54 protein-coding genes, 1 pseudogene and 1 riboswitch (2 of these 56 running past the window's edge) are annotated in these 57,671 nt (G+C 53.6%); of the genes and pseudogenes, 17 read left to right on the top strand and 38 right to left on the bottom strand.

Annotation, left to right across the window (positions count from 1 at the left end; translation table 11 throughout):
• Positions 1 to 440, top strand: partial view of a HAMP domain-containing sensor histidine kinase gene (locus NST37_RS02595; RefSeq protein WP_243014795.1) — the end only. Its footprint begins 976 nt before the window's first position; the window shows 440 of its 1,416 coding nt (coding positions 977–1,416); the start codon falls outside the window, past its left edge; the stop codon is at positions 438 to 440.
• A gap of 81 nt (positions 441 to 521) precedes the next feature.
• On the opposite strand, the gene NST37_RS02590 is transcribed toward NST37_RS02595, so the two are convergent.
• On the bottom strand, positions 522 to 1,154 hold the full coding sequence (locus tag NST37_RS02590) for a nitroreductase family protein (RefSeq protein WP_003389894.1): 633 nt from the start codon (positions 1,152 to 1,154) through the stop codon (positions 522 to 524).
• Between the two features lie 190 nt (positions 1,155 to 1,344).
• On the opposite strand from NST37_RS02590, the gene NST37_RS02585 reads away from it, so the two are divergent.
• Entirely contained in the window at positions 1,345 to 2,091 is a 747-nt protein-coding gene (locus NST37_RS02585; protein WP_339186191.1) for a glucose 1-dehydrogenase, read from the top strand.
• A 220-nt stretch (positions 2,092 to 2,311) separates the two neighbouring features.
• Here NST37_RS02585 and NST37_RS02580 read toward each other — a convergent pair whose 3' ends face one another.
• The 5 genes from NST37_RS02580 to NST37_RS02560 all read right to left on the bottom strand — a co-directional run bounded on the left by NST37_RS02580 (position 2,312) and on the right by NST37_RS02560 (position 6,612).
• Positions 2,312 to 3,970: a b(o/a)3-type cytochrome-c oxidase subunit 1 gene (locus tag NST37_RS02580; protein WP_003389896.1), complete on the bottom strand. Its 1,659-nt coding sequence runs from the start codon at positions 3,968 to 3,970 to the stop codon at positions 2,312 to 2,314.
• A gap of 15 nt (positions 3,971 to 3,985) precedes the next feature.
• Positions 3,986 to 4,453 carry a cytochrome c oxidase subunit II gene (locus NST37_RS02575; RefSeq protein WP_003389897.1) on the bottom strand — a complete coding sequence of 156 codons (468 nt, stop codon included), beginning with the start codon at positions 4,451 to 4,453 and terminating at the stop codon, positions 3,986 to 3,988.
• A 33-nt stretch (positions 4,454 to 4,486) separates the two neighbouring features.
• Positions 4,487 to 4,648 carry a hypothetical protein gene (locus NST37_RS02570; RefSeq protein WP_003389898.1) on the bottom strand — a complete coding sequence of 54 codons (162 nt, stop codon included), beginning with the start codon at positions 4,646 to 4,648 and terminating at the stop codon, positions 4,487 to 4,489.
• Between the two features lie 241 nt (positions 4,649 to 4,889).
• Positions 4,890 to 5,546, bottom strand: a complete 657-nt coding sequence (locus tag NST37_RS02565; RefSeq protein WP_003389899.1) for a response regulator transcription factor — start codon at positions 5,544 to 5,546, stop codon at positions 4,890 to 4,892.
• Positions 5,521 to 6,612 (bottom strand): PAS domain-containing sensor histidine kinase, encoded by a 1,092-nt coding sequence (locus NST37_RS02560; RefSeq protein WP_003389900.1) that lies wholly within the window; start codon positions 6,610 to 6,612, stop codon positions 5,521 to 5,523. The genes NST37_RS02565 and NST37_RS02560 overlap by 26 nt, the downstream gene beginning before the upstream one ends.
• Before the next feature lie 274 nt (positions 6,613 to 6,886).
• On the opposite strand from NST37_RS02560, the gene NST37_RS02555 reads away from it, so the two are divergent.
• Positions 6,887 to 8,056: an MFS transporter gene (locus tag NST37_RS02555; RefSeq protein ID WP_024983321.1), complete on the top strand. Its 1,170-nt coding sequence runs from the start codon at positions 6,887 to 6,889 to the stop codon at positions 8,054 to 8,056.
• A 70-nt stretch (positions 8,057 to 8,126) separates the two neighbouring features.
• A complete protein-coding gene (locus NST37_RS02550; RefSeq protein WP_003389902.1) occupies positions 8,127 to 8,651 on the top strand; it encodes a GNAT family N-acetyltransferase in 525 nt (174 codons plus the stop codon).
• A 309-nt stretch (positions 8,652 to 8,960) separates the two neighbouring features.
• On the opposite strand, the gene NST37_RS02545 is transcribed toward NST37_RS02550, so the two are convergent.
• The 5 genes from NST37_RS02545 to NST37_RS02525 all read right to left on the bottom strand — a co-directional run bounded on the left by NST37_RS02545 (position 8,961) and on the right by NST37_RS02525 (position 15,599).
• Complete coding sequence (locus NST37_RS02545; RefSeq protein WP_171505962.1) at positions 8,961 to 10,001, bottom strand: copper amine oxidase N-terminal domain-containing protein; 1,041 nt, start codon at positions 9,999 to 10,001, stop codon at positions 8,961 to 8,963.
• 121 nt (positions 10,002 to 10,122) lie between these two features.
• Positions 10,123 to 10,785, bottom strand: a complete 663-nt coding sequence (yunB, locus tag NST37_RS02540; RefSeq protein WP_232425953.1) for a sporulation protein YunB — start codon at positions 10,783 to 10,785, stop codon at positions 10,123 to 10,125.
• A 96-nt stretch (positions 10,786 to 10,881) separates the two neighbouring features.
• Positions 10,882 to 13,677 carry a calcium-translocating P-type ATPase, SERCA-type gene (locus NST37_RS02535; protein ID WP_024983317.1) on the bottom strand — a complete coding sequence of 932 codons (2,796 nt, stop codon included), beginning with the start codon at positions 13,675 to 13,677 and terminating at the stop codon, positions 10,882 to 10,884.
• Positions 13,678 to 13,807: 130 nt separating this feature from the next.
• On the bottom strand, positions 13,808 to 14,470 hold the full coding sequence (gene ytaF, locus NST37_RS02530; protein WP_003389907.1) for a sporulation membrane protein YtaF: 663 nt from the start codon (positions 14,468 to 14,470) through the stop codon (positions 13,808 to 13,810).
• 172 nt (positions 14,471 to 14,642) lie between these two features.
• Positions 14,643 to 15,599 carry a sporulation protein gene (locus tag NST37_RS02525; RefSeq protein WP_327955925.1) on the bottom strand — a complete coding sequence of 319 codons (957 nt, stop codon included), beginning with the start codon at positions 15,597 to 15,599 and terminating at the stop codon, positions 14,643 to 14,645.
• Positions 15,600 to 15,670: 71 nt separating this feature from the next.
• On the opposite strand from NST37_RS02525, the gene NST37_RS02520 reads away from it, so the two are divergent.
• Positions 15,671 to 15,793: a hypothetical protein gene (locus NST37_RS02520; RefSeq protein ID WP_255320310.1), complete on the top strand. Its 123-nt coding sequence runs from the start codon at positions 15,671 to 15,673 to the stop codon at positions 15,791 to 15,793.
• 161 nt (positions 15,794 to 15,954) lie between these two features.
• Here the strand turns inward: NST37_RS02520 and kdpC are convergent, their stop codons facing one another.
• The 3 genes and pseudogenes from kdpC to kdpA all read right to left on the bottom strand — a co-directional run bounded on the left by kdpC (position 15,955) and on the right by kdpA (position 20,355).
• Entirely contained in the window at positions 15,955 to 16,512 is a 558-nt protein-coding gene (gene kdpC, locus NST37_RS02515) for a potassium-transporting ATPase subunit KdpC (RefSeq protein ID WP_339186755.1), read from the bottom strand.
• A 42-nt stretch (positions 16,513 to 16,554) separates the two neighbouring features.
• Positions 16,555 to 18,594 carry a potassium-transporting ATPase subunit KdpB gene (kdpB, locus tag NST37_RS02510; protein ID WP_339186188.1) on the bottom strand — a complete coding sequence of 680 codons (2,040 nt, stop codon included), beginning with the start codon at positions 18,592 to 18,594 and terminating at the stop codon, positions 16,555 to 16,557.
• A gap of 87 nt (positions 18,595 to 18,681) precedes the next feature.
• A pseudogene (kdpA, locus tag NST37_RS02505) lies at positions 18,682 to 20,355 on the bottom strand (potassium-transporting ATPase subunit KdpA).
• Between the two features lie 750 nt (positions 20,356 to 21,105).
• A riboswitch (cyclic di-AMP (ydaO/yuaA leader) is annotated at positions 21,106 to 21,250 on the bottom strand.
• 238 nt (positions 21,251 to 21,488) lie between these two features.
• Here kdpA and NST37_RS02500 point away from each other — a divergent pair.
• Together NST37_RS02500 and NST37_RS02495 are read left to right on the top strand one after the other, a co-directional pair.
• Positions 21,489 to 21,869: a DUF2294 domain-containing protein gene (locus NST37_RS02500; protein ID WP_003389914.1), complete on the top strand. Its 381-nt coding sequence runs from the start codon at positions 21,489 to 21,491 to the stop codon at positions 21,867 to 21,869.
• A 37-nt stretch (positions 21,870 to 21,906) separates the two neighbouring features.
• The gene (locus NST37_RS02495) at positions 21,907 to 22,464 is read left to right on the top strand and encodes a DUF3267 domain-containing protein (RefSeq protein ID WP_024983313.1); all 558 of its coding nucleotides are present in this window, start codon (positions 21,907 to 21,909) and stop codon (positions 22,462 to 22,464) included.
• A 108-nt stretch (positions 22,465 to 22,572) separates the two neighbouring features.
• Here the strand turns inward: NST37_RS02495 and NST37_RS02490 are convergent, their stop codons facing one another.
• From NST37_RS02490 to NST37_RS02460, 7 genes are all read right to left on the bottom strand, one after another.
• Positions 22,573 to 22,776, bottom strand: coding sequence for a copper ion binding protein (locus NST37_RS02490; RefSeq protein ID WP_003389916.1), 204 nt, complete (start codon positions 22,774 to 22,776; stop codon positions 22,573 to 22,575).
• A gap of 64 nt (positions 22,777 to 22,840) precedes the next feature.
• A complete protein-coding gene (locus tag NST37_RS02485; protein WP_155807946.1) occupies positions 22,841 to 23,011 on the bottom strand; it encodes a hypothetical protein in 171 nt (56 codons plus the stop codon).
• Between the two features lie 19 nt (positions 23,012 to 23,030).
• Positions 23,031 to 25,448 (bottom strand): heavy metal translocating P-type ATPase, encoded by a 2,418-nt coding sequence (locus NST37_RS02480; RefSeq protein WP_003389917.1) that lies wholly within the window; start codon positions 25,446 to 25,448, stop codon positions 23,031 to 23,033.
• Positions 25,449 to 25,594: 146 nt separating this feature from the next.
• Positions 25,595 to 27,103, bottom strand: coding sequence for a diguanylate cyclase (locus tag NST37_RS02475; RefSeq protein ID WP_339186185.1), 1,509 nt, complete (start codon positions 27,101 to 27,103; stop codon positions 25,595 to 25,597).
• A 261-nt stretch (positions 27,104 to 27,364) separates the two neighbouring features.
• Positions 27,365 to 28,282 carry a pseudouridine-5'-phosphate glycosidase gene (locus tag NST37_RS02470; RefSeq protein ID WP_003389919.1) on the bottom strand — a complete coding sequence of 306 codons (918 nt, stop codon included), beginning with the start codon at positions 28,280 to 28,282 and terminating at the stop codon, positions 27,365 to 27,367.
• 3 nt (positions 28,283 to 28,285) lie between these two features.
• Positions 28,286 to 29,386, bottom strand: coding sequence for a carbohydrate kinase (locus tag NST37_RS02465; protein ID WP_003389921.1), 1,101 nt, complete (start codon positions 29,384 to 29,386; stop codon positions 28,286 to 28,288).
• A gap of 261 nt (positions 29,387 to 29,647) precedes the next feature.
• A complete protein-coding gene (locus NST37_RS02460; protein WP_003389922.1) occupies positions 29,648 to 30,586 on the bottom strand; it encodes an EamA family transporter in 939 nt (312 codons plus the stop codon).
• A 109-nt stretch (positions 30,587 to 30,695) separates the two neighbouring features.
• On the opposite strand from NST37_RS02460, the gene NST37_RS02455 reads away from it, so the two are divergent.
• The 9 genes from NST37_RS02455 (at position 30,696) to NST37_RS02415 (ending at position 37,425) form a co-directional block, all read left to right on the top strand.
• Entirely contained in the window at positions 30,696 to 31,382 is a 687-nt protein-coding gene (locus NST37_RS02455; protein WP_003389923.1) for a GntR family transcriptional regulator, read from the top strand.
• Positions 31,382 to 31,867: a GNAT family N-acetyltransferase gene (locus tag NST37_RS02450; protein WP_024983308.1), complete on the top strand. Its 486-nt coding sequence runs from the start codon at positions 31,382 to 31,384 to the stop codon at positions 31,865 to 31,867. The genes NST37_RS02455 and NST37_RS02450 overlap by 1 nt, the downstream gene beginning before the upstream one ends.
• A 99-nt stretch (positions 31,868 to 31,966) precedes the next feature.
• Positions 31,967 to 32,152, top strand: coding sequence for a hypothetical protein (locus NST37_RS02445; protein ID WP_024983307.1), 186 nt, complete (start codon positions 31,967 to 31,969; stop codon positions 32,150 to 32,152).
• 191 nt (positions 32,153 to 32,343) lie between these two features.
• Positions 32,344 to 32,799, top strand: a complete 456-nt coding sequence (locus tag NST37_RS02440; protein ID WP_003389926.1) for a MarR family transcriptional regulator — start codon at positions 32,344 to 32,346, stop codon at positions 32,797 to 32,799.
• 116 nt (positions 32,800 to 32,915) lie between these two features.
• Positions 32,916 to 33,542, top strand: coding sequence for an FMN-dependent NADH-azoreductase (locus tag NST37_RS02435; RefSeq protein ID WP_122958081.1), 627 nt, complete (start codon positions 32,916 to 32,918; stop codon positions 33,540 to 33,542).
• Between the two features lie 82 nt (positions 33,543 to 33,624).
• Complete coding sequence (locus NST37_RS02430) at positions 33,625 to 34,011, top strand: DoxX family protein (RefSeq protein ID WP_003389929.1); 387 nt, start codon at positions 33,625 to 33,627, stop codon at positions 34,009 to 34,011.
• A gap of 101 nt (positions 34,012 to 34,112) precedes the next feature.
• Positions 34,113 to 34,874, top strand: a complete 762-nt coding sequence (locus NST37_RS02425; protein ID WP_031932611.1) for a pirin family protein — start codon at positions 34,113 to 34,115, stop codon at positions 34,872 to 34,874.
• 151 nt (positions 34,875 to 35,025) lie between these two features.
• On the top strand, positions 35,026 to 36,372 hold the full coding sequence (locus NST37_RS02420) for a cytochrome ubiquinol oxidase subunit I (RefSeq protein ID WP_339186182.1): 1,347 nt from the start codon (positions 35,026 to 35,028) through the stop codon (positions 36,370 to 36,372).
• Positions 36,373 to 36,396: 24 nt separating this feature from the next.
• Entirely contained in the window at positions 36,397 to 37,425 is a 1,029-nt protein-coding gene (locus tag NST37_RS02415) for a cytochrome d ubiquinol oxidase subunit II (RefSeq protein ID WP_003389932.1), read from the top strand.
• A 52-nt stretch (positions 37,426 to 37,477) separates the two neighbouring features.
• On the opposite strand, the gene NST37_RS02410 is transcribed toward NST37_RS02415, so the two are convergent.
• The 7 genes from NST37_RS02410 to NST37_RS02380 all read right to left on the bottom strand — a co-directional run bounded on the left by NST37_RS02410 (position 37,478) and on the right by NST37_RS02380 (position 46,327).
• Positions 37,478 to 38,995 carry an acetyl-CoA hydrolase/transferase family protein gene (locus NST37_RS02410; RefSeq protein ID WP_003389933.1) on the bottom strand — a complete coding sequence of 506 codons (1,518 nt, stop codon included), beginning with the start codon at positions 38,993 to 38,995 and terminating at the stop codon, positions 37,478 to 37,480.
• A gap of 468 nt (positions 38,996 to 39,463) precedes the next feature.
• On the bottom strand, positions 39,464 to 39,781 hold the full coding sequence (locus NST37_RS02405; RefSeq protein WP_255320311.1) for a multidrug efflux SMR transporter: 318 nt from the start codon (positions 39,779 to 39,781) through the stop codon (positions 39,464 to 39,466).
• A gap of 20 nt (positions 39,782 to 39,801) precedes the next feature.
• A complete protein-coding gene (locus NST37_RS02400) occupies positions 39,802 to 40,455 on the bottom strand; it encodes a LytTR family DNA-binding domain-containing protein (RefSeq protein WP_024983303.1) in 654 nt (217 codons plus the stop codon).
• 199 nt (positions 40,456 to 40,654) lie between these two features.
• The gene (locus NST37_RS02395) at positions 40,655 to 42,124 is read right to left on the bottom strand and encodes an alanine/glycine:cation symporter family protein (protein WP_003389938.1); all 1,470 of its coding nucleotides are present in this window, start codon (positions 42,122 to 42,124) and stop codon (positions 40,655 to 40,657) included.
• Positions 42,125 to 42,436: 312 nt separating this feature from the next.
• Complete coding sequence (locus tag NST37_RS02390; protein WP_152562227.1) at positions 42,437 to 43,888, bottom strand: SulP family inorganic anion transporter; 1,452 nt, start codon at positions 43,886 to 43,888, stop codon at positions 42,437 to 42,439.
• 322 nt (positions 43,889 to 44,210) lie between these two features.
• Positions 44,211 to 45,503 carry an MFS transporter gene (locus tag NST37_RS02385; RefSeq protein ID WP_003389941.1) on the bottom strand — a complete coding sequence of 431 codons (1,293 nt, stop codon included), beginning with the start codon at positions 45,501 to 45,503 and terminating at the stop codon, positions 44,211 to 44,213.
• 329 nt (positions 45,504 to 45,832) lie between these two features.
• Positions 45,833 to 46,327 (bottom strand): hemerythrin domain-containing protein, encoded by a 495-nt coding sequence (locus NST37_RS02380; RefSeq protein ID WP_003389942.1) that lies wholly within the window; start codon positions 46,325 to 46,327, stop codon positions 45,833 to 45,835.
• 173 nt (positions 46,328 to 46,500) lie between these two features.
• Here NST37_RS02380 and NST37_RS02375 point away from each other — a divergent pair, with 173 nt between their 5' ends.
• Complete coding sequence (locus tag NST37_RS02375; protein WP_003389943.1) at positions 46,501 to 47,205, top strand: Crp/Fnr family transcriptional regulator; 705 nt, start codon at positions 46,501 to 46,503, stop codon at positions 47,203 to 47,205.
• Between the two features lie 166 nt (positions 47,206 to 47,371).
• On the opposite strand, the gene NST37_RS02370 is transcribed toward NST37_RS02375, so the two are convergent.
• From NST37_RS02370 to NST37_RS02325, 10 genes are all read right to left on the bottom strand, one after another.
• On the bottom strand, positions 47,372 to 47,560 hold the full coding sequence (locus NST37_RS02370; protein WP_003389944.1) for a hypothetical protein: 189 nt from the start codon (positions 47,558 to 47,560) through the stop codon (positions 47,372 to 47,374).
• Positions 47,550 to 48,077: a Rieske 2Fe-2S domain-containing protein gene (locus NST37_RS02365; protein WP_327955936.1), complete on the bottom strand. Its 528-nt coding sequence runs from the start codon at positions 48,075 to 48,077 to the stop codon at positions 47,550 to 47,552. The genes NST37_RS02370 and NST37_RS02365 overlap by 11 nt, the downstream gene beginning before the upstream one ends.
• A gap of 124 nt (positions 48,078 to 48,201) precedes the next feature.
• Positions 48,202 to 48,771, bottom strand: a complete 570-nt coding sequence (locus NST37_RS02360) for a 4Fe-4S dicluster domain-containing protein (protein WP_039070376.1) — start codon at positions 48,769 to 48,771, stop codon at positions 48,202 to 48,204.
• Positions 48,764 to 50,938 (bottom strand): molybdopterin oxidoreductase family protein, encoded by a 2,175-nt coding sequence (locus NST37_RS02355; RefSeq protein ID WP_327955937.1) that lies wholly within the window; start codon positions 50,936 to 50,938, stop codon positions 48,764 to 48,766. Before NST37_RS02355 ends, NST37_RS02360 begins: the two co-directional genes overlap by 8 nt.
• Positions 50,925 to 51,965, bottom strand: a complete 1,041-nt coding sequence (locus tag NST37_RS02350) for a hypothetical protein (RefSeq protein WP_339186177.1) — start codon at positions 51,963 to 51,965, stop codon at positions 50,925 to 50,927. Before NST37_RS02350 ends, NST37_RS02355 begins: the two co-directional genes overlap by 14 nt.
• 368 nt (positions 51,966 to 52,333) lie before the next feature.
• On the bottom strand, positions 52,334 to 53,845 hold the full coding sequence (locus NST37_RS02345; protein WP_339186175.1) for an MFS transporter: 1,512 nt from the start codon (positions 53,843 to 53,845) through the stop codon (positions 52,334 to 52,336).
• A gap of 195 nt (positions 53,846 to 54,040) precedes the next feature.
• On the bottom strand, positions 54,041 to 54,217 hold the full coding sequence (locus NST37_RS02340; RefSeq protein ID WP_155808001.1) for a hypothetical protein: 177 nt from the start codon (positions 54,215 to 54,217) through the stop codon (positions 54,041 to 54,043).
• 388 nt (positions 54,218 to 54,605) lie between these two features.
• Positions 54,606 to 56,051 carry an ATP-binding protein gene (locus tag NST37_RS02335; RefSeq protein WP_039070369.1) on the bottom strand — a complete coding sequence of 482 codons (1,446 nt, stop codon included), beginning with the start codon at positions 56,049 to 56,051 and terminating at the stop codon, positions 54,606 to 54,608.
• Positions 56,048 to 56,746: a response regulator transcription factor gene (locus NST37_RS02330; protein WP_003389952.1), complete on the bottom strand. Its 699-nt coding sequence runs from the start codon at positions 56,744 to 56,746 to the stop codon at positions 56,048 to 56,050. Before NST37_RS02330 ends, NST37_RS02335 begins: the two co-directional genes overlap by 4 nt.
• Before the next feature lie 344 nt (positions 56,747 to 57,090).
• A protein-coding gene (locus tag NST37_RS02325) for a hypothetical protein (RefSeq protein ID WP_171506549.1) crosses the window boundary here: on the bottom strand, positions 57,091 to 57,671 show its 3' portion. 325 nt of this gene lie beyond the right edge of the window; the window shows 581 of its 906 coding nt (coding positions 326–906); its start codon lies off the right edge, out of view — the gene reads right to left on this strand; the stop codon is at positions 57,091 to 57,093.

Raw genomic sequence — 57,671 nt, 5'->3', positions numbered from 1 at the left:
TGCGGATTCAATTCGGCCTTCGGGCACAGGACGAGGGCATTGACTTTTTCGTCCATATCCCGCCCTCTCCTGTTCCCGTGCAGGTGGACCCCAATCGGATGAAGCAGATCTTCGTAAACCTGCTGGACAATGCTTTCAAATTCACTTTACGCGGAGGCTCTATCCAGATTTCATGTCAGACGGATGAGACGCATGTAAAAGTGCTGGTCAGCGACACAGGGGAAGGCATCGCCCCGAAAGATTTGCCCCATATAACGGAAAGGTTTTTCAAGGGACAATCCAAGCGATCAGGCAGCGGTCTCGGTCTTGCCATTTGCAAAGAGATCGTTCACCTGCACGGCGGCCAATTTTCCGTGTCGAGCACCTTGGGCAAAGGAACGACGGTAACGGTCGAGCTGCCGCTGGCACAAAGCCTCACCCCTGAGGAGAAAAGCGTATAGCCGATATTTGGCCAACCAACAAACAAATTCAGCCAACAAAAAACGCCCGACCACGCGAGCGTTTTCCTTCTTTCATCCGTATTAAAAGCTGTTTTCAATCACCAATTCATCCAGTCCGAATCGCTGCGTAGGATGGGCAGGAGCGCTCGCCTTGCCCAAAGTAATGATCATCGAAGGCAAGTAGCGGCTAGGAATATTGAAAGCCTGGATCAGCTTCTCTCTGTCGAATCCACACATCGGGCAAGTGTCGTAGCCTTTTGCCTTGGCGGCCAACATCAGCTGCATGGCTGCCAGGGAAGAGTTGCGGATCGCTTCATCGCGGGCGAGCTGCGGGTTGTCTCGGTATGCGTTCTCGATTTGGCTGATCATCGAGTCGCGCACCTGCTCGCTTACGTAGCCTTGAGCCAAAGCTCCATCGTAAACGGGGCGAGCCGACTTGTCGGCCTCCAGATCAGCCAAAATCACAATCGCTGCATGAGCTTTCACCACTTGTTCCTGACCGTGGGCGATCGGCAGCAGGCGTTCCTTGTGAGCCTGATCCGTTACTACCAGAAAGCGCCAGTGCTGCAGATTCCAGGAGGATGGAGCTGTAGCTGCTAACCGCAGGATTTCATTCAGTACTCCTCTCGGAATCGCTTCATTGGGATCGTACTTTCGGACGCTGTGACGCGCTTCCATAGCTTGCTCAGCAGTGAGTTTCATGTCTGTTTGCATGATATACATCCTCCTTTATTTCATCAAGTAGCAAAGTCAATACTTACTTTACTATAGTTACATACTGCATTTCCAGCCTATTTTTGTATATCTTGCAGTTGTATGTATGAAGGTACGCTTCGCTTTCAGTTTTCAGCTATCCTTGCTATTTCATGCACCGCTATATCTACTTCATTAGGAGGGTTCCGTTATGCCGTTTTCCGAAAAAGTTGTCGTCGTTACCGGTGCAGGACAAGGTATCGGCTATGCTGTCGCCGCCATGTATGCCGCCCGGGGTGCAAGAGTCTGCATTGCCGAAAAAAACCGGGAATTGGGGGAACGGGCTGCGACAAAAATCAGCCATGCCGGAGGAAACGTCTTTTTTCAGCAAGTGGATGTTAGCTCTCCTGCCGATATTATTCGGCTGATGGAGGAAGTCGCGGAGCGCTGGGGCCATTTGGACATCCTGATTAACAACGCCGGGGTATCCACATGGAAGTCTCCGTATGAGCTGTCCGTAGAGGAATGGGACCAAGTGATCAATACCAATCTCCGCAGTGTCTTTCTCTGCTCGCGGGAAGCCGCACTGTTGATGCGGAGAACCGGCGGAGGCGCGATCGTCAACCTCTCCTCCACGCGCGCCCACATGTCCGAGCCCCACTCCGAGGCATACGCCGCTTCCAAAGGCGGCATTCTTGCTCTGACTCACGCTCTGGCGCTTTCCCTCGGTCCGGACCGTATTCGCGTCAACGCCATCTCCCCTGGCTGGATCGAAACGGGCGACGAAGAAGCACTCCGTCCGGAGGATCATGAGCAGCATCCCGCCGGCCGCGTAGGACGTCCGGAAGACGTCGCCCGGGCCTGCCTATTTTTGACCGACGACGAGAACGACTTTGTCACCGGTACCGAGCTCGTCCTCGACGGGGGCATGACTCGGAAAATGATTTATCTGCCTTGACTTCGCTCTCTAACGAACTTCGCTTTCGATTATTTCGTTGAGCCGCCTTTCTCCATATGCAGGAAGGCGGTTTTTCTTTCTATGTACAAATTCTATGGACAAAAATTTCTTCACTCAAATTGAAAAGCCACTCGGCGTAAAACCGAGTGGCTTTTGTTGTGGCTTCTGCTTTTGCTTTTGCTTCTGCTTCTGCCTTTGCTTTTTACATTTGTCCCAACGTTTACCAGGTGCGAATTGGTGGCGAACCAGGCGGATTGTGGGTCAGCTGATCGGCGATCGGAATGCCGTATGCCATCACGATCAGGAAGAGCAGTACGCCCACCCATACCGGCCAGCGTTCCAGAATCCGGGGCGTATGCTGCTCCGCCTCTGTTTCCGCGATCGGGTATTCGGTCTTTCCTTTCGGGGCATAGAAGGTCAGGTAGCCCAGGATCAGGATCAGCAGTACAGCCGCTACGAACAGCAGCCCGCCGCCAAACGCCATGACGCGTTGGTAATCCATCCAGCCGAGCGCCAGCGGATGATCCATGTAGGTGGTATAATCCGTCCGGCGAGGCGTTCCTTGCAGGCCCAAATAGTGCATCGCAAACGACATCAGGAACATTCCCACCGACCAGAATACGGTTTGCACCATCCCCATGCGGTTGGCTGTACGGGTCAATGTCCGCCCGGTCAGCACAGGGATAAGCCAATAGCTGACACCGAAGAAGGTCAGAGCGACAGCGGCACCTACTGTAATGTGGAAATGGCCGGTGACAAAGATCGTATTGTGTACGACCGCGTTCATCTGGTTGCTGGCGTTGATGATCCCGCCGGCACCTGCCGGGATAAAGAAGAGCATGCCGACGAATGGCGCGAAGAAGCGGACATCGGACCACGGCAGCTTTTTAAACCAGCCGAACAGTCCCACTCCTCCCTTTTTCCGCCCCGTTGTTTCAAAGGTGGCGAACATGGAGAAGGCAGTCATCAGCGACGGTACGACAACGATCAGCGTCAAAATGACGTGTATCATTTTCCAGCCTGCGGAAATACCCGGCTCCATCAGCTGATGGTGGAAGCCGACCGGCATGGAGAACAGAAGCAGCGAGATAAAAGCAAGCCGAGCGAGCGAATCGCTGAATACATGGCCGCCGATGACGCGCGGAACGCAGACGTACCAGGCGATATACGCAGGCATCAGCCAGAAGTACACCAGCGGATGGCCGAAGAACCAGAACAAGGTACGGCTGAGCATGACGTTAATGCTCGGTGTCCAGCCCAAAGACCAGGGAATAAGCTGGAACAGAACTTCGACAGCAACCGGAACGGTTGCGATCAACCACAGAACAAAAGTCGTGACCGACATGTAGACGAACAGTGGAGACAGCTTGCCTCTGTTTTCCCGTCTCCATTTGCGGTAGCTGCTAAAAATCGCAAACCCGCCAAACCAGCTCCCGACAACCAGGAGCGCAGCGCCGATGTAGAAGTACGGCGACGCCTTCAGCGGCGCGTAAAAGGTGTAGAGAACGGAAGCGTCGTTCGTAACAATCGTCACGACAGCCATTGCCGTCCCGACCGTCATCAGCACCCATCCTGTCCAGCCGAGCCCGCGGGCAGTTCCGTGCAGAGAGCCTCCCGTCGTTTTGGCTACCCCGGACAAGAGGAATCCGATGATGAAATACGTCGTAAAAATAAGTGCCATTAACACTCCGTGCGCGGTCAAAATCTGATAGTAATTCGTCCAACTGGGCAGTTCGACAAGTCCGCCCCGCACCATTCCTTGGAGCATCCCGGCCAGTGCAGCCAAGCCAAACGCCGCGTATGCGACCCAAACGTAAGCGAGACTGAGACGAGCCGTAGGACGGTCGACTTGCGCCTGCCCGATTGTTGTATGATTCATGTTATTCACCTGCCTCTATTTCACAATAATGGTGGTCGCCATCACCTGGTGGCCGGCGCCGCAGTATTCGTTGCACAAGATCAGGTATTCTCCCGGTTTGTCAAAGGTGTAGGATGCAGAGTTGATATGGCCCGGCATTACCATGAAGTTGACGTTGGTTCCCGGTATTTGAAATCCGTGGACGACATCCGGACTGGTGACGTGAAAATTCACCTTGGAACCGACCGGAACTTCCATTTTATTGGGCGCAAAGCCGAAAGCAAACGCCGTCATGTACGCATCGTACTCGTTGTCACTCAGCTTTTTCAGGCCAGGGTTGTCGAACGGAGGAGTTTCTGTCACTTTGGCCGGGTCAATCATTTCCATGTTGCTCGGAGGAGCCATTCCCATCGCGAAGGCGTTCACGCACAGCAGCACGATGAACAATGCGAGGCCCCCTGCTCCCAGAGACAGCCAGATTTTTTCATAACGGTGCAGATGCATCGTTTCCTCTCCCTTCTCATTGAACTTGCTCTTCTATGCACGACCCAGGAATAGTCCGAACACACCAAACCAGCTTAGGAGTATGATTGCGCCCACCAGCAATACAGCGATAAATGTCCCTTTCAGGTTTTGCGACTCCGGCTGTGTCTTTTTCGCCTTGTCGTTTTGGCGCTGCGTATCTGTTCTCGTCTCCACGGCTCACTCCTCCTTTCCTGAAACCGTGACCGGCGTTATTCCTTTTTACGCCTTCATTCTACCCCCCGGCCAGTTGCGGTGTAATTCAGGGAAAACCCCTAAAATGCTCCGGGAACCTCCCGATATTCCCCGATTCCTGACACATTTTGGACATAAGCAAAACCGGATGAAAGGCGCGGAGCAAGCGAGGCAGAAAAGAGCATAAAAAAGGGCAAGCATCTGCGCTTGCCCTTCTGCATTGTTATTCAAAATCAAGCCATCCCTTTTTGATCGCATACCGGACCAGATCAGGCCGGGTACGCAGATGAAGCTTCTCCATGATGTGCGCCTTGTGAGATTCCACGGTCTTGACAGAAACCGTCAATTGCTCGGCAATTTCCTTGTTGCTGAAGCCCTTGGCGATCAGGATCAGGACTTCCTTTTCCCGCTCCGTCAAAATCTCGTATTTTGCCTGCTCCTCGCCGTTTTTCACCATTTGCAAAAATTCCTCGATCAGCGATTTGGTCGCCGACGGATACAGGTACGCCATCCCTTTGGACACGGTCCGGATGGCGGCGATCAGGTCGAGATCGGGAGCGCTCTTTAAAATGTAGCCCGCAGCCCCTGCCTGCAGCACCCGGAACAGGTACTCTTCGTCGTCATGCATGGTCAACACGAGCACCTGGATGTCGGGAGCGGCCTCCTTCAATCTCCCCGTGGCAGAAAGTCCGTTTTCGCCCGGCGGCATGCTGAGATCCATCAAAACCACATCCGGCTTGATTTCCAAGGCCTTGTCAAAAGCCTCTTTCCCGTCTGCGGCATAGCCTACGACTTCCAAATCCGGCTGGGCGTCGATCAGCATGCCCAGACCGGAGCGGACCACGGCATGGTCGTCAGCGATCAGGACGCGTATCCCCATGTTCTGCTTCCCCCTTTGGCAATGGTATGCGAACAATGACAGTGGTGCCTTCCCCGATCGCAGAACGGACATCGACGCTTCCTCCCAGCAGTTGGGCCCTTTCCTTCATCCCGAACAATCCCAGCCCGGAGCCTCTGTGCTCGGCTGCTTCCACGTCAAAGCCGACACCGTCGTCCACGATAGTAACCACCACTTCTTTTTCTCTGTCTTCAAAGACGATACCCAGCTTTTCCGCCTGGGCGTATTTGGCTGTATTCGTCATCGCCTCCTGGACGATGCGGTAGAGAGCTGTTTCCATCGCTGCCTGGTAGCGGCGCCTTGCACCCTGCACATGGAGATCCACGGTGAGGCCAAAGCTCTTTTCCACCCGTTTGATCAGGGAGCGCAGAGCCGGCAAAAGCCCGAGATCATCCAGGGCTGAGGGGCGCAGCTCCAGAGCCATCCGCTTTACTTCTTCCATCGCTTTGGCCGTCAGTTGCTGGACATCCGCGACATGCTGCTTCATCGCCCCGCTCAGCTTGCTCTGTCCAAGGACGTTCAAGCCGACAAGAATGCTGTACAAAGCCTGCCCTACGCCATCGTGAAGCTCCCGGGAGATGCGTTTCCGCTCTTCCTCCTGAGCCTGGATGACGAAATTGGTCAACTTATGCTGGTACCGTTCTTTTTCCGCCCGCTGTTGATCAGTCATGTCGCGGAGGATCATCACCATTTTGCCTGGCGCCCCTTCCGGAAGTCTGGTCGAACTGGCAGCCACGGGATATTCCCGGCCCTCTTTTGTCCTGAGCCGCATCTCAAAGGAAGGCATTTGCGAGCGTTTGAAAAAGCAGTCTGTACAGGTGCTCTCCTCCTGACATGTCGCCATGCCCAGACATACTTCGCATATATGTTTTTTCCCGACCAGTTCGTCCTGCGACCATCCGGATATCCGTTCCATAGCGGCATTGACGGTCACGATCATCCCGCTGTGATCGACGACGAGAACAGCATCGCTGATGTTCGTAAAAATCGACTGCAGCAGCGAGACGGTCTCTTGAGACGTACCCCGTTCTTCCTTCCACGCGTTCACCTTGTTCCTCCTCGCAGACAAACATCCATATTGCTATTGTAGGCTGTGGGCCGGGGAAAGTGTATCAGGGAATTCCCTTAACCTCCGCCCTCCATCCACCTGTTAATGGGACTGGAGGCACGGTTTATGCACCGGGCGACGCTCCACTGTCTTGCCTAAGCAAAAACTGGGCGGCTTTCTTTGCGGGAAAACATGAGCAACCCGGCACCTCCTTCCTTGCACGCCATATAGCTGATAAAAACAACTGTGCGTTGGCACACCGGGGGAGCTATGCATGTCAGGGAATCAAGCAATCTGGCTGTTTACTGGAGCCGCTACTCTGTTTTTGGTCGGAACCGATGTCTTTATCATGTCGCCGCTGCTGCCTGCTATATCCGCTGAGTTTGGTGTGACACCGGCTGCCGCGGGCTGGCTGGTAACGGTCATGGCGGTCATGTATGCATGCGGCTCTCCCTGGGCCGGTACATTATTTGACAGGCTTCAGGAAAGGCGCAGCTATGTATTGGTGGCAGGATTAGTCTGTTTTGCGCTTGCCAATCTGGGGACAGCGCTTGCCGACAGCTTTCTGCTACTGCTCGGCAGCCGGTTGGCAGCCGGACTTTCGCTGGCCGCTATCGCCCCTTCCGTCTACGCCTTTGTCAGCGGTCTCGCTCCTGCCAACCGGCGGGCGGCATGGCTGTCTGTTGTCGTCTCCGGCAATCTCACCGGCTTGTGGGTCGGTACGCCGCTCGGCACTTTGCTTGCAGGCTGGGAAGGCTGGCGCTTGCCGTTTCTCTGTATAGCCGCAGGAAGCTTGCTGCTTGCACTCCTGAATGGGCGCGTATGGCCAAAGATGCGGAAAAACACTCTGATGCCCCAGACAAAGCGCCGCCCTCTCTGCGATGTCCTGCGCTCTGTCGTGGTAACCATATTGTGGTCGATGGCGATGTACGGGGTGTATACCTTTTTGGGAACGGCCCTTGCCCAGCAGAACGAGTTTACGTCCGCACAGCTTGCCGTATCGCTGACGGCATACGGAGTCGGAGCGATGCTGGGGAGCTTGAGCGGCGGAAGGCTCGCCGACTGGATTGGAGAGCGTCCCGTTTCTACTGCCAGCCTGCTTGTGCTCGTCCCCTTTCTATCTCTGGTCGGTACGCTTCCCTCGTCAAATTGGCTTTATCCGCTCCTGTTTCTGTGGGCGTTGGTCGGGTATGCCTTCGTGCCGTCCTACCAATCGCGCTTGTCCAATGAGTATCCGGGCGAAACGGGCAGAATCATGTCCTGGAACATTACCGGCATGTACATCGGGATGACGCTCGGTTCTTATTTGGGCGGACCGGTTTATCAGCTATGGGGGTTTACTGCGCTGGCGCTGATTTGCGGAGGATTTGCGCTCGGGGCCGGAGTGTTGAGCATGGGATTTGTAGGCAAACAGGTGAGGAATGCGCCCCCTGATCACCTATAAAAATGAAATCTGTTTTTCTGTATTTTGCGTGTTATAATTTAGCAAATTCTTTTCGAAAGAAGGAAGATCGATGAGCGAGTTACATAATATCACGATCAGAACACTCGGATCAGAAGATGCCGAACGATTCATAGCCTTGCGCCTGGAGGCTTTGAAAGCAAATCCGGAAGCTTTCTCGACCACCTATGAAGAAACGATCCAGGACAAAAACCTGTTGGACACATGGAAAACCCGCTTGACCCCCACCCTGGATTTGTTCACGATGGGCGCATTTGTCGGCGATACCTTGGTCGCTGTAGCCACGCTCAAACGGGAAACGTATGTAAAACTGCGGCACAAGGCTTCTCTGGTAGGCGTCTACACCACCCCTGCCCAGCGCGGGAAGGGCATCGCCAAAAAGCTGATTTCAGCCATTATCGAGAAGGCAAAAGAGCTGGACGGTCTTGAACAGATCAATCTGACCGTAGCCAGCGACAATGAGGCTGCGCGCCATCTCTACCTCTCCTTGGGCTTTCAAGTATTCGGCACGGAAAAGAATGCCCTCAAGCAAAACGGCGTTTATTCGGACGAAGACTACATGGCTTTAGCCCTGTAGCCCTTGTATGAAAAATCGATGTTGCAATCACCGATCTTGCTTCTTGCACCATTTTCCGAAACTATTTTCTGCGGCCTCCGTATTTTCCATCAAATGGAAAAAATGGGGTGGGATGCATGGAGCTGTTTATCTTTGTGTTTGAATTTATCGGCAATACTGTCGGCATGCTCCTCAGCAAAGATCGTGCCTAGCTGGCGGGGTTTCAGTGCCTAACTGATCCGACTCAAAAACCGTACCGGGAAGCCCTCTCAGCCCCAAAAAGAAAAGCGGGCCAGCATGACAAGCTGGACCGCTTCTTTGTTTTCACTCTTATTTTTTCGGCTCCTCAGCTGCCGCCGGCTCCACGGTCACCAGGTTGTCAGCCGGCTCCACGACGATTTTCTCTGCCACGCCCTGCGGAATGGCGCTGCGGGTCAGCTTTGGACTGTAGAAAGCAAACACTTTCGCATCCTTTTTCAGATCAGCGATCGCAAGCGCTTTGTTGCCATCTGTAGTGACAATCTTCGTCTGGTCGTTTACGAGCAGGTGGATCTTTTCAAACGAATTGTCGGTCAGACGCTCGCCCTCGACAGCGATTCGCACTCCGCCATCCTTGTTGTCCTCGACACTGGCGACAGACCCGAATGTTCCGAGAACGTCCTCGGTCTGCATGCTGTTCTTGATGACGATCTCTTTCGCCGCCGTTTGCGGCGGCAGGCTCATCGCCATGAATTTCTCGTGGACAACCTCGATTTCCATGCCCAGCTTCAAGTCTGCTGCCTTGGCTTCCTTGCCGTCCGCTGTGACGATTTTCGTTTCATCCGCTACATGCAGCAGGATGCCCCGCTGATAGCCATTCAGCAAAATCGATACTTTGCCGTCCGTGTTGCGGATACTGGTGATCGTTCCCGCCTTCTTTGTATAATCCTGCTCCTCTTCTGCCGCAACACTGACAGAGTTTCCGGACACCTGCACCGGTGTTTGCAAAATTTGCTCCACAAAGGCGACCGGCACATAGGTGTTGCCGTTAATCAGCTTTGGCGTCGCTCCCACCGATTTGTACATGCGGGCAAAGGGATAACGGTCCTCGCCAGCTTTGGCATAGCTCCAAACGGCCCCCTTTTTCACTTCAGCCGCTTTGGTCTGGCTGTTCCAGCTTACTTCATATCCGAGCGACTCCGCTACTTCCCGAAGCGGTACCAGAATCGTCTGTTGCTGCTTATCGTCAATGGCGAGCTTGCCAATTTCCTGTCCTTTTACCTGTACGGACAGTTCGCGTACGGGCTCAGACGTAGCGAATGCGCTGACTCCATTCATCGTGAGGACTGCTGCTGCCAACAAAGTTATGGAAACAGATTTCATTTTTTTCATGCTGTCATCTCCCATTCATCTCTTGTTTGGATGTTGTCCTGCTATTGGGACGACAGCAAAGAAAAAAACGTTTCACGATTTTTGAAAACGGAGTGTTTATAGTTCAAGCTTCTCCCCTGATTTAAGGGTTTGCCACGCCCTGCGGAGCCTGCGGAGCCCGCGGATACGGCACATCCGGCTTGCCGGCGGGGTTGTTGTACAGATAATCGGGCACCTTGCCCACGACGAGCGCTTCCGTGATCGGGATCTGGGTCACTACCGTTTTTTCCTCGGTGGCAAAAGGGATGACAATCCTGAGCGTAACCTCCACCTGGATGTAGACCGTGACCAGCACCATGTTGATTCCGGCCTGCTTCATCCCCGTCTCCAGCCTGGTCTTTACCGAACCAACCGGGACAAAAGAGACAGGGATTTCAGGACCGTAATGCTCGAGAAACACGCTTTTGGTCGCCAGGCCAAGCGGGACGGTAATCTTGACGTTCTCCTCCTCGAACTCCTTCATCCGGTTTTGAATCCGGGTGGTCGTTTCCCCCACAATCCGGGCGTACTGTTCAAAATTGAAATTCATCGCCTTGACGTTTCCCTCGTTGTCCTTTTCCATGACGATAATTTCGTTGAAGTCCACTCCCTGCTGGGTCAGCCGCTTGGTAACCACGTCCGTGATCGCGAGCTTCGCCACCTGATCCGCTTTCTGGGTCGCAATCAACAGCAAGGTCGGTTCGATCCGTTTCTCGACGATCACGAACAGGACCATAAACGCGATAAGCAGCGCGACAAGCGTCAGGAAGAATCGTCTCCCCCTCCGCCGCCAGCCTCCTTTTCTATAGCGAACCACGATTTCGCTCTCTCCCGGCTTTTTGACATCTGCCTTGCAGCGGGATCAGGAACGCACTGTCCCTGCAGTCGATTTGTTCGCTGGGCGCGGACGTCCGCGCCGCAGCACACCTCCCATACCCGCGACGAATGTAGGTATGCCGGCCGCTACGATAATCAGTGCCCAATCGCGGAAGTACAGATCGGTCGTTTTGAAAATCGGCTGCAGCGCATCCAGATACACGACCCCAAGCACGAGCACGATCGAGGAAAGCACGGCCCATACAAGATACTTGTTTTCAAAAATATTGCGATGGAAAACGCTGTGCTGGCTGCGGCAGTCAAAGACGTGGATCAACTGGGCCATGACGAGTGTGACAAATGCGACAGTCTGCGCGTGGACGAGGTCATCCGGGTTCTCCCGCCAGGTCAGCCAGAAGGCCAGAAGCGTCATGAGGCCGATCAAAAAGCCGCGGCTGACAATCTTCCATCCCAATCCCCTGGCGAAAATGTTCTCATGCTTGTTGCGCGGCCGCTGGTACATCGTGTCTGCCTCGGGCGGATCGACCCCCAGTGCCATCGCCGGCAGCCCATCCGTCACCAGGTTCACCCAGAGAATCTGGATCGGCACCAGGGGCAGCGGCATCCCCAAAATCATGGCGAAGAACATGACCAGAATCTCACCCACGTTGGAGGCGAGCAAATAGCGAATAAATTTCCGGATGTTGTCGTAAATGTTGCGGCCCTCTTCGACCGCAGCAACGATCGTGGCAAAATTGTCATCACGCAAAACGAGATCGGCGGCTTCCTTGGTCACATCGGTACCGGTAATCCCCATGGCAATCCCGATATCTGCCGTTTTGATCGCAGGCGCGTCGTTTACGCCGTCGCCAGTCATCGCCACTACATGCCCGTTGCTTTGCAAGGCGCGGACGATCCGAAGCTTGTGCTCCGGCGAGACCCGGGCATAGACCGCGACCCGCTCGGCCCGTTCGGCCAGCTCTTCGTCGGTCAATCGATCCAGCTCGCGCCCCTCCATGATCTCTCCGTAGCCGCGCATCAGCCCGATTTGGCGGGCAATCGCCTCAGCGGTAATGCGATGGTCGCCGGTAATCATCACCGTCTTGATGCCTGCTTGATGACACAGATTGATCGCCGGGCGCACTTCCTCGCGCGGCGGGTCAATCATGCCCGCCAGTCCGACAAAGATCAGGTCGGTTTCCTTTATTTCGGCCGATTGACCCCTGCGATAGCCTTGCAGCGGCTTGTAGGCGAATCCCAGGACCCGCAAAGCCTGGGCGGCCATTTCCTCTGTCTGGTCCAAAATCCGGTGGCGCATCGTGGCGGACAGGGGCTGCACCTGGCCGTTCCACATGATGTGGCTGCATCTGGAAAGCAGCGCTTCCGCCGCCCCCTTGGTCAACAGGACATAGCTTCCGTCGCTTTTTTGCTCCACGACCGACATCATTTTGCGGTCGGAGTCAAAAGGCAGTTCGTCTACGCGAACACCCTCCTGACGCCCTTTGCCTGTCTCCGGATCGAAGCCGAGGCCCTTGGCCGCCAGTACCTTGAGTGCGCCTTCCGTAGGATCTCCCACCACCTGCCACCGCTTCACCGCTTTCCCCATGCCAAGCAGTCTGCGCGCCTTCTCCTCTTCGCAGGAGAGCTGGGCGTTGTTGCAGCGCTGGGCGATCTGCAGCAACTGAACCAGCGCCTGATCGCGGTCGGGAGCAATTTGCTTGCCCTGCAGAAGAAAGGCGCCATGCGGCTCGTAGCCGCTGCCGGTTACCTGATAGGTCGTGTTGCTATGCCAGATGTGGGTGACGGTCATTTTGTTCTGCGTCAAGGTTCCTGTCTTGTCGGAGCAAATGACTGAGGCACATCCAAGCGTTTCTACGGACGGCAGCTTGCGGACGATTGCGTTTCGCCTGATCATCCGCTGTACCCCCAAAGCCAGGGCAACAGTCACGATGGCCGGCAAACCTTCCGGGATCGCGGCGACCGCCAAACTCACACCGGCGAGAAACATCGTAAACAACTCATGACCATGCCATACCCCTGCTCCGATCACGACCAGCGTGAGCAGAACGGCGACGACTACGAGGATTTTCCCCATTTGCTCCAAGCGGATCTGCAAAGGAGTCTCGGCTATCTCCGCCTGATTCATCATATGGGCGATCTTTCCGATCTCGGTATCCATTCCTGTGGAGACGACCAGCCCTTGCCCGGTCCCTCCGGTCACCATCGTGCCCATGAATGCAAGGTTTTTCTGGTCTCCGAGCGGCACCGCATCATCGGACACAGCCGAGAGCGCCCCCGCGGTTTTGGAAACCGGAACAGACTCCCCTGTCAATGCCGACTCCTCGATCTCTAGCCGATTGGCTGAAAACAGACGCAGGTCAGCCGGGACCCGATCCCCTGCTTCCAGCAGCACCAGATCGCCGGGAACGAGCCGGGATGCCGGGATCAGGAAAAGCTGGCCGTCGCGCATCACGCGGGCCATCGGGGAGGCCAAATCCTTTAAGGCCTGCAGGGACCGTTCTGCCTTGGCTTCCTGAATAAAGCCCAGCACCCCGTTAATGAAAATGATGGCGATAATCGTGATGGCATCGAGATACTCTCCGAGAAAATAAGAAATCAACGTGGCAACGAACAGAATCAGCACCATGAAATCTTTAAACTGGTCAAGCAAGACCGTAAACAGCGGCTTGCGCTTGTTCGCGGCCAACTGGTTGGCGCCGATCTTGGCCAGTCTGCGCTCCGCTTCACTCTGGGACAGTCCTTCTCTGGCGTCGCTGTTCAGCGCTCTCGTCACATCAGCAGCCGCAAGCGTGTACCATTTTTGATTGGGCCTTGTGTCCACCTGAATCTCCTCCATCCCGTTCACACTTCATCTCATATGTATGCAGACAGGCCCCAAAATAACCCACTTGTCCGGGGAACACACAAACAACCCGTCCTTGCTTGCAGAAAGGACGGGTCGATTTACGATCTCACGTGAAGCTTTTGAACAAACCGATACAGATGAGCAGGATGGGGGGAAACCAGGTAAGCCGCGACAGCCACTTCCACCTTCCGGCCTGTTGCCCCAATACCACGCCAAGATACAGCAGGCCACCGCTCATCGCGGCGATACATGCAGCTACCGTCAGGGGAGAATAGCCTAAGAATGTCAAACTGATCCCCGCGCCAAAAGCGTCCAGCGACAGCGCCAATCCCAGCAAAACCGCTTCCCTGCCCGTAATATGCCCCGATTTGTCGGCATCCGCATAAGAGGGGTCTCTGAGGATCTGGATGATCAGCCCAAAAATGCGGAATTGGGATACGAGCGCCGGATCGCCGCTTTGTTCAGACTCGCCTGCACTTGTCTGGTCCTTTTTGGCTGAACGGGCAGAGACCAGCCGCCACAAGGTAAATGAGCCCATCCCGATCAGTACAGCCGCTCCGATTTGTTTGCCCCACTCCGGTGACAGCCAGAATACAAGCGTCGAACCTACTGCCATTACCGTATACACCACGGCAAAGGAACAACCGGCGACGACGGCAAGGGATATCAGAGGAATCCGCATATTCCGAAGACCGTATGTCAATCCAACGGTGACGCTATCCATGCTAATCGCCAGGGACACAAGAAGAAGCGAGAGCCAGCCGCTCATGATGCCATCACCTCTCTTTCCCGTTGCCCTTTAGAATACGCTCCGCGCTTATCCGATGTGCCCTTTTTGACCAGGGGCGTTTTCCCGCAGCTTTCGCTCATCTGTAAACAAGATATGTTTCAAGCAAAAAGAAAAGCCCGGAGGGTATGCCCCGGGCCAAAAACTTGCGTGTTTACAGATCATCAAAGCCGCCAAAGTCAAAATCGTCTCCGCCTTCATCGCCGCCGGACTCTTCGCCCGACTCCCCGAAGGCAAGCTCACCCGCATCCGACATGAGCTCGCCCAAGAGCATTGCTCCCAGGAGGCCCGCAGCCATTCCGCCGATCATGCCGCCCATGCCGGAACGACCTCCATGCATTTGCCCATAGGAAGCCATGGACACATACGGGATGGCTTGCGGATTTTCCGCGTACTCGCGCAGTTTTTCCAGCAAAAAGCGGGACAGCTCCTCTTCCTTCTCTGCGGCAAGCAGCTCCTGCGGCACGATGAGCTCTGCCTTGTACTCCTTCTGGCGTCCCATCAGCATGCCCGGCACGGTCAAGTCGAGCTCGAGCAGCAGCCGCATTTCGCCAGGCGTGGAGAAAAAGACGACATCCAGCTCGCGCAGCGGTATCCCCAGCGACTGCCCTGTAAAGAACGAAAACTCTTGTCCATAAGGAGTCAGACCGCCGGAGTCCGGCTTTTGCCGCAGGTCCAGCCGGTTCAGGGCGTTCAGTACCCGCTCCACCGGCTCCGGCGGCAGCACCTCCACCCGATCCATGTCAGTCGGATCAAGCGCCATTTCCACGTCCAGCTTTGTCTGCAAGCCGTACTGGATAGACGGCGACGAGATCGCCAGCCCCTGCGGAAGCTCAAAGGAAACGGGGATGTCCACTGTGTAAGGCTTTGGCAGTACCTTAAAGCTGTGGGCAACCTGGACGGAATGCACCTGACGGGTTACGATTTGCCCTTTGACCCGGGCGTTCATCATCAAAAGAACGCTCAGCTCTGTAATCCGCTGCTCCACGTTCCCGCCTTCGATATGAATGTGTCCGGTCACGGTTTCACCCAGGCGATAAGCCGGCTGATCCAGCCGAAGATCCACGGTTGCTGCGCCTACGCCGAATTTGGCCATCAACTTTTTGAACATGACGGGTTCCTCCTTATCAAATAAACGAACGCTAATATATCCAGTGTAGCAAAAGCTGGGTGGCTGCGCGAGTGGCACCGGCAATTGTTCACGAAACGATCATGGAGGAACGCCGCCTGCCTCTTACCGCCTTGTTAATCGATCGTTTAATTGGCGCTCCTTTCCGGGTCAGCTTCCGGGAATGCACACGGTAGCTGACTTGCGGCAAGTCACTGGCAAGCCTGCTTTCCTGAAGGAAAAAAGAAGCAGACTTCACGGTCTTTCCCGCTCCTTTTTTCCTGCCGGCTCATTTTGGCCTGCCACTCATTTTTATCTGCCAGTTCATTTTGGTCTGCCAGCTCCTTTGGCCTGCCCTCTACTTCATCCGGTCGAGCGCAATATTCAGCTTGAGTACATTCACCCGGGGCTGTCCAAAGACACCCAGACTCCGCTCCTCGGTATACTCGTCAATCAAGGCGTTCAGCCTAGCCTGATCGAGATTCCTCGCTTTTGCGATGCGCTCTACCTGTACGCGAGCCGCCTCGGGGGAAATGTGCGGGTCCAGCCCGGAGCCGGAGTTGGTCAAGAGATCGGCGGGGATCTCTTCCCGCTTGACTGTCGGATTGGCCTTCAGAAAAGCCTCTATGTCCTTTGTCGTCCGCCCGGCCAAAGCCGGATTGGACGGGGCGTAGTTGTTGGAGCCGGAGCTTGCCGCATTATATTCAATAGAAGAAATGCGTCCCGTAAAATACTTCGGGTCTGTAAACGCTTGGCCGATCAGCTCTGAACCGATCACGTTTCCCTTGTCATCCACGATCAGGCTGCCGCTCGCCTTGGCGGGCATCGCCAGCTTGGAGATGCCGGTCATCGCCAGCGGGTAGGCAAGCCCGCAGATCAAAAGCAGAACGACACTGAGACGAACATTTTGCAGCATGGACATTCACCTATTCCTTTCCATTATGGGTGTCGTGACGATTTAGACCAGGCTCAGCGAGACCAGCGCCAAGTCGATCAGCTTGATGCCGACAAACGGAGCGGCGATTCCGCCCAATCCGTATAAGGCAAGATTGCGGCCAAGCAGCCTGCTTGCGCTCATCGGGACGTATTTGACCCCTTTCATCGCCAGCGGAATCAGGATCGGGATGATGACGGCATTGAAGATCAGCGCGGACAGTATGGCGCTTTGCGGTGTAGCCAGCTGCATGATGTTGAGCGCCGACATCTGCGGAATTGCCAGCATGAACATCGCCGGGATGATCGCGAAATACTTGGCGACGTCGTTGGCGATGCTGAACGTCGTCAATGCTCCGCGGGTCATCAAAAGCTGCTTGCCAATCGCTACCACCTCGATGATTTTGGTCGGATCGGAATCGAGATCCACCATGTTGGCTGCTTCCTTCGCCGCCACGGTACCGCTGTTCATCGCCAGCCCGACGTCCGCCTGGGCCAGCGCCGGAGCGTCGTTGGTGCCGTCTCCCGTCATAGCGACCAGCTTCCCTTGCGCCTGCTCTTTTTTGATCAAGGAAATCTTGTCTTCCGGCTTCGCCTCCGCAACGAAGTCGTCTACCCCCGCCTCACGGGCAATCGTCGCCGCCGTCAGCGGATTGTCGCCCGTGCACATGACGGTGCGGATGCCCATCCGCCGCAGCTCCTCGAAGCGCTCCCGCATACCCGGCTTGACTGTATCTTTGAGATAGATCAGCCCGAGGATGCGTTCGTCCACGGCTACAGCCAAAGGCGTGCCGCCCTCTGTGGCGATCAGCCGCATTTTCTCCTCCAGCTCCGCGGGAATCTGACCGCCTTTTTCTGCGATATGCGCCTTGATCGCATCGACAGCTCCTTTGCGTATTTCACGCCCGTCCGGAAGCAGCGTGCCGCTCATTCTCGTCTCCGCCCGAAATTCGATTCCCACTGCCCGAGGGATATCCAGAACAGGCGAAGAAACTCCCTGCCGCTTTGCCAGTTCGATAATAGACCTTCCCTCCGGCGTCTCGTCAAAGATGGAGCTTTGCGCCGCAGCCAGGCTCAATTCCTCCTCGCTCGCATTCCCGACCGGGAAAAAGGCCGCGGCCATCCGGTTCCCAAACGTAATCGTTCCGGTTTTGTCCAAAATAATCGTGTTGATGTCGCCTGCGGCCTCTACCGCTTTCCCCGATTTGGCGATCACATGGAACTGCGTGACGCGATCCATGCCGGCGATGCCGATGGCTGACAAAAGCCCCCCGATGGTGGTAGGAATCAGGCAGACCAGCAGCGCGATCAGCGTCGCCATGGGGATAGCTGCATTCACGTAACCGGCGATCGGCAAAAGCGTCGTGCAGACGATCAGAAAAATCAGCGTCAGCGTGACGAGGAGCGTGCTCAATGCGATTTCGTTCGGCGTTTTTTGCCGCTTGGCCCCTTCTACGAGACTGATCATGCGATCCAGGAACGATTCGCCCGGATCGGCAGTGATCCGCACCTTGATCGTGTCGCTGACGACCCGCGTTCCGCCGGTGACCGAGCTGAAATCCCCGCCCGCCTCCTTGATCACGGGGGCGGACTCTCCGGTGATCGCCGATTCATCCACCGACGCGACGCCTTCGACAATTTCGCCGTCGCCCGGGATCATTTCGCCCGCCTCGACGATCACGAGATCGCCCTTTCGCAGCTTGGTGGCCGGGATCGCTTTGACGCTTCCATCCTTTTGGACGAGCCGGCCCACCGCATCCTGTTTCGTTTTTTTCAGGCTGTCCGCCTGCGCCCTGCCCCGGCCTTCGGCGAGCGCCTCGGCAAAGTTGGCAAAGAGGATCGTGAACAGCAGGATCAAGCTGACGGCCGCATTGTAGCCCGGATCGGACTGGCCGCCAAAAGAGGTCGGAAAAAAAGCCAAGAGCAGCGTGATCAAAAATCCTGCTTCGACGACGAACATCACCGGATTTTTGCACATCACGCGCGGGTCCAGCTTCCGGAATGAATCCAGCAGAGCCCGTTTGTACAAATCATGGGAAAGCGCGGTTTTGCGCTGTGTACTCATCGAAAGTCTCCTTCCCCCGGAGCCGCTTTGTTTATACTCCGGGTCGGCAATAATCCAAGGTCAGCCATATCAATTACATACACGTGTCTATCGGATCGTCAGCCACTCGGCCACTGGACCCAGCGCAACGACCGGGAAAAAGGTCAGCGCCCCGACGATCAGGACTGTCGCCAAGAGAATAAGCAAAAAGACGCTGCTGTCGGTCTGTAGCGTGCCCAAGGTCACCGGCACCGGCGTTTTTCTGAGCAGCGACCCGGCTACCGCAACCATCGTGATGATGGAGATGTACCGCCCAAACAGCATGACCAAGCCGGTCGAAATATTCCAAAACGGCGTGTTGTCCCCCAGCCCTTCAAAGCCCGAGCCGTTGTTGGCAGCCGAGGACGTGAATTCGTAGACGACCTGCGAAATGCCGTGAAAGCCGGGATTGGAGATGGCGGTGCTGCCCATCTCGGTGGCAAGAGCCACGGCGGACGGCGCCAAAATGATCAACGGGTGGACGAGAAGCGTGAGCGCGATCAGCTTCATCTCCTTTGCCTCGATCTTGCGGCCCAGAAACTCGGGCGTCCTCCCGACCATCAGCCCGGCCAGAAACACCGCCAGCAAGGCGTACATCAGGATGTTGACCATGCCGACTCCGTCGCCGCCAAAGACGCAGTTGAGCATCATCTGCGCGAGCGGAACCAGGCCGCCCAGCGGCGTCAGGGTGTCGTGCATGTTGTTGACCGTGCCGGTCGTGGCGGCTGTGGTCACCGCGGTAAACAGGGCGCTTTGCACGATGCCGAAGCGTACTTCCTTTCCTTCCATGCTGCCCATCTCCTGAGAGAGGCCCGCTTTTGCCAGAGCCGGGTTGCCGTTCGTTTCACTGATGTACACCATGGTTTAAAAGGCAAGGAACATCAGCCCCATAGCGGCAAACAAAATCCACCCCTGCTTGCGGCTTTTCGCCATGTGCCCAAACGCAATCGGCAGCGCGGCCGGGATGACAAACATCGAGAGCATTTCCAGCACATTGGTAAACGGCGTCGGGTTTTCAAACGGATGGGACGAGTTGACGCCGAAAAAGCCGCCTCCGTTCGTTCCCAGATGCTTGATCGCAACCTGGGAAGCTACAGGCCCTCGCGCGATCTGCTGTTCCACGCCTTCGAGCGTATGGGCGGTCGCCGCCGGCTCCAGCGTCTGCGGTACTCCCTGGCTGACCAGTACCAGCGTGACGACGACAGCCAGCGGGATCAGCAGCCGTGTATGGGCACGCACCAGGTCGACGTAAAAGTTGCCGAGGCTTTTTTGGCCGGTCACTCCCCGCATGAATGCCATCACGGCGGCGATTCCCGTCGCTGGCGTAGTAAACATCAGGTACATAATGACAGCCATTTGCGACAGATAGGAAAGTCCTGTCTCGCCGCTGTAATGCTGCAGGTTCGTATTGGTCAGAAAGGATGTGACGGTATTGAATGCCAGCAGCGGTTCCATCGCGCCGATGCCCGCCGGATTGCCCGGCAAAATCCCCTGCAGCCGCAAAATCAGATAGCAGATGGCGGCCATCGCCAGGTTGCTGGCCAGCAGAGCCACAACATACTGCTTCCAGTTCATGTCCCCTGTCCGAATGCCGGACACCTTATAGAGGGCCTGCTCTACGCCGCCGAACACTTTGTCCATCCTGGTCCTCTCAAGGGCAAAGGCCCTCTCCAGATAACGGCCCATCGGGATGGCGGCCGCAAGCAGCAAGGCCAAAAACAACGAAATTTGGATGAAGTCCACAACAAGCTCCTCCTCACATGTTTCAAACAGACGGACTCTAGTATTTCTCCGGATAAACAAGGGCGTGGCACAGGTATACGATCAGCCCGGCGGCGATCAACAGCAAAACGCTCATTCCTTCTTCCCCTCCTGCTCTTCTGCTACTGCCTCGCAAAACTTGACGACGCCGTAAAAAATCGCAAACGACAAGGCGATCAGCAATACGGAAACCGCGTCCATCTTCGAGCCTCCCTCCATGCTCAGGAAATTGCTTATAGTCCAATCCACCCGGAATACTTGCTTGCTTTCATCCTCCCTTTGACTTGTCGTGTATGAGCCGAGCGGACTCTTTCGCTTACGCCTCTGCCCCTCTCCCAAGCGATGCCCGGAGCGGTGCCTTTGGGTAAAAAAATAGACCAATGCTTACTCCTTCCCCAGGCGACAAACAAGCACAGGCCACTGCGGGCAGCCAAAAAAACAGCCGCTCGCAAACGGATCGGGCCGGACGGCGATTCATCCAGAATCGCTTCTCCCTTCGATCCGCCGGTTGTGTCTCTTGCTTTGCCTTGTCGGGGAAAAAGTACTCATTGGTCTACCTAACGCCCAGCCGGCAATCCATTGCCCTCTTTGCGCTCTGTCTCCCTGTTCCTTTTTCCAAAACAGACGATTTTTACTGACAGAAAAACGAAAAGACCTGCAAATCAGATCGAACAGGCGGATTGCTGCCGCATTTGGGCAACAAAAAAAGCCTCCTCGAACAGGCGGTCTTTTGACCTCCCTCGCTTTAGCCGACGAAGTTAGCTGACGGGTAGGATGGCGAAAGAGTTTCTCATCCCTTCCACAAAAACCGTGGAATTAACCCCTACTGATTGGGTCCTCCGCTCCCGGGCGCCCCGGGACTAGGCCAGATTTGCAATTGGTTGTTATGTGTCATTATAAGTCGGACGCGATTGGTTGTGAACGGCTGATTTTGACCGATTTCCGATTCTTTTGGGAGAAAAATCGGAATGAAAACGGATAAATCGTTCATTCTCTCAAGCGATCAAATTATTTTGCCCGTTATCTCCCGTTTCCTTTTTTCTCCATTCTCGCGTTGACAGCCTCTCTGGCGCTCAGTAAGATAGGGCTCAATGACAAGATAGGGAGGAATTGGTTTGGCCGTTTCCCACAAGAAGAAAATGGAAGCCGAGATCAGCGAAGCGTTTATCAAGTTTCAGCGCGAACTGATCGGACGCGGCCCGCAGGAAGGAAAATCGTACATCGTCGGCGATATGGTGATCTGCCGCTTCAAAGGCGTCCTCACTGTCGAGGAAAAGCATTTGGCTCATCATGAAAAGGGACGCCGCGTGGTCAAGGAAATGCGAGAGGTCCTGCGCGAGATGTACAGCAAGGAGTGCGAGGAGATCGTCGAAACCATCACCGGCTGCAGGGTGCTTTCCAGCCACAGCGATATCAGCACAAAAATGGGCGAGCGGATCGAGGTTTACGTGCTGAACAAGGATTTGGAGAAGGCGCTGTTGGACATGAAAAGCTAAACTCTAGTGAGTCATCGCCGTTTGGAGGGAACAAAGCTTGAACGAAAAGTATCGGAGGCAGCAGGTGGTGCTCGATCCTCTGAAAGCAAACATTTACAGTATCTTCTTTTCCATCGCTTTTTTCATCGCTGCCCTTTTCCTGTACGGCGGCGAGGTGACGTTTTCCGTGTCGATCCAAGGTCTTTTTCTCTTTCTGCTATTGGTGGTCGCCGGGATTGTCGTCCATGAATGCTTGCACGGGATTGGCTTTTTGCTCAGCAGGGAAGTCTCGTTCTCCGACATCCGCTTTGGATTTGTACCGAAGAAACTGGTTTTCTACTGCTGCTGCGCAAAACCGATTGCGGTATCCCGCTACCGGTTCGCAGTACTGCTGCCCGGCTTGATCTTGGGATTGGTCCCTTTTTGTCTTTCCCTTATGGGACATTCGCTTTTTTGGTACTTGTGGAGCTTTTTTATGATAGCCGGCAGCTTTGGCGATGTTTACATCCTGTGGACACTGCGGAAGTATGACCGGCAGACGCTTATTACCGATTCTGTGGACAGCATCGGTTATGACGCCTATATTCCCGTGGAAGATGGCAATGGAAGCAAGTGAGGTTTGTCACAGCAGCGTTCATCCACCCCAAAAATACAAAAAAAGCCGCGTATGCGAGTGACGTTTGCCATCACCCGATACGCGGCTTCTTTACTTCCAAAAACCGTTTTACGCTACAACATCGTAGCCCTGATCTTCAATCGCTTCCTTGATCGCATCCACAGTCAGTTTGCCTTCGTCGAAAGACACCTCGACCGTTTTTGCCGCCAGGTCAACTTTGCCTGCCGCACCCAGCTCCTTCAGCGCTTTTTCAATCGAGTTTACGCAGTGGTTGCAGGACATTCCTTCTACTTTCAGCGTTACGTTTTGCATCATGATCTCTCCTTCTCAATTTTCCTTTTTATATGATAACCATGCCGCCTCACCGCTCCCAAGGTCAACCCTGGGGATGAGACAGATGGGTCTTGCCTTGTTCTATGGCATGGCCAGCCGGTTGCTGGTGAGGAGCCTCGTCGGGACCGGCCCAGACTGTGTACAGCTGATAGCCGCCGATGACGAGCAGCAGATAGACGATTGCCGAGAGCGCCCATTTTGTTTTGAGATTCATCCTCGTTTCCCCTTTCCCATTACAATTTCACCCGCTGCAGGCGCAGGGCGTTCAGCACGACAGAGACAGAGCTGAAGGCCATTGCGGCCCCGGCCAGCCACGGCGCGAGAAAACCGAGTGCTGCGAACGGAATCCCGACTGTATTGTAGGCGAATGCCCAAAACAGATTTTGCTTGATGTTGCGGATCGTCTTGTGGCTCATCACGATCGCGTCGGCGACACTGGTCAACTCTCCGCGCATCAGCGTGATGTCCGCCGCTTCCATCGCCACATCCGTTCCGGTGCCGATGGCCATGCCGATGTCGGCTGTAGCCAGTGCGGGCGCATCGTTGATGCCGTCTCCCACCATCGCTACTTTGCGGCCTTGCTGCTGCAGCTTTTTCACTTCGTCCGCTTTTCCTTCCGGCAACACCTCGGCAATCACCTGGTCAATCCCCGCCTGACGGGCAATCGCTTCTGCCGTCTGCCTGTTGTCCCCGGTCATCATGATGACAGTCAGGCCCATTTCCTTCATCCGCTTTACCGCTTCGCGGGAAGTCGGCTTGATCGTGTCTGCCACGGCGACCATACCAGCCAGGCGTCCATCGACAGCAGCGAGCATCGCTGTTTTTCCTTCCTTCTCCAAGGAAGACATGACATCTGCGGCCTGTTCATAGGAAATCGATTTTTCGGCAAGCAGGCGGCGCGTTCCGACGAGAACCTCCCTGCCGTTTACGACCGCGCGGATCCCGAATCCGGGAATCGCTTCAAACGCTTCAGCAGCCCCCAGTGAAACTCCTTTTTCGCCAATCCCTTTGACAATCGCCTGGGCCAGCGGATGCTCCGAATTTTTCTCGGCGGCTCCGACCAGTGCCAGCAGCTCGCTTTCGTCCATGTCATAAGCAAAGACGTCCGTGAGCTCGGGCTCGCCTTTCGTTACGGTACCCGTTTTGTCCAGTACAATGGTATCCAATCGGTGCGCCGTTTCCAGATGCTCTCCGCCTTTAAACAGGATGCCCAGCTCTGCCGCGCGGCCCGAACCGGCCATGATCGAAGTAGGCGTAGCCAGTCCCAATGCGCACGGGCAGGCAATGACGAGCACCGCGATTCCCTTTTCCAATGCCGAGGCGAAATCGCCCGGCGAAACGAACCAGTACCAGATCACGAAGGTGAGGACGGCAATCCCGACTACAACCGGAACGAACACGCCGGATATGCTGTCCGCCAGGCGCTGGATCGGAGCCTTGGAGCCTTGCGCTTCCTCGACTACGCGGATGATTTGAGCCAGTGCCGTTTCTTTTCCGACCTTGGTCGCCTGAATCTGGAGAAAACCGTTTTTGTTCAGTGTCGCGCCGATCACGTTGTCTCCGACAGTCTTATCCACCGGAATGCTTTCACCAGTCAGCATCGATTCATCGACAGCCGACTGTCCTTCCAAAACGACGCCATCTACCGGCACCTTTTCTCCTGGCTTTACATAGACGATGTCCCCCGGGCGCACTTCGTCTACCGGAATCGTCATTTCCTCTCCGTACCGTATGACCACTGCCGTCTTGGCCTGCAAGCCCATCAGCTTGCGAATCGCCTCCGAGGAGCGGCCCTTTGCCTTGGCTTCGAACAGCTTGCCGAGCAGGATCAAGGTAATCAATACCGCGCTGGTCTCAAAATACAGCTCAATCATGTGGGCCCCTGTGCCGATGGATTGGATCGCCATGTACAAACTGTAGAAGTAAGCGGCCGAGGTGCCGAGTGCGACCAGCACATCCATGTTGGCGCTTTTGTTGCGCAAAGCCTTGTATGCTCCAACATAAAATTGTTTACCGACAACGAACTGAACCGGTGTCGCCAAAGCCAGCTGCACCCACGGGTTCATCAGCATATCGGGCAGCCAGATGAACGAGGTAAAGGAAAAGTGGCTCACCATCGCCCACAGAAGCGGCAGGGAAAGGATCAGGGAAAAGAGAAACTTTCCGGTCTGCCGTTCGATTTCCTGGGCCCGGCGGTCCGCCGTTTCCGCCTCGGACTGCTCATCCTTGCGTACGGCCTGATACCCCAGCTTTTCCACCTGCCTGATCAGGTCGGCGACGCTCGCCTGGCTCGCGTCGTACTCGACAGAGCCTGTTTCCAAGGCGAGGTTGACATGCGCCTGGATGACGCCCGGTACCTTTTGCAGCCCTTTTTCAATCCGGGTCGCGCAGGCAGCGCAGGTCATTCCCGAGATGTTGAGCTCTACCTTGTCGGTGATCACTCCGTACCCCAAATCCTCGATTTTTTTCTGGATGTCCTGAAAGCTCATTTTTTCGGCGTCATAGACAACTGTCGATTTTTCCAGGGCGAGGTTGACGCTTGCGGACTCGACGCCTTCGAGCTTTTGCAGACCTTTTTCGATCCGAATGGCACACGCTGCACATGTCATGCCGGATATGGCGACTGTCGCTTCTTTTACTTTGCCGCTCATGTTGATTCCTCCGAATCAAATACCCATATGGGGTATATTTTTATTAGTATTCCCCTTACGTCTTTTCTTATCGCAACTTCAGTATACAATACCCCCATAGGGTATATCAAGCGTTTTTTTCAAAAAAATTTCCCCGCTTGTCCATTTCAGCAAAACGGGGTCTGCGAAGCCATCCGAACGCAGTTGCGCCCTGCTTTTTTTGCTTCATAAAGAGCCTGGTCGGCTCGCTCTATGGCATTTTCCGGGGATATTGCCTCGGCAGGCAGGAGCGTTGAGACGCCTACGCTCACCGTCACCACACTGCTTGCCTTTGAGCCGCTGTGCGGAATGGCCAGAGATACGATTCGCTCCCTCACATCCTCCGCTATTCCAAGGGCCCGATCTGCGTCTGTACCCGGCAGCAGCACCGCAAATTCTTCTCCACCATAACGGGCGACCATCACTCCCTGAAGCTTCAGCGCAGATACGGCTGCTGCAGCTGCTCCTGCTGCTTCCCGCAAACACCTGTCTCCCGGTTGATGCCCGTAGGTATCGTTGTACATTTTAAAATAATCGAGATCAAACATAATGAGCGAGAACGGAACCCCACTCGATTGACATGCTTCCCACTCCGCGCGAATTCGCTCGTCGAAGCAGCGCCTGTTGGCTACGCCAGTCAATCCGTCCATATTGGTCAAATCGCGCAAAAGCTGGTTGGCTGACATCAGCTGCTCCTCTGCCCGCTTCCTAAGCGTAATGTCGCGAAAATGAATCAATTGGGCCGGCTCGCCTCGATAGGAAATCCATGTACTCGCTGTCTCGACATCCACCTCGCTGCCATCCTGGCGGCGAAACCTCGTCTCGATCAGATCCGTGACAGACTCCATATGCTTATGCGCATACGTATCGCGACAGGCTTCGGCTCGCCACTCCTCTTTCGTAAAGGTATACAGCGGTTTTCCCAGCAGCTGCTCCCTTTTTTCCAGTCCCAAAAGCTTTAAAGCAGCGTCGTTGGCCAACACAACTCTGCCTTCCGACACCACAAGCACTCCGTCTGGAGAGAGCTGCACCAAGCGCCGGTAGCGCTCCTCGCTCTCCTCAAGCTCGTAAAGCAGGTGATTGGTCCGGCGAATATACGTCATGACCAAATAACTGAGGATCCCCCCCATGAGGGATATTGGCCACTGATACATCGCCACTTGCATTAACAAAGATGTATCGGGAAGATTCATGTACAGAGAAGATGTGGCCACGACAATCCCGTAGAAGTTCAAAAGGATAATCCTGCTCCAGGGCTGCATTCGGAAATACGACAGGGCGCCACACCCGATTCCGATCAGGATGGCAAAAAATGCAGCAGTCAGCGAGGCGGCACTTACACCATACAATCCCACCCGTCCGACCGCGATGATGACGGCTGAAGCCAGGGCCGCAGGCATCCCTCCGAAAAAAGCTGACAACACAATCACTATATGTCGCAAATCCGCCACCACAGAAGGAGAGACTCTGATCGCATACAGCATCAGCAAGACACCTACCATGCCAAGCAAACCGCCATACACCAGACGGATGCGGATGGGGGACTGGGGTACGACCAGCTTTCCTTTGTAAATATGACCGATGATCAAGAAGCACGAAATCAAGGTAGCCAGATTGGTACCGAAATCTTTTAACACACTCTCACGCCTTCTGCTTTCTTAGTATGCCACATGCGACCCCGTCACGGGCGATCAGCATGGCAGACGTACTCCGCTACATCATAAAGCTGCAAGGTTCACTTGTAAATGTTTTCGGACCCTCTTCCTTGAAATCGCAAGCCCGTTTTTGTCTGTTCGTCACCTTTTTGAAATGGCAAAAAGCCCTGCTCCTCCCATTCGGAACAGGGCTTCCCGCATTTGCTTTTGAGCCTTGCATATTCATTAGCCTTGCGTATTTATTTACCCTTGCTTTTTATGATAAGCGGCGGCAATCTGCGCAGCCACGGCTGCATTGTGCTTCACCAGGGCAATATTGGTTTGCAGGCTTTTGCCTTCTGTCAGTTCTTTTACTTTCGAGAGCAAGAACGGCGTTACCTTTTTGCCGGCGATTCCGTTTTCTTTCGCTTCCTTCAGCGCTTGCAGAATGACTGCCTCGATCTTGCCGTGATCAAGCGCATCCTTCTCCGGTACCGGGTTGGCGATGACAAGACCGCCGTCCAGACCGAGCTTCCACTTCGTATCCATCACGGTTGCGACTTCTTCTGGAGCATCCAGACGGAAATCGACGCCAAAGCCGCTCTCTCTTGCGAAGAAGGAAGGGAACTCATCCGTGCGATAGCCGACGACAGGCACCCCTTGTGTCTCCAAGTATTCGAGGGTACGGCCGATATCGAGAATCGACTTGCATCCGGCGCATACGACTGCGAGGCCCGTTTGCGCCAGCTCGGTCAGGTCAGCAGACACGTCCCAGGTGATTTCGCCTTCGCGGTGAACACCGCCGATGCCGCCTGTGGCAAAAACGCGGATGCCTGCCAGCTGGGCTGCGATCATCGTACCGGCTACCGTCGTCGCCCCGATTTTGCCGCTGGCGAGAATGTACGGGAAATCGCGTCGGCTTACTTTTTCAACGGATTTGTTCGTCGCGAACTCTTCCAGTTCACTTTCCGACAGCCCGATCTTGATTTTTCCGTCCATAATCCCGATCGTTGCCGGTACCGCGCCGTTGTCACGGATGATCTGCTCGACTTCCTTCGCCATCTCGATATTTTGCGGATACGGCATCCCGTGGGAAATGATTGTTGTTTCCAGGGCTACAACTGGCAAGTTATTGTCCAATGCATGGCGCACTTCATCTGTAAAAGTCAGGTATTGTTTCATCCGTTATCGCTCCTCTTCGTATTGGTTTATCGTTTGTTCCAGTTCCTCCGGCTTCAGCAGCGGCGATACCGAATACTCGGTCTGCAGCGTCAAGGCCGAAGCAGCCATGCCGAGCCGGCACGCTCTGCCCAGCGGCTCACCGTTTACGACCCCGTACAAAAGACCGGAGGCAAAAGCGTCGCCCGCTCCCGTCACGTCCACTACCTCTGTCGGGTAGGGGGCCAGCTTCTCCGCCTGGTCCTCCGATTGATAATAAATGCCCTGTTCGCCGAGCGTCACCACGACACTTTTCACGCCTCGTGCCCTGATTTTCCGGCACGCTTCTTCGCAGTCCTGCATGGTTTTGATCTCCATGCCTGACAAAAGCTCGGCTTCCTCGCGATTCGGCAGGATTGCTTCGACTCCGTCCAAACGCTCGGGCAGTTTTTCCGCCTTGGCAGAAGAAACCGGATCGACGAACAGCGCGATGCCCTCATCCCGGCAGCGTCCGATCACGTATGCCAAACAGTCTGCAGGAAGGTTCGTATCGAGGTAAACGGCCCGGGCGGCTGCGATATGGGACCACCGTTCCGCAAACATTTGCGGCGTGAGCGTATCGTAAATATCCATATTCGCCAGGGAGACGACCATTTCGCCTTCCTTGTCCAAAAGCGCCGTGTACGTACCGGTTCGCTGAGTGGGCAACCGCCACACCTGGCTGATATCGACCCCGTGCTTTTTCGTTTCCTGCAAAATCCAGTCGCCTTCCTTGTCTTCCCCGACACAGCTGATCAGCGAGACATTGCAGCCAAGCCGACCGAGATTTTCCGCGATATTGCGGCCGACCCCTCCGCATGATTCAGAGATGGTTACCGGATTCGATGAGTGGAGCCGCACTTGCTGCTTGGCCCGCGCTTTCCGGTCCAGATTGGCTCCGCCGATGCAGACGATCAGCTCTTCGTCGCGAAGAATATAGGCCCGTCCTTTGATTTCGCCGCGCTTGGTCAGCTGCGCGATATAGCCAGCCACCGCCGACCGGGAAATGCCCATCTTGTCAGCCAGCTCCTGTTGGCTGACGAACGGATTTTCACGAATGTAGCGGAGGATTTGTTTTTCTTTGTCCACGGCCCTCCTCCTTTCTGCCTTAGTAGCATTTGCAACTCGAACTGCTTCTCTTTACAAACAAAAGTTTATCACATAGACAAAAGTTTTCAAAGAGAAAATAATGGTGCCGCAAGAAAAAACGCATTCTTTGACCATCCGCGAAAAGATGGTCACAAGAATGCGCTTCTATAACGGCTATGCTGTGTTATGTTGCTTTTTTGCTAATCCATGGTTGATCGCTTTTGATCGCCTGCATTTTCCGACCTCTATGCCCGCCCTTTTTTACGATCCTACGGCATTCTGCAGCGCCGGCTCCTTCGCTTTTTCCCGATGGCGGGACAGGGCAAAAATCGTCCCGATAATGCACAAACCGCCGATCCACTCAAACATCCCGAACGACACATGCAGCCAAACAACGGTCGTAATCACGGCAGACAATGGTTCCGCGCAGGCAAGCAGGCTGGTTTCTGTCGGGCGGATATAGTTCAGACTGTCTACGTACAGATAAAAGGGAATCAAGGTCCCAAACAAGACGATGAAGACAACAGCCAGAACCGATGGAACCGACCAGATCATGTCAGTTGCTTGCCAGGGCTGTTTTGCCAGGCAAAGACCGATGCCCCCGATCAGCATCGCCCAGCCAAGGACGACTGTAGACCCCCAGCGCCCCAGAAGCGGCTTCGGGTATACGGTGTAAAAAGCAAGCGCCAGCGCCGAGGCCAGCCCCCAAATAACGGCGGCAGCGGAAATCGTCAGCTTCCCCGGATTTCCTCCCGTGATGAGCAGATACGTCCCCCCGAGAGCCAGGATCAGAGCCGTCACCTGTGCTGCTGAAGGCAACTGCCGAAGTTTGATGACGAGATACACAACCAGAAAAACGGGCCCCAAATACTGCAGCAGCGTCGCAGTCGCCGCATTGCCCGCTTCGATCGAGGCAAAATACGTATACTGGACCGCGAGCATGCCTGCGATCGAAAACAGCAGGAGCCGGGCCAAATCACCGCCGGAGAACAAAATCCGCCAAACATTCTGACGATGCGGCCCACATAATGACAGCGCGAGCAGGATCAATCCGGAGGCGAGCAACCGTGACGCTACCAGCCAATCCGTCTGAAACTGATAATGCTGCATGAGCGATTGGGCCACGGTGCCTGAGACTCCCCATAAGATCGAAGCGACAATCACCATTGTAAAGCCGCGGACGCGTAATGAAGAAATCATGGTGTTTTTTCTCCTCTCCCATCCAATATATTATGCAATATATCGCATTCTGCTGTAAAATACAAGAAGATGCTTCTTTTACCAAAACGCCTTCTAAGGAGGACTTGTCATGCCTCTTCCCCCCAATTTGCGAAAGGTCGAACGAACCTCCGCGAAAAACAAGGTATTGCAGCAGCTGCAGACCTGGATCATAGACGGTACCCTGCAGCCGGGCGAAAAAATATTGGATACGGAGCTGGCCGACGCGATAGGAGTCAGCCGGACGCCTGTACGGGAGGCGCTGCAAATCCTGGAGCTGCAGGGCTTTGTAGAGATGCAGCCCGGTGTGGAGACGCGAGTGACCAAGCTGGCTCCCGAAGACGTCCCCAACATCTACCGGCCGCTCATCGCCTTGGAAGCGCTGGCTGCGGAGCTGGTCGTGCCCAAGATCACCGATGCGGTGCTGGACGAATTGACCGAGCTGAACAGGCAGTTTTCCGAAGCGATCGAGACAAGCCAGTCATATGCCGCCATGGAGCTGGACGAGGCGTTTCACAAGCTGATCCACGAAACGGCCGGAAATACGTACATATCATCCTTTACCTCCCTCTTGCACATGCATTTGCGCCGGTTAAAATTTGTCTTCTTCCAGCATTTTTTGCCTGCCCGCACTTCAGTAGAAGAGCATCGTCTACTGATTCAGGCCCTCCGCGACAAAAATGCGGCGGCCGCTGTCGAAGCGATGACGCAAAACTGGCTCAGACCCATGCATGAGGTAGCACGCCAACTGGAAAAAGCAAACAAAGGAGACGACTGATGAATAGACCCTGGCTAAAGCTTTCCCTGATTGAGTCGAATGAAGAAAGAAAGGCATACCGCTCTCTTTTGCTTTTGGCAGATGACTGGGCCGAGGCCGTTGACCAGTACATGTACGAAGGAGAGCTGTATATCGCCCAGGATCAGCAGGACCAAGTGCTGGGCGTTTGTCTGATGCACGCTTTGTCCCCCGAGGAAGCGGAGATCAAGAACCTCGCCGTCCGGCCGGAATTCCGCGGACAGGGAGTGGGGAAGGCCATAATTGAAGAGCTTTGCAGCCGCTTCGCCTCCAAAGGCTTTTCACGGATCATAGTAGGCACCGCCAATTCCAGCATCGACAATCTGGCTTTTTACCAAAAGGCGGGCTTCCGCATGACAGAAATTCGCAAGGATTTTTTCTGTTCCTATCCCGAGCCCGTGATTGAAAACGGGATCCGGGCATGGGACATGGTCATGTTTGAACGCCCTCTGTCTGCGTCTTGCTGAAAAACTCGTGGAAGCTGTCCCGGCTTGCCGATTCCCCCGGCGAAAGGATGATTTGCTGTCCATCGGCACATACTACCGAAAAAAATGGGTGGGATGATGGTGTCGAATCAAACAGACGGACGATACAACAACGCGCAGGCAAAAGGCGAAGACAAGCAGGAAGGCGAGTTCTTCTACTTTGATCTGTCAGACGAGCACCATGAGAAGCTCTTGGAAAAGGAATTGAAGGAAGGTCACGAAAATCCTCTTGGACCTCTGGAAGAGGTAACAAAAGTGGAATATTAAAATCAACCTGGAACCGGCTCCGGCTATGAAAACAAATGGCCGGAGCTTTTTCCTGCTTTCCCTTTCTACATTTGATGCGGGATACGTTGCTGCCGTTTTGTCCGCTTCTTTGACAAGCACCACTAAGAGGTGTATAATTATCTTAAATTTGAGATATGTACTGAACTAAATCCTAAAGGGGGTGCACGCAAATGCCCGAAGAACAGCAACATCGTGACGACTCGCTTTTGCTGATGGTGGTTTTGGCCCGTGCCTATAACTGGGTAACGGCACATACCACGCGGGAAATCCGCCAGCATGGGTTGAATCCCACCGAGTTTGGCGTACTTGAGGTGCTGTACCATAAAGGTCCCCAGCCTCTCCAGCAAATTGGCGAAAAGATCCTGATCTCGAGCGGTAACATTACGTACGTCGTGGACAAACTAGAAAAGAAGCAGCTTCTGGTCCGCAAGCCATGTGCCGAAGACCGGCGGGTTATTTACGCAGAACTGACGGAAAAAGGTCAACAGTTTCTGGCTTCCATCTTTCCCTCCCATAAAATAGCCATTGAGCAAGCCGTCAGTGGCCTCAATCCGGAGGAAAAGAGAAGCGCAATCGAGCTGTTAAAAAAGTTGGGGCATTCTGCTCAAGAGCGCTTTCATAAATAAAAAAACATGGAAGTGTAAAAACTCTTGACAAGATCCTCGATACGTAATAATCTTAAAATCAAGATTTAATATTTCAAGGTTATATACTTTCCTTTTGAAAGGGGAATAAGAAAAGCATGAGTAAAGTATTATTTATCAAAGCCAACAACCGTCCCGTGGAGCAAGCAGTCAGCGTAAAGCTGTACCAAGCTTTCGTGGACTCTTATAAGGAGACCCATCCACAAGACGAGATCGTAGAACTGGATTTGTTCGCAGAAAACCTGCCATACTACGATGTAGAAAAAATCAATGCCATGTTCAAACAAGGCAAAGGAATGGAAATGACTGCTGAAGATCAAAAAGCAGCTGAGCTGGTTAACAAATATCTGAACCAGTTTATCGAAGCCGACAAAGTGATGATCGCATTCCCGCTGTGGAACTTCACTGTACCTGCTGTCCTTCACACGTATTTCGACTACCTGTGCCAAGCAGGCAAAACGTTCCGCTACACTGCAGAAGGTCCAGTTGGGCTGTTGAACAACAAAAAAGTGGCTCTGCTGAACGCACGCGGCGGCGTATACTCCGAAGGTCCTGCTGCCAATGTTGAAATGGCTGTTAAATACGTGCAAACCATTCTGGGCTTCCTGGGCGTGAAAGACATGTCCACTGTCATCGTAGAAGGCCACAATGCGTCCCCTGACAAAGCGGAAGCACTTATTCAAGAAGGCATTGAAAAGGCTGTAAAACTGGCGGAATCCTTCTAAGGCCCGCCGGCCTTTTTTTGGACTAATATCTCAAATTTAAAATACTCTAATTTAAAATTATTTTACAAGGAGTGAATGTATGATGGTAGATGTAGGTTTGTTGATCATTCGTCTTGTTGTCGGTCTTACTTTTGCAGCTCACGGTACACAAAAATTGTTTGGTTGGTTTGGCGGTCACGGATTAAAGGGTACGGGCGGATGGTTTGAATCCATCGGCATGAAGCCCGGCGTCGCCATGGCTCTGATGGCTGGTTTGAGTGAACTGATTGGCGGACTGCTGTTTGCTGCCGGAGTCGGCACCTGGGTAGGCGCTGTGCTGATCATCGGCACGATGCTTGTAGCGATTGTAAAAGTCCACGGCCCTAACGGATACTGGGCAACACAAAACGGCTACGAATACAATCTGACCCTGATTGCTGTCGCTTTGGGCGTTGCTCTGATCGGTCCTGGTGCCTATACGCTGTTCTAATCAAAAACAATCAGCATGTTATGCCTTGCCCTTATGCAAAACAACAGCTAGCATAGAAGCTACTTTCTTTGTCATATATGTCCCATAACAAGGAGGCCATTATGCACATTTCCATCTATACACCGGACCAGCAAGGAAAAGGCCATTTCGGCAATGGCGAAATCGTGGAGAGCAAACCGATTGCTTTTCCCCACGAGGAAACGGCTGTCAAGCGCGTCGGCCCCCTCTTTTACTGGGCTTGGGCCAAATCGCTGACGACGTTTGAAATACCGCTGCATCCGCACTCCGGCTTTGAAATCGTTTCGTACGTGCTAAACGGAACGGTTGGTCACCGCGATACACTAGGCAATTTGCAGCAAGTATCCACCGGCGGAGCGCAAGTAATGCAGACCGGATCAGGAGCTTATCACGCCGAAGAAATGAGTACAGGCACGGAAATGTTTCAAATCTGGTTTGAGCCTCATCTCTCCCAGGCGGTCAAGGTGCCGCCCACTTACAACCAGTACAATCATGAAGAGTTTCCGCTCGATGTGATTGACGGCGTACAGGTGAAACGGGTGATCGGTACGGATGCGCCGATTTCTCTCGTGACCGACTCTTTGATGAGAGATATCATCATCCCGGCCAATCATTCCTATCGTTGGCAGCTTCCAAAGGGGTATTCCCTGGCAGCAGTTGTCGTTTCGGGCAAAGGGGAGCTGCATTCGGCAGAAGGAGCGAGTGGCCTTCACGGCGGCGATTTTGCCGTGGTGTCCTCGGATCAGGCCGGAGAGCTCCGGTTTAGCGCCCCTTCCGGTGAATCGCTCCGCCTCGTTGCGATTCAGGTGCCGTCAGAGGTGGACTACCCGCTATACCGAAAGTAAACAACTAGGCAACCTTCCAAACCGTACGATTGAACAGGCCGCTCCGCTGACTGGAGCGGCCTGTTTGTTTGCCTTTGCATATTCCGGCCCCTCCCAAGAGACAATAAAAGGGAATGTTTGACAAAGCATCACAGTGAAAGGACGTTATACGGTGGACGATCTTGTACTGGCGCGAGCCACATTTGGCACTACGATGGCCTTTCACATCATCTTTGCCACTTTGGGCGTAGGGCTGCCCCTGATGATTTTGCTGGCCGAAATTCTCTTCCAGCGCACCCGGGACCGCGACTACGAGCTGATGGCCAAACGCTGGACAAAAGGACAGGCCATTTTGCTCGGTGTGGCCATTCCCTCCGGCACCATCGCAGGTGTACAGTTGTCCCTTTTGTGGCCCGGCTTTATGGAAGTAGTCGGGAAAGTGATCTCCCTGCCGTTTCAAATCGAAATTTTCGCCTTTTTCCTGGAGGCGCTCTTCATGTCCATCTACGTCTATGCCGCCGATCGATTGACCCCGCTGATGCGGCTCGTTTCCGTTTTTATGATCCTGCTTGGGGCTGCTGCTTCAGCGGTTCTCATCACCAATGTCCATGCTTTTGAGGGTACGCCCGCCGGTTTTCGCATTGAAAACGGAGAGGTCGTGGATGTGGACCCCTGGGCGGCATTTTTTAATCCGAGCTTTTTCGTCACTGCGGGCCATGTCGTCGTCTCCGCCTTTATGACAGGCGCTTTTGCCATCGCATCCGTCGCTGCCTGGAAAATGATCAAGTCCGATCAGGAGAGCCGGGAATACGCCTTCCACCAAAAAGCGCTGCTCCTCGGCTTGATCGTCGGCGGGTCTTTCTCGCTCCTCACCGCCTTGAACGGCCACGAATCGGCCCAACTGCTGCACCGCTATCAGCCTGAGAAGCTGGCGGCAGCCGAAGGTCTTTTCCAGACCCAGGCCTATGCCCCGCTGGCCGTCGGAGGTTTTACCGATCCGGAAACCCAGGAAGTGAAATACGGAATCGAAATTCCCTGGATGCTCAGCTTTTTGGCGGGAAACCGCTTTGACGAGGTGGTGGTCGGGCTCAATGACTTCCCTCGGGAGTACTGGCCTCCCCTCTATATCCACACCTTGTTTAACGGCATGGTGGGAATCGGCTCCCTTCTGATCGTCGTCGGATTGCTCGGCTTTGCCTGGAAAAAACTGCTGCGCCGCTCCGTGTTTCCGCGCTGGGTGCTGGGCATCTTTGTCCTTAGCGGCCCGCTGGCTTTGCTCGGCATCGAATTCGGCTGGATCTTTGCCTGTACGGGCCGCCAGCCCTGGGTCATCTACCGGGTGATGCGCACGACCGACTCTGTCACCCAGTCAGCCGGGATCGGCCCGCTGTTTTTCACCTTTCTCGCCGTTTACCTGTTTCTCGGCATCGTGACCATTCTGGTCTTTCGCAGCTATTTTGGCCGCCACCCGCTGGAGCTTCATCCAACGGACCGGCCGTCGAGAGAAACAGCCCCCTAATTTGATCCAAGGAGGCTTCTGTTCATGACGGACACGATTTTGGCGATTACGCTGGTGTGGATCTTTGTGGTGATTTACGCAGTAGCCGCATCCTTTGACTTCGGCGCCGGCTTCTGGTCGATGGTTTATGTAAACCGCATAGATACAAAGGCGACAAGCATCGCCAACCGTTACCTGTCCCCGTCATGGGAGGTTGTCAACGTATTTATCGTGCTGATCGTCGTCGGGCTGGTCACGTTTTTTCCCGGAGCCACCTACACGCTCGGCACCGTGCTGCTCATCCCCGGAAGCCTCATCCTCCTGCTGATTTTGATCCGCAGCGCCTTTATGGTTTTCTCCCATCTCGTCCGCAAATACGATAAAACGCTCGCCTTCTTTTCCGGAATCAGCGGCCTTTTCATCCCGGCTCTGCTGATCCTGGTCCTGCCGCTGACGCAGGGCGGATTTATTCAGACGATCGATGGGGTGGAAAGACTGGACTGGGGAGCGCTGCTGACGAGTCCGCATGTATACGCCTATGTAGGACTGGCTGTGAGCAGCACCCTCTTTCTCTCCTCGCTGCTGCTCGCGGACTACTCCCGCGTAGCCAACGCACAGCAAGCCTTTCGCGTCTACCGTCGCGACGCCATTCTCATCGGTCCCCTCACCTTGCTTGCCGCCGTTTTGACAGTCGTCACGATGAAAACGGAGGCGAGCTGGCTCTATGAGAGGCTGCTTGCCTATCTCCCGTGGCTGATTGCTTCCGTCGCGTGGTTTTTGGTCGGTTATATCGCTCTGTTGATCCCGCCGGAGCAAAAACGGCTTGCCTATGCGCCGCGACTTGCCGTTGTCGGCGTCATTATTCAATATCTCTTGGCAAGCTACGCCTACGGAGCCGCCCGTCTGCCCTATATCGTGTACCCTACCGTTACGATCGAATCCGGTTTTACTCACCCCAACACGTTCCGGGCTTTGTTCGTGAGCTATCTGGTCGGCTTCGCCATCCTCATCCCCGGGTTTGTTTTCTTCTGGCGGATGTTTATGAAAGATGAACAGTATATTCAGCAAAAATAACCTGCGTGGGGTCTGCTCCGTCTTTTCTGGCATAAAAAAAGCCTCCCCCCGATTAACGGGAGGAAGCTGTCTCTTTTGCAAGCATGCTGCCTTCCTGGGCATATTGCGTATGCCAGGAAAAGGCTTTTTCGAGTACATGCGGTGTATGGCCGCCGCGGGTCAGCGCTTCCTCGAAATAATCGCGGAGCTGATCCCGGTACAGCGGATGCGCACAGTTTTCAATGATCAGGCGGGCTCTCTCGCGGGGAGCCAGTCCGCGCAGATCAGCCAGCCCTTGCTCGGTCACGATGATGTCTACGTCGTGCTCGGTGTGGTCCACATGGGATACAAACGGAACGATACTGGAGATGTGTCCGTTTTTGGCAATCGACTTGGTGACAAAGATGGCGAGGCGGGCATTCCGGGCAAAATCGCCCGATCCGCCGATGCCGTTCATCATGCGTGTGCCGGATACGTTGGTCGAATTGACGTTGCCGTAGATATCCACTTCCAGAGCCGTGTTGATGGAGATCAAGCCCATGCGGCGAATCAGTTCGGGATGGTTGGTGATCTCCTGCGGCCGAAGCAGCAGCTTGTCGCGATACTGGTCCAGGTTTTCCATGACGTGCTTCATCTTTTCAGCCGTCAGCGTGATGGAGCAGCCCGAGGCAAAAGCGATCTTGCCCGCATCCAGAAGGTCGAATACAGCGTCTTGCAGCACTTCCGAAAACACCGTCAAGTCGGAAAACTCGGAATCCAAAAATCCGTTGAACACCGCGTTTGCAACCGTTCCGATCCCCGATTGAAGCGGAGCGAGATTGCGCGGCAAGCGGCCCTTTTCCACCTCTTCGCGCAAAAAGCGGATCAGGTGGCCTGCCATGACCGCCGTCTCCTCATCCGGTTCGACGATGGTAGACGGAGAATCCATTTGATTGGTGATAACGATTCCTTTTACCTTCGCCGGATCTACCGGTATGCCGATTTGGCCGATGCGCTGGTCTACCTTGGTCAGCGGGATTGGCTCGCGCTCGCCCTGTTTTCCCGGCGTATACACGTCGTGCAAGCCTTCCAAAGCGGCAGATTGCACCATGTTCAATTCAATGATGACATGCTTGGCGTACTCGACAAATATATTGGAGTTCCCGACCGACGTGGCGGGAATGATGTATCCGTCTTCGGTTACTGCAACCGCTTCCACAATGGCGTAATCAATCGGATCCAGCACGCCGGAACGAATCCATTCGGCAGTGTGGGATAAATGCTGATCGATAAACATCATTTCGCCGCTGTTGATTTTTTTGCGCATGACCGGATCTGCTTGAAACGGCAGCCGCTTGCGAACAATGCCTGCCTCGGCCATAACGGCGTCTACATCGGAACCGAGCGATGCCCCTGTATATACATTGACGGAAAACGGTTTTCCTTCCCGCTTTGCCCGTTCGGCCAGCGCGACCGGAACTACCTTGGCATCTCCCGCCCGGGTAAAGCCGCTCAAACCCAATGTCATGCCGTCTTCGATCCAGCTTGCTGCTTCTTCTGCTTGAACAATTTTATCGTGAAGGCGTTTATCGCGTAAGCGCTCCCATACCATGTATGACCACCTGCCACTTTCGATCTTGTTTTCTTTACAGTATCACACGGTCGCTGAGCGGGCACTCGATTTGGGTCGAAGCAGAAGAATTCGCGGTGAAACAGAAAATTTGGCAGTTAGTTGTTCGGCTGGTGAATGATAGATTCCGGAACTGGTTGTCATTACTCTCTGCTGTTTCATTTATTGCCTGTGGGTCGGACTTTAGTGGAGGAGATGAAAAAGCAGAAAACGCTCCAGTACGGTGGGACACTTGCTGCGGGTAACACTGTCCGGCTGCACTCCAAAAGCGGAACCGCGTCCAAAAGCAGCGGTTTCGGGGGAAGCTGTTCAGAGTTGGACGCTGAGAGCGTGTTCCGCTCTTTCCGTTCCGCCTGGGCGGTGTCCCAAAGACTTTCGCGTTTTCTGCTTTTTCATCTCTACAGCTTGTATTGTCTTTCATGCTTTCTTCAATCAGAGAAAAACAAACGTTTAAGAGATGAGTTTCAGTCCGATGGCAGCAGCTAGCACCATGGCCATGAACAGGATACGACGCCATTCTTTTGATTCACCGAAGAAAAGCATGCCAACTAAAGCGCCTCCCACAGTACCAATCCCCGTCCATATCGCGTAAGCCGTACCCATAGGAAGACTTCTCATTGAAAAAGTCAAACAAATGAAGCTAAAAATAATCCCCCCGGCAACAGCAGATAAGCCTTTGAAGTGATTATAAATAGACAGTTTTTTAATCCCCACTTCTGCAGCGATATCAGCGAGAGAGGCACCCTCAACCTGAATGTAAAAAAGCAAGCCGATGACCGGCTTGCCGTTTAAAATCCCAATATTTGTCGAAATGAACTCGCATACGACTGGCTGACAGGCACGCGGGTGCGCTGCTTGTCTTTCATCTCTAATAGAAAGGTTGAATGGAAGTGAGGGTGGATATAACCGATCGCCTCCAGATTGACCAGAAAAGAGCGGTGGCAGCGAATAAAGCTGGCGGGTGACAGCATTTGCTCCAGCTCTGACAGGCTGTAGCGGTTTGCATACGAATCCGTCGCTGTATGCAGCAATGTCTTCCCTTCCTGGGAGCGGATGTACATGATATCGGATATCGGAATGGGCAGCCAGCCATCCTCTCCTTTGCCGATCAGCACTTTCGGCTGCGGCATGAACTGCTTGGGGTAGATCGCTGTAATGCATCCTTCTACGCGGCCGCTGCGCAGCAACGGAAGGGAAACCCCGTAGTACGGGATGCCAAAAACACCGCTTTCCACATACTCCGATACTTTTTGCCTGGCCGTCAACGCTCTGTACGTCGCTGACCCTTCTCGCACCTGATCTCCCGGTTTGATTTTCAGATCAATGCTTGCGCTCGGCTGATAGTAGATATAGCGTCCGCCTTCCGAAATCGCAACAGAAACGCCGTCCGGTATTACCTCTCCGATCATTTGCAGTACTTCGGGCACCAATGTTTTCTCCATAGATCATCCCTCTGTATCCTGTTTCTCATCTCTATTAAACCACAATTTTACCCGCTGTGAGCACGAGACACGGAAATGACACAGCTGCATTCTGTTGGAAAATCAGACACAAAAAACTGGCATCGCACGAGGCAATGCCAGCAAACGATTCGATGTTTTCCCAAGCAAAGAAGCGAGCAGTTTTTCGCGTGCTAAACCATCAGGAAGATTTCCGCTTCGGCTCAGACGCATCGTGGTATTTGTATTCCTTTTCCCAGAAATCCGCATCCTTGATTCCCAGCTTTACCGGATCGAACACAGGGTCTTTTCCTTGTTTTTTCTGATCCTCGTAATCCTTCAGCACCTTCAGCGCCGGCTTCGTCAAAAGAAGTATGGCGATGACGTTCAGCCAGGCCATGCTTCCTACCCCGATATCGCCAAGCGTCCAGGCGAGACTGGCCGATTTCACGCTTCCGTAGAAAACGACGCCGAGAATCACGATCTTCAATGCGTAATCCGACCAGATTCGTTTCACCGTGCGGTTCAAGTAGGCCAGATTGGTCTCGGCCATGTAGTAGTAAGCCATAATCGTCGTAAATGCGAAGAACAACAGGGCGATCGCGACGAACGGAGCCCCAAATCCGGGCAGCACCGATTCGACAGCCTGTTGGGTGTAAACAGGTCCCGGCTCCACATCGCCCAGGTTGTTTACAATCGCGGGAGCACCTTCAGGCGTTACGTTGTACATCCCGGTAAAAAGAATCATGAAAGCGGTTGCAGTACAGACGAAAAGGGTATCGACATAAACGGAAAAAGCCTGAACAAGCCCTTGCTTCGCCGGGTGCGACACTTCCGCCGCAGCCGCTGCGTGAGGAGCCGTTCCCTGTCCGGCTTCGTTGGAGTAGATTCCGCGTTTTACCCCCCAGGCGATAGCAGAACCGATGATGCCGCCGAAGGCCGCGTCCGCTCCGAAAGCGCTTGAAAAAATCAAAGACAGAACAGCTGGCAATTGAGAAATATTCAGAATGACAATGATTAAGGCAACCAAAATATACCCGAGAGCCATGAAAGGCACTACGATCTGGGCAACGTTTGCAATCCGTTTCACACCGCCAAAAATGATGAAGGCAAGCACAGCAACGAGGAAAATGCCTGTAATTGCCGGATGAATCCCGAAAGCGTTTTCCATCCCTGCGGCAATGCTGTTCGCCTGAACGCCAGGCAAAAGCATGCCTGTAGCAAAAACCGTCACGATGGCAAACAACACTGCGTACCACTTCAGCTTGAGACCCTTTTCAATGTAGTAAGCAGGACCGCCTCGGAATTGTCCGTCTTGCTTTGTCTTGTACACTTGGCCGAGCGTCGCTTCGACAAAGCCTGATCCGGCCCCGAGGAAGGCGATCAGCCACATCCAGAAGACAGCCCCTGGACCCCCGTAAGCGATAGCGGTTGCAACACCGGCGATATTACCGGTACCGACACGTCCGGACAAGGCCATGGACAAAGCCTGGAAGGAAGAAACCCCTGCCTCTGAGCTTTTTCCATCGAACATTAATTTGACCATGTCCTTGATGTGCCTGACCTGCATGAAGCGGGTTGCAAGCGAGTAAAACAAGCCGGCTCCCAGGCAAAGATAAATCAATCCCTGGCTCCAAATAATGCCGTTTAACCAGTTAACGAACGCCTCCAAAAAATGACCCCCTCTTCCTAATCATTATATGATCTTGTTTAATTATAAAATATTGACTATATTCAAACAACTGAAAATGTTTTCACTCAACAAAAAAGAGGGAATCTTTTGTTCCGAAGAAACAAAGAACCATCTCTATTCCTGTTCCGTCTTTTTTCAGCTGCAGCCAGATTTTCGCTTGCCCGAGTTCCCCGATTTTGGCCCACAAGCACCAGCTTGGTTCTGTCACCCAAAAAAAGTCCTGACAGTAGCAACTCAAGGTTACTACTGCCAAGACTTTTCCAATTTCATTTGCGTTCCGATACATTTTTTCTAGTGCCCAGACGGCAAAGCGAGCCCGATCCGCTCAATCAGCTTTTGGCTTTCTTCATTCAGCCCTTCGAGCACAATCTCTTTGCCGGCCTGCCGATAAGCAGCCACTACCTTGGAAATGGCCGTTACCGCCGATTGATCCCACACATGCGAATGCCGGAAATCGACTACCACCCGCTCAGGGTCGGACTGGACATCGAACTGTTCGACAAAATGACTCATCGTTCCAAAAAACAGCTGTCCGGATACCGTGTATACCTTCACACCATTTTTATCGTACAGCACATTTGTCTTCAAGCGAGCCATCTTCCAGCCAAATACGAGAGCGCTAATGACCACTCCGGCGATAACGCCTTTGGACAGATCGTGCGTAGCGACCACAATCGCTACGGTGACAATCATCACGACTGCGTCGCTGAAAGGCACACGGCGCAAATTGACGAGAGACTTCCAGTCAAACGTGCTGATGGAGACCATCATCATGACGCCAACGAGCGCTCCCATAGGGATCTGCTTGACGACGTCGCCCAGCACCATGATCAAAAACAGCAGGAACAGTCCAGCCACCAGTGTAGACAGTCTTCCGCGGCCTCCCGATTTCACATTGATCACCGATTGGCCGATCATCGCGCATCCGGCCATTCCGCCAAAAAATCCGGTCACGATATTGGCGATGCCCTGGCCCTTTACTTCCCGGTTCTTGTCGCTTTTCGTCTCCGTCATCTCATCGATGATGGTCGCTGTCAAAAGCGATTCCAAAATCCCGACGAGAGCAAGTGCAAAGGAATACGGGAAGATGATCGTCAAGGTCTCCCAGCTAAACGGGACATCTGCAACATGAAATACCGGCAGGGTCCGCGTTATTTCCCCCATGTCACCTACTGTCCGCACATCCAGACCTGCCCAGATGGCCAGAACCGTCATCACGATGATCGCGATCAATGGAGCCGGCACCGCTTTTGTGACGAGAGGCAGCAAATAAATAATGGCCAATGTTCCCGCGACCATTGCGTACATGATCCAAGATTCGCCGACAAAATGCGGAAGCTGCGCCATAAATATCAGGATCGCCAGCGCATTGACGAAGCCGATCATGACAGAGTGCGGCACGAAGGTAATAAACCGGCCGATCCTGAACACGCCCATGATGAACTGGAGAACCCCTGTCAGCACAGTCGCGGCAAACAGGTACTCGATGCCATGGTCCTTGACCAGCGTCACCATCAGCAGCGCCATTGCGCCTGTCGCAGCGGAGATCATCCCTGGACGCCCACCCGTAAATGCGATCACACAGGCGATGCAAAACGACGCATACAAACCCACCATCGGATCGACTCCGGCGATGATCGAAAAGGCGATCGCTTCAGGAATCAAAGCGAGAGCTACCGTCACTCCCGCGAGCACATCACCCCGCAGGTTGCATAGCCAAGTCTTTTTCAGTTGTGAAGTAATCAATGCATGACCTCTTTTCTGCTAAATTTTCCGAGTCTCGTTCAAGCTTTTGATTTTGCCGAAAAACACATTGACTTTCTCCTCGCAAGAAAGTCGGGGCCGTTGAATACGAAAACATATTATAAAGGATATAGGCAAAGTTTGACCATGTTAAATTATGGCAGGAGCTGTTGTATTCTGCTTCTGTTCGCAGAAAATAAAGTTTTAGACTGTATCCGTTGATTTGCTCCCAAACAAAACAGCGGAAGCCACGGACCAGAAAACAAAGTCCCAGACTCCCGCAGTTTTATTAAAGCTATCGATCCCGTTGGTTGGATACTTCTTACGTCACTCCTTGGCTCTTTATAGACACATCTTTTTCCAATGTTAATTCGTGAAATGATTTCACGCGTAGCTGTAAAAATGGGGTGAACCATAATGTACAAGCCGAAGCTAACAATCCAATGCCACCCGCAAATAAAGCGAACCGTAAACCCATTGCTCCCCCGATCATCCCTCCCATTAACGAACCAAGAGGTAAAGAACCCCACGAGATAAATCGAAATGTAGCGTTCACGCGACCTTGCAGGGCATCGGGTACAATTACTTGACGTAAACTGATGGTACTAATGCTAAACATTGAGACCCCCATTCCGAAAAGAAGCTGTCCGAGCATCATAATCAACGCAATACTTAATTCTGATCCTACTGCTAATGGAGCAAGCAAACCGCCACTTGCTGCGATCGTAGCGGAACCCACAATTGTCGGACCTACTCCAAAACGATGTACAGCCCTTTGGGCAAGCAGAGAGCCAAATAGGTACCCTACTCCTAGCGTTCCATAAATGATGCCGAGAATGCTCGCACTGATTTTGAGTTCCTGCGATGCATATAGAACATAAACACTAAAAATAACATTCCAGGAAAGGTTAAAGACTGTTGAGCAGCGCACCACTCCCCACAGCAACGGTTTTGTGTAAACCGTATGCAGCCCTTCTTTCATTTCCAGCCACATGTTTTTTGGTTTTTTCGCATCTGTCACGACTTTCTCCAACTTGCGAATCCGGGCTATGTACACAGCGGATACAAAAAAGGATACCGACGTGAACAATATTGCAAAAGGAGCGGTGATTACCTGTTCCAATCCACCTGATAAACCCGGCCCAGCAATTTGTGCGGCAGATTTACTTGTCTCTAGTTTGCTATTTCCATCAACAAGCTGCTCCTTGCTCACGACGGAAGGCAAAAAGGATGTATAGGCAACATCAAAAAAGACAGTACAGATACCCACTATGAAGGCTATTAAATATAGAACTGTCATATTCAGGAATCCAATCAAGGCTGTCAGCGGCACAATGAGCAGTAATGCACCCCTGACAAAGTTAGCGGCGACAAGAATGGGGCGCCGGGGAAATCTGTCTATCCATACACCAGCGAGCAAACCGAAAATGATAAATGGCGCATACTCGGCAAAACCAAGCAACCCCATTTGCATGGGACTGGCCCCTAAATAGAGAGCTGCCACTAATGGCATTCCTAATAATGCTACCTGAGTCCCAAACTGTGATGCAGTTTGCCCAATCCAGAGCCTGCGAAAATCTGTGTTCGTTAACAATCCTTCTGCCTTGTTACTCATGCTCGTTCCCCCATTTTCGTCACAACTCATTGCCATTCAAATTTGCATTTTTAGTATAGGGGAACTTACGTTTCAAGATCTTGCGCTTTCATTATCACAAAATGTTGGATGATTCATTTTGTTATGAAGGCCTTTGTCTGCACTTTTCGTTTATAATGCCATACCATTTACTCCTCGGTTCCGCCAGTATCTTTCCGAGTCTGCAACATTATTTTCTTCGAACAGCTCCGACAATCTCCTGTACCCTGCTTGCGACTCTTATGAATAACGGCAAAAAGCCCGTCCCTTGCATAACCGGTACGGGCTGATTCAACCTGTATCATCTCACGTTATTTTCTGCCTACCTTTTTCAACACGGCTTCCCTTTCGTTTTCATGCAGCAATTGATTGGCCATCGGAATTAACATCAGATTTTCTTTGCTCAGGTGGTCCAAAACGAGCTGCCACGCCTCACGCATCAAGGCAATCAGCCGGTGGCTGCTCTGTTTGGTCTTTTGACAGCATTCCGTTTCAGATTGAAGCTGCAGAAGGGTGGCGCGAATCCGTTCGTGCTCCTTTTTCATTGCAGAGACCGGGTGAACAAGGGTAAGGTTCGCTTGTGTGATCAGAGGAAACAAAATCTCTTCCTCTTCCGTAAAGTGGTGGAGCATATTTTGCACCAGGTCGGCTGTAAGGGCCACAATCTGCTCTTCCTTCTCCGCATCCCAATTGGAACCGGAGTATAGGAGTTTTTTCAGTGTTTCTAGCTGCTGCAACAAATGGTCGTGTTCCCCGCGAAAATATCGCAGCAATGTCGCACATTCCCCCCTTTCCACAACATTCATGATAGACCCCGTTCCTCGCCTCCATAGTGAGGATCGTCACAATCTGCTCAAAAATACATGATTTTTCTTGAAATGTGACTGTAGTCACTGCATTTCCACAGCTCCATCCGATAGAATGGTTTGGACTACTCAACAAGTATCGACGTCTGCTCGTATGAAATGGGGGAGCGCGATTGGCTAAAAGCCTTACCTTTGTCCAGCAGATCTCGCCTGACTTCCTGGCGAGGCTGTATACTCTCGCCACGGAGAGAAATTTCCCGGCCGGAGCCGTTCTCTACATGGATGGCGACCCTGCTGAATACCTTTATCTCATCTCGTCCGGGCAAGTAAAGCTGACGAAGACCACGGTTGATGGAAAAGAGCTTACCCTGCAAGTATTCGGTTCAGGCGAGCTCGTCGGGTTGGCCGGCTTGTTTGAAGCAGAGCTGGTCCACACTGCCAGCGCGGCCATACTGGAAGACGGAGCGGTCCGAGTGATCCCGCGCGCTGGCCTGGAACAGATTCTGATAAAAAACGGGGAGTATTGCGTAGACTTCATGCGTTGGATGGGAATCATGAACCGGCGCATGCAATCAAAATTCCGCGACCTGTTGTTGAACGGAAAAGTCGGCGCCTTGTATTCCACGTTGATTCGCATGTGCAATACTTACGGAGAAGAGCGGTCCGAGGGCATTTATATCAATCTTTCTTTGACCAACCGTGACCTTGCTCATTTTATCGGCTTGACCAGAGAAAGCGTAAACCGGATGCTGTCAGACCTGAAGAAGCAGCAAGTGATTGATTTGCTGCCGCATGGACATATCCTGATCAAGGATCTGACCTATCTGAAGGAAACGATTTGCTGTGACGATTGCCCGCCGGAAATTTGCCAAATATAGCTGCAAGCAAAAAGCACCCTGCCGTCTCCATTGGCAGGGTGTTCGATTGCCTGGCAAGCCGCTGTCTGTCTCTTGCGACTCTCTACTGACGCACTTTTCGGCTCAGTTCTGACCTATTCTAACTCAGTTCTGACTCACTAAACTGACTCACTTCTGACTCTTTTTCCTACTCCCGCCCCCGCTCTCGCCGATAAATCATATATGCAAGCGGAAACAGCAGAAGATTGACAACTGAAAGCATAACGCTCACTTCATATCGCTCGGCGAAGTACATATTTACCGTATACTGCGTACAAATGATGCTTCCCAAAAGCACCAAAGCCAGCAGGATGATGCCTCTGACATTATGTTTCATACGGTTTCACCCCGATTGCGTAAATACTTCCCCCTTCGATCTCCAGCTCTATTTCGGGCAGCGCCCTTCTCGGCGGCCCGGCTAACGGTTCGCCGGTCATGACGTCAAATTTGCCGTGATGGCACGGGCAGAGCAGCTCGTTTTTTTCTGTACTCCAGAAAACCGGACATTTTAAATGGGTGCAGGCATTTTGATAGGCCCTCCACTCGTCCTCTCCTACCCGTACGAGCAATGCCCCTTCGTGGTCGCTTGGATAGAAGAATTCTACTGCCTCCCCAGTTTTCACAGCTCCCGCTTCGACGATCTTTTTCCGGGGGTATTTCTCGCTTCCCGGCGCCAGCAATTGTTTGGCAGCCAGCGTCCCCCAAGGCAATGTGGAGACTGCGAACAATCCGACACCGCCCAGCACCGTTTTCATAAAAGCCCTGCGGTCCAGCGAACGTTCATTCGACCGATGGATATTGTGCGTATAATTGTCGTCCCGCTCCGGCACGTTCCTTCTTTTGTCGTCACTCATCCTGTCCTTCCCCCTTTTCAAAGCAATCGTTCCGTTCGGCTCTGTTGCCTGGCAGCCGCCGCACTCAAGGACTTCAAGCAGCGCTTGTCGTCTTGTCGCCTATACCGCGAACCGCACCATGCGGCTAAAAGAGCTTCTCCCTTCCCTGCAGAATGCCTGGCAAGCTGATCCTCACGTTTGTTTCGCCCTCAAGCGGATTGAACGGCTGGCTTGCAACCCATTTGCCGTTGGACAGGAGGTGCTGCTCCTGTTTCCGTGCGAGCTCCGCTTCGTCGATCCACTGCAGGGTGTTGGTCGGGCAGACAGATGCGCACATGGGCGGAATGCCGTCCTTTGTACGGTCGTAGCAAAGATCGCATTTGTACATCAGGTTTTGCTCCTGATCAAATTTCGGGATACCGTAGGGGCAGGCGATCGTACAATTCTGGCAGCCGATGCACTTTTCGACCAGCGCCGAGAGGACAGCGCCGTTGTCGGCGATCTGGATTGCTTGCGCCGGACAGCTGCGGGCACAAGCCGGATCGACGCAATGCAGGCACATCAGCGGGATCGTTTGCCGCGTGTGAAAAGGATCGACGTCCATTACGTAGTTGCGGTTGCGATTGTCATGACCTCCGCACTGCGTGCAGGCAGCCAGACAGCTTCGACAGCCGATGCAGTTGTCCATTTCGATGTAGAGCACTTGCTTACCCATGTCGGCGCTCCTCCCTCCCCAGCTTGATGATTTGTGCGGCGCATGCCTTGAACTCCGGCATCTTGCTGTACGGATCAAGCGCTGGATTGGTCAAAAGGTTGATCGATTCATGCTTGCCCCAGTGATAAGGGACAAAGACCGTATCCGGACGGATTGCCGCAATGACTTTTACTTTGTAGGGAGCTTCTCCCCGCCGGGTTTTCAGCAAAACCTTCTCTCCGTTTTGGAGGCCGTACCGTTCAGCTGTCTCGGGGTGAATTTCCAGCAGCGGGTCCGGGTACATGGCATGCAAAAACGGAATGCGTCGCGTCTGATTTCCCGACAGGTAGTGGTACACGACACGGCCAGTCGTCAGGCGAAGCGGATATTCCTCATCCGGCTCCTCGGCGGGAGGACGGTACGGCAGGGCGCATATCTTCGCCTTTCCGTCCGGATGGTAGAACTTTTTGTCCAAAAACAGATGGGGCATCCCTTGGTCTTCCTCGGAGACACACGGCCAAAAAACCCCGTTGTTTTTCTCGATTTTTTCGTAGGTGACGCCGGAATAGTCGGCCACCCCACCCTTGGAGACACGGCGCAGCTCGTCGAAAATATCCTGCGGGTCCTTCAGATGTTCAAAATACTGTCCCCGCCCCATTCGTTTGGCGATCTCGATTTGAATCCACCAGTCCGGCTTCGATTCGGCGTACCACTCCTGGGCCTTTACGTGGCGGATGATGCGTCCCTCGAGATTGGTCGTCGTGCCGTCGTCTTCGGCCCATGTCGTCACAGGAAGCACCACATCGGCGTATTCAGCCGACTCGGACAGATAGAAGTCGCAGCAGACCATGAAGTCGAGGCTTTGCAGTGCGGCCCGGACGTGGTTCTGGTTGGGCGCGCTTACGGCCGGATTGGAGCAGAGCAGGTACAGCCCGCGAATCGTTTTGTCCAGCATCAGCCCGAACATTTCGTAGGCGGAAACTCCTTTTTGCGGCATCTCCTCCACGGGGATCCCCCAGGCGCAAGCCACTTCTTTTACGTGCTCCGGGTTGTCCATCTTGCGGTACCCGGGCAGTTGGTCCGCTTTTTGCCCGTGCTCGCGTCCGCCCTGGCCGTTTCCCTGTCCGGTAAACGTGGCCACGCCTGATTTCGGCCGGCCGATCTTTCCTGTCACCAGCGCCATGTTGGTGTAGGCCGATACGTTGTCCGTCCCCTTGGATTGCTGTTCGGCTCCTCGGCAGAACATGACGATCGCTTCCGGTGCCTTGCCGTAGATCTCGGCAGCCCGGATGATTTTCTCTGTGGCGATCCCGGTAATGCCGCTGACGTATTCCGGTGTGTAGGCTTCCAACAGCTCTTTTGTCTCCGCGAAGCCATTGGTGTGGTTGCGCACAAATTCCTCGTCTACGTAGCCGTTTTTGATCAGCAGATGAACGATTCCGTTTGCCAAGGCCAGATCGGTGCCGGGCCGCAGATCGAGGTGGATGTCCGCCCGGCGGGCAAGCGGAGTCTCGCGCGGATCGGCGACGATCAGGTAGCCGCCCCGATTCTGCACCTCCCAGATGCGAAACATGCTGGTCGGATGGCATTCCGCTGCATTGGAGCCGGCGATAAACAGGCAATCCGTCTGATGCAGGTCGGTCCACGGAACGGTAGAGCCCCGGTCAATGCCCAGACTGCGGTTGAGGCCTGCTGCTGCCGACGACATGCAAAATCGCCCGTTGTAATCGACATAGCGGGTTTGCAGTGCCACCCTGGCGAATTTCCCTGTCAAATAGCACTTTTCATTTGTCATGGAAACGCCGGAGAAGACAGACAGGGTGTCTTTGCCGTATTTCCCCTGCATGTCCCGGAACCGGTCTGTGATCAGGCTGAGCGCTTCTTCCCACGAGACCTCCTCGAAGCCATCCGGCGTTCCTTTTAAAGCCGGATTCTTCCGCACAAGCGGACGTTTGATCCGATCCGGATGGTTTACCTGCTGGTAAGCCGTCACGCCTTTGGGGCACATTTTGCCGAGGTTGACCGGAAAGTCGTAGCGCGGCTCCACTCCGACGATCGTATTTGTATTCGTATCCACCCTCAGCTTCATCCCGCACTGCATTCCGCAGTAGCAGCAATGCGTGGACACCAGCTTTTCATGAGGATGCACGACATTTTGTATCTCTTTGAAAAATTTATCCGTTTGCATGCTGGTTCGCCTCCTTGGCGTCTATCTGGTGTGTCGGAATGCCGGTAAACCGGAACATGCGGTACTTGCGTCGGCAGGGGAGGCACAGTTCGGCCAGATGGTACCCGTGCTCGGTCCGAAATGAAAGGTCGTTTTTCGCAAGCACCTCAACCACATCGGCAGACTGCTCGGCCGAAACGAAGCCTGTGCCGCATGCCTTGCACGCCTTCTGCTCCAGCGCACCGTAATGCTCCCGGTAGTTGCGGGCGAGAACGCTCATCGGACGGAACGGGATGTGCGCCAGTTTGCCAAACGGCAGGTAGATCAGCGTCACGATCACGGCAAACTGGTGAATGATCGTGAGCACCGGATGGCCAAACCCTCCGGCAAACATATTGACGCCGGTCAACGCAAGTCCGGTCACACTGACGAACAGCAGCATGTAAAGCGGCAGGAAGTCGTAAAAGAAGGTTTGCTCCGCCCGAGCCTGCATGTTCTTGAGGCGACGGTACAGAGCCATGCATACGCCGGCAATGACCATGAAGGCGGAAATATTCAGCGCATTGTAAAACAGGTAGGCGAGCAGACCGTCTGCTTTGATTTTCATTACGTCGATGCCCATCGCGACGACGTGGTAATAGCCGTTGTCTTCCATCGTGAAGTACATCCAGCCAAACACAAGCGGGAACGTGACAAGCGCTGAGAGGATGCAGCCCCACCCCACCAGGAAGTGCTGTGTCCAGCGAAACCAGCCGCGATTCCAGATGAAGCGGTACGTGAGCAGATGCTCCGCCGACGTTTTGCTCGTACCGCGGCGAAACAGCAGCTTGAGGCCCTTTTTCAAAATCAGCTTGGTGGGCGGCCGCTCCGCCCAGGCGGAGAAACGGTACAGAAACCCGCCGATAAACACCAGCGTCCCGACGATGTAGCCGTACAGGGCCAGGTCGATATGCGTAAAGAATTGAGATCCCAGATAGCTCAACACAAACAGGATACAGACGATGACAAATGCCCTTTGAGCCAATTTGGAAGCAAACGCGTGATTCACGGGAAACCCTCCTTCTCTTTCGGGAAAGCGTTCGTTCTCTTGACGGCTTCATTCTATCAACCCGGCCTTTTGCCGGTTGTGATGTTTGTCACTTGCGTCGGCCCGGGACGGCCTCTTTTGTCGAATCCTGCTCGTTTTGTCATCACTTCTTCACAAACCGGTCGGCTCGTACTTGCAAGTCCGTACATGAAAAAAGACAGGCACATACGACCGCCTGTATGCGCCTGCCTGTATGCGTCTGCCTGTATGCGTCTGCCTGTATTTGTTTGTCTGTCACCCCTTTATCTTTCTTCCATGGAAGCTGTATCGTTCTTTCGCCCAGCTTTACACACCTCTACCCTCAACTTCTGCCTCACCTGCCGCCCTTTTCACCCGGAAGCCTTTTCTGCTCTTTGCTGGGTCACATCGCTAAACATCCCGGCATAGTACTTCACCTCACCGACGTCATTGCGGATCGCGCTGATCGTGAGCCACTCCAAAAACAGGCCATTGTCTTTTCGCTTGTTCCATATCTCCCCGGCCCAATACCCCTGCTCCTCAATCGCTTTCCACATCCTGTCGTAAAACGCCCGATCTTGCTTGCCGGACTTGAGAATGCTGGGGTTCTTGCCGATGACCTCCTCTTTTTTGTACCCGGTCACTTGTTCAAATGCAGGATTCACAAAAGTGATCGTCCCTTTTTTATCCGTAACGACGATCGCCTCGACCGTGTTTTCCACGATGCTGAGCGCGAGCGTAAGCCGATCCTGGTAGTACATCCACATCACGATGATGAAGCAGCAGAGCGCCACCTGGGAAAGCGCCATGAAGCCGATCGCGTAATGTCCGGTCAGATTGAACAGCAGGGTCAGCATCAGCGGCGGGAAAAAACCGCCCAAACCGCCCATGGCAGAGACAATTCCGTTTACAATTCCCGCTTGCTTGGAAAAATACATCGGCACCAGTTTAAAGACGGCTCCGTTTCCGATACCCGCGCAGGCTGCAATCACCAGACAGCCTACTGTATACAGCTGGATCGACAGCGAGAAGGACAGCAGGATGCCCGCTGCGGTCATTCCGGTAAAGACGACCATCAGCACCTTGAACGAATCCCAGCGGTCACCGAGCCACCCGCCTATCGGGCGGGCCAGCGTAGCGAGCACGATAAATCCTGCTGTGCGCAGCCCCGCATCCACTTTGTCCAGTTCAAAATGGGCGACCAAAAAGTTAGGCAAATAGACGGTAAAGGCTACAAACGAGCCGAACGTAACGAAGTAGAAGAGACTTAAAAACCAGAGTCTTTCGTTTTTGTAGACGCTTTTGATCTGCTCCTTCAAGGAAACGGTTACCCGCGGTTCCGCTTTATCGCCGAGCAAGAGATTCAGCGCCGCAAATCCGGCTAGCAGCACCATGTACAGTTGAACCGTTGCCGACCATCCCCAATAGCTTGCGATGACAGGCGCCCCGAAAGAGCTGATCGCTGTCCCGATATTGCCCATTCCGTATATCCCGTTGACGGAGCCCAGCTTTTCCTTTGGATAATACTTGGGAAGCGACGTCACCCCGACGGAAAAGACTGCTCCCGAGATGCCCAGAAACAGTCCTCCGATCATCAGGTCGGCTGCACTCGTAGCCTCGCTGATGTAATACACGGGGACCAACAGGATCAAAAAACTGATGGCAAACAGCAGCCTCGCCCCGTAACGGTTCGCCAGATAGCCGACCGGTATCCGCAAAAGGGAACCGAGCAAAACCGGAATGGCCGTAATCCAGGCGATTTGCCCCTGTTCGAGCGACAAGCTTTCTTTCATAAATGGCATCAATGATGATAGGATCACCCAGACCATAAACCCGACGACCAGACTGGCGGTCTGCAGCGGCAATTGTATTTTCTTTACCATGAGCACTCATCCTCCTTGAGGAAGTTACACCCTCATGGTAATTGAATTTGGAGCAGGAGATTGTGATAAATCTCACAGGTGCCCTCTCTTCGTTTATGAAGACAACAAAAAGGGGTGGCATAGGCCACCCCGTATATCAATGTGGGAGGGAAGTAGTTTGAAAGCACTCAGACGCGACTTGAACGTTATGTCGTACTAGATGTACAGCTTAGTTGCCGGAACCCGTTGAAGCAGCTGGGTCGGTTGTACCACCTTCAGTTTTGCTTGCATCAGCATCTCCGGACTGAGAATCAGCCGAACCTGTCGATGCATCGGAAGAACCTTTCGACGCATCCGTTGAATCGGTTGTGGAATCCGATCCAGTCGACGCATCAGAAGACCCCGGTGTGGAATCCGAAGCTCCCGTCGACGCGTCAGGAGTCGATTGATCTTGGGAAACAGAACTATCTGTAGACTGATCAGTTTCGGTTGTGGAGGAAGAGCCAGGGGTCGTTGCGCTTCCGTCTTGTTGTGTCGCTGGTTCCGGGTTGCTGGTCGGGCTGGAGCAAGCCACCAAGCTGCCGGACAGAAGAAGTGCGACTGCCGCTAAGGATATCCATCGTTTGTTCATGATTGAACTCCCCTTTCCTGTCTTTACTTTGTGACTTCTTTCGGCCACATGTATATCGTAGCTGGGAAAGATGATCATCCTGTGAGGAGAGTGGGAAAAAACCATGAACAAAATATGAAAAAACGATGACCTTCTCAAACTGTCAGACTGTCAGGAAACCGACCGTTCGCAGTTCAGTGCCGGCAGCCGGACGATAAACACGCTTCCCTTCCCCGGCTCGCTCTCCAGTGTTACCTGTCCGTCGTGCAGCTCAACCAATTCTTTGACGATCGCAAGTCCAAGCCCTGTCCCCTTGTTCTTTTTGGAACGGCCGCGGTCAACCTTGAAAAAGCGCTCCCAGATCCGCTCCTGATCGTCCGGCGAGATGCCGATCCCCGTATCGCTGACGGAGATTTCCACCCACTGTCCATTGCTTCGGGCCGAGAGGCGAATCGTCCCCTCATCGGTGAACTTGATCGCATTTTTCACGAGGTTTTTCAAAATTTGTGCGACCCTGTCTTTATCGGCGTACACCTTGGGAAGGCCCTTCGGCTGCTCTACGATGATCTCAATGCCCTTTTCCTCGGCTTCCGGGCTGAAGGAAAACGCCACCTTGTTCATCAGCGTTTCCACATCAACAGGGAATTTCGCCAGCGTTACTTCATTGTTCTCCAGTTTCATCAAGTCCATCAGATCATCGACCAGCCGACTGATGTGCAAGGTCTCCGAATACATGACCGCGTAGTATTTCTGACGGGCTTCCTCTTCCTCGACCAGCCCGTCCTGCAGCGCCTCCAAAAAGCCTTGCATCGCCGTCAGCGGCGTCCGCAATTCATGCGAGACATTCGCAAGAAAATCGTTCCGAACTTGCTCCAGGTGCTGCCGCTCCTGTTCTACACGCTCCAATTTGCCGGCGAGCGTATTGATCGTCTGGGCCAGGTCGCCAATCTCGTCGGCAGTGTCTACCTGTACACGTTCGGAGTAGTTCCCCCGTCCGATCTCCGCTGTCGTCCGTTCGATATTTCTGAGCGGCCTGGAAATGGACCAGGACAAATACGAAACCATCGCCGTAGACAAGAGCACGCCAAACAAGGTCGCCCAGAGAATCGTTTCCCTCATCTGGGCAAAGGTCCGCTCCACTCCCTCAATCGGCGCATGCAGAATGATCCCCCCGTACACCTTTTCCCCTTTGCCCCAAGGGATAGATACGGATAGCATCGGATCTTCCAAGCCTTCCATCTTTAACTCCGTAACCGCATTCTTTCCTTTTAATACGGAATCGGCAATGGAGTGGGCAACCGCTTTTCCCGTAAATACCTCATCCTTCATAGAAGTCGCCACAATCTTGCCTTTTTGGTCAAACAGCCAGATGCGCATGTTAAAGGACTCATCGAGCGAGGCCAATTTTCCAAGCAGTGCCGGGTTGATTACATTGCTGTCTTGGATGGCGGCATTCACTCGCTTCGCCTGACGAAGCATCTCTTCTTTTTGGGCACCGTAAATGTACTCCTTTGCGAGAAAGGAGATCAGGATGCCGGAAAAGCCCAAGCCGATGAGGACCGTAGCCAAAAAGCTGAACAGCAGACGGCGGAAGATGCTTTTTGACATCCCCATCATGCTTCATCCACTCCGAATTTGTAGCCGATCCCCCACACGGTGTGTATGCATTCATAAGGAAGCACCTGGAGCCTTTGCCTGATTTTTTTGACGTGCACATCAATCGTACGGGCATCTCCGAAATAGTCAAAACCCCATATCTGTTCCAATAATTGCTCACGTGAAAACACGGTGCCCGGTGACTTCGCCATGTGCACCAGCAGGTCAAACTCCTTTGGACGAAAACTGATTTTCTCGTCTGCAGCCAGCACTTCCCGTTTTTCAATATCAATCATGAGCCGATCAAAGGTAAGTACCTTCGCCGTATCCTCTTCCTGCTTTTCTCTCGGCTGCGTCCGTCTCAAGATCGCCCGGATCCGGGCCACAAGCTCCCGGGGACTGAACGGTTTGGTTACATAATCATCGGCGCCCAGCTCGAGGCCAAGCACCCGGTCGAATTCTTCATCTTTGGCCGTCAGCATGATAATCGGAGTATCCCATTTCTTGCGGATTTCTCTGCACGCTTCAAAGCCATCCATATGGGGCATCATCACATCGAGAACGATGAGATCGGGAATCTCCTTTTCCACAAGCTCCAAGGCTTGCTTCCCGTCGTTTGCCACGACTAAATCAATTTGTTGTTTGGAAAAGAACAGACGGATAATTTCGCACACATTTGGATCGTCGTCCGCGACTAACACTTTCGTATTTATCATGGTCAACAACCTCCCTTCTGTGGACAGTGCCTGCCATCCGTAAGCAGAAAAGCATAAATTTTTATCATGGTAACATATAATAGCTTGCTTGTGGACCTGCATAAGTCATGCCGCCATAGTATGATTCCCCAGTACAGGATGGGGCTGGATTTTCTGGTACAATCCGATGCATTCCATTGCTTTCCGATACATTCCGTTGCTTTCCGAGGCTTTTTTAAATACCGGCATCGGGTGATCCTTGCAAAAACAAAAGCGCTTTTTCTGATAGGCAGGCAAAAGTCCTTCATAGCTTTTATCCATCGAAAAAGGATGTGCCGATTCCGCAGCACATCCCGTACACCTTATTATTTCATGATGGTCAACAATTTGCAAACCCCATACTCAGCCTTCTCCCTGTCCCCCTCGGGAATTCGCTTTAACAGGTCGAGCGCGGCGTAAGGCACTTTTAACGCATGCGGATCTTCGTATGTCTTCTCCCAATATTCCGGTGCAAGAACAGATGAAAACTCCGGTTCATGCACTTGGTCCCTTCGTACCTCCTCAGGCATTTGGCGATTGAGGTACATTTGTATGCGGTGGTTAATCATGCCTGCATCGACCAAGTCCTTATAACCGAAGCGTTCCAGGTCGGTAAGTGCTTGCGCAAACGTAATGCTGTGCTCGGTTTCTCCGGCGAAATGGTACATGACGCCATCGATCTTTCTTCCTGCTGATACTGTATGAAGCTCTTCAAATGCACGCTGCGCCATATCGACAGTGTCTCGATAGGGGGGAACAAATGGCCGGACATCCGGTTCGGTTACTTCAAAGTAGTTATCGATGCCCCAATATCGGTTCTGTCTGTCCTGCGTAGTCAATTCCAATACATGGACCAGGCCGTCCACGATCTCGGCTGTAATGAGTTCCGGCCGTTGCCGTAACGCTT

This window comes from Brevibacillus sp. FSL K6-6036, assembly GCF_037964015.1.
Classification (GTDB): domain Bacteria; phylum Bacillota; class Bacilli; order Brevibacillales; family Brevibacillaceae; genus Brevibacillus; species Brevibacillus borstelensis.
This window is presented reverse-complemented; position numbering and strand designations above follow the sequence as displayed.

Excerpts from the sequence above, each read along its gene's own strand:
- NST37_RS02590 (WP_003389894.1), bottom strand. The coding sequence starts at position 1,154 with ATGCAAACAGACATGAAACTCACTGCTGAGCAAGCTATGGAAGCGCGT.
- NST37_RS02585 (WP_339186191.1), top strand. The coding sequence starts at position 1,345 with ATGCCGTTTTCCGAAAAAGTTGTCGTCGTTACCGGTGCAGGACAAGGT.
- NST37_RS02580 (WP_003389896.1), bottom strand. The coding sequence starts at position 3,970 with ATGAATCATACAACAATCGGGCAGGCGCAAGTCGACCGTCCTACGGCT.
- NST37_RS02575 (WP_003389897.1), bottom strand. The coding sequence starts at position 4,453 with ATGCATCTGCACCGTTATGAAAAAATCTGGCTGTCTCTGGGAGCAGGG.
- NST37_RS02565 (WP_003389899.1), bottom strand. The coding sequence starts at position 5,546 with ATGGGGATACGCGTCCTGATCGCTGACGACCATGCCGTGGTCCGCTCC.
- NST37_RS02555 (WP_024983321.1), top strand. The coding sequence starts at position 6,887 with ATGTCAGGGAATCAAGCAATCTGGCTGTTTACTGGAGCCGCTACTCTG.
- NST37_RS02550 (WP_003389902.1), top strand. The coding sequence starts at position 8,127 with ATGAGCGAGTTACATAATATCACGATCAGAACACTCGGATCAGAAGAT.
- NST37_RS02545 (WP_171505962.1), bottom strand. The coding sequence starts at position 10,001 with ATGAAAAAAATGAAATCTGTTTCCATAACTTTGTTGGCAGCAGCAGTC.
- ytaF (WP_003389907.1), bottom strand. The coding sequence starts at position 14,470 with ATGAGCGGCTGGCTCTCGCTTCTTCTTGTGTCCCTGGCGATTAGCATG.
- NST37_RS02525 (WP_327955925.1), bottom strand. The coding sequence starts at position 15,599 with ATGTTCAAAAAGTTGATGGCCAAATTCGGCGTAGGCGCAGCAACCGTG.
- kdpC (WP_339186755.1), bottom strand. The coding sequence starts at position 16,512 with ATGCTGCAAAATGTTCGTCTCAGTGTCGTTCTGCTTTTGATCTGCGGG.
- kdpB (WP_339186188.1), bottom strand. The coding sequence starts at position 18,594 with ATGAGTACACAGCGCAAAACCGCGCTTTCCCATGATTTGTACAAACGG.
- NST37_RS02490 (WP_003389916.1), bottom strand. The coding sequence starts at position 22,776 with ATGCAAAACGTAACGCTGAAAGTAGAAGGAATGTCCTGCAACCACTGC.
- NST37_RS02485 (WP_155807946.1), bottom strand. The coding sequence starts at position 23,011 with ATGAATCTCAAAACAAAATGGGCGCTCTCGGCAATCGTCTATCTGCTG.
- NST37_RS02480 (WP_003389917.1), bottom strand. The coding sequence starts at position 25,448 with ATGAGCGGCAAAGTAAAAGAAGCGACAGTCGCCATATCCGGCATGACA.
- NST37_RS02470 (WP_003389919.1), bottom strand. The coding sequence starts at position 28,282 with ATGAAACAATACCTGACTTTTACAGATGAAGTGCGCCATGCATTGGAC.
- NST37_RS02460 (WP_003389922.1), bottom strand. The coding sequence starts at position 30,586 with ATGATTTCTTCATTACGCGTCCGCGGCTTTACAATGGTGATTGTCGCT.
- NST37_RS02455 (WP_003389923.1), top strand. The coding sequence starts at position 30,696 with ATGCCTCTTCCCCCCAATTTGCGAAAGGTCGAACGAACCTCCGCGAAA.
- NST37_RS02450 (WP_024983308.1), top strand. The coding sequence starts at position 31,382 with ATGAATAGACCCTGGCTAAAGCTTTCCCTGATTGAGTCGAATGAAGAA.
- NST37_RS02440 (WP_003389926.1), top strand. The coding sequence starts at position 32,344 with ATGCCCGAAGAACAGCAACATCGTGACGACTCGCTTTTGCTGATGGTG.
- NST37_RS02435 (WP_122958081.1), top strand. The coding sequence starts at position 32,916 with ATGAGTAAAGTATTATTTATCAAAGCCAACAACCGTCCCGTGGAGCAA.
- NST37_RS02430 (WP_003389929.1), top strand. The coding sequence starts at position 33,625 with ATGGTAGATGTAGGTTTGTTGATCATTCGTCTTGTTGTCGGTCTTACT.
- NST37_RS02425 (WP_031932611.1), top strand. The coding sequence starts at position 34,113 with ATGCACATTTCCATCTATACACCGGACCAGCAAGGAAAAGGCCATTTC.
- NST37_RS02415 (WP_003389932.1), top strand. The coding sequence starts at position 36,397 with ATGACGGACACGATTTTGGCGATTACGCTGGTGTGGATCTTTGTGGTG.
- NST37_RS02410 (WP_003389933.1), bottom strand. The coding sequence starts at position 38,995 with ATGGTATGGGAGCGCTTACGCGATAAACGCCTTCACGATAAAATTGTT.
- NST37_RS02400 (WP_024983303.1), bottom strand. The coding sequence starts at position 40,455 with ATGGAGAAAACATTGGTGCCCGAAGTACTGCAAATGATCGGAGAGGTA.
- NST37_RS02385 (WP_003389941.1), bottom strand. The coding sequence starts at position 45,503 with ATGAGTAACAAGGCAGAAGGATTGTTAACGAACACAGATTTTCGCAGG.
- NST37_RS02380 (WP_003389942.1), bottom strand. The coding sequence starts at position 46,327 with ATGAATGTTGTGGAAAGGGGGGAATGTGCGACATTGCTGCGATATTTT.
- NST37_RS02370 (WP_003389944.1), bottom strand. The coding sequence starts at position 47,560 with ATGAAACATAATGTCAGAGGCATCATCCTGCTGGCTTTGGTGCTTTTG.
- NST37_RS02365 (WP_327955936.1), bottom strand. The coding sequence starts at position 48,077 with ATGAGTGACGACAAAAGAAGGAACGTGCCGGAGCGGGACGACAATTAT.
- NST37_RS02360 (WP_039070376.1), bottom strand. The coding sequence starts at position 48,771 with ATGGGTAAGCAAGTGCTCTACATCGAAATGGACAACTGCATCGGCTGT.
- NST37_RS02355 (WP_327955937.1), bottom strand. The coding sequence starts at position 50,938 with ATGCAAACGGATAAATTTTTCAAAGAGATACAAAATGTCGTGCATCCT.
- NST37_RS02345 (WP_339186175.1), bottom strand. The coding sequence starts at position 53,845 with ATGGTAAAGAAAATACAATTGCCGCTGCAGACCGCCAGTCTGGTCGTC.
- NST37_RS02340 (WP_155808001.1), bottom strand. The coding sequence starts at position 54,217 with ATGCGTCGACTGGATCGGATTCCACAACCGATTCAACGGATGCGTCGA.
- NST37_RS02335 (WP_039070369.1), bottom strand. The coding sequence starts at position 56,051 with ATGATGGGGATGTCAAAAAGCATCTTCCGCCGTCTGCTGTTCAGCTTT.
- NST37_RS02330 (WP_003389952.1), bottom strand. The coding sequence starts at position 56,746 with ATGATAAATACGAAAGTGTTAGTCGCGGACGACGATCCAAATGTGTGC.